The following is a 57,671-nucleotide window of genomic DNA, read 5'->3' on the forward strand; positions in this document are numbered from 1 at the left end:
ACGCCTGTAGAAATACGGGGCCATAGCTCAGCTGGGAGAGCGCCTGCCTTGCACGCAGGAGGTCAGCGGTTCGATCCCGCTTGGCTCCACCACTACTGCTTCTGAAGTTTGAAAGCTTAGAAATGAGCATTCCATCGTTGTGATGATGAATGTTGATTTCTAGTCTTTGACTAGTTCGTTCTTTAAAAATTTGGGTATGTGATAGAAAGATAGACTGAACGTTACTTTCACTGGTAACGGATCAGGCTAAGGTAAAATTTGTGAGTTCTCTTAATTGAGAAATTCGAATTTTCGGCGAATGTCGTCTTCACAGTATAACCAGATTGCTTGGGGTTATATGGTCAAGTGAAGAAGCGCATACGGTGGATGCCTTGGCAGTCAGAGGCGATGAAAGACGTGGTAGCCTGCGAAAAGCTTCGGGGAGTCGGCAAACAGACTTTGATCCGGAGATGTCTGAATGGGGGAACCCAGCCATCATAAGATGGTTATCTTGTACTGAATACATAGGTGCAAGAAGCGAACCAGGGGAACTGAAACATCTAAGTACCCTGAGGAAAAGAAATCAACCGAGATTCCCTTAGTAGTGGCGAGCGAACGGGGACTAGCCCTTAAGTGGCTTTGAGATTAGCGGAACGCTCTGGAAAGTGCGGCCATAGTGGGTGATAGCCCTGTACGCGAAAATCTCTTGGTCATGAAATCGAGTAGGACGGAGCACGAGAAACTTTGTCTGAATATGGGGGGACCATCCTCCAAGGCTAAATACTACTGACTGACCGATAGTGAACTAGTACCGTGAGGGAAAGGCGAAAAGAACCCCGGAGAGGGGAGTGAAATAGATCCTGAAACCGTATGCGTACAAGCAGTGGGAGCAGACTTTGTTCTGTGACTGCGTACCTTTTGTATAATGGGTCAGCGACTTATTTTCAGTGGCGAGCTTAACCGAATAGGGGAGGCGTAGCGAAAGCGAGTCTTAATAGGGCGTCTAGTCGCTGGGAATAGACCCGAAACCGGGCGATCTATCCATGGGCAGGTTGAAGGTTGGGTAACACTAACTGGAGGACCGAACCGACTACCGTTGAAAAGTTAGCGGATGACCTGTGGATCGGAGTGAAAGGCTAATCAAGCTCGGAGATAGCTGGTTCTCCTCGAAAGCTATTTAGGTAGCGCCTCATGTATCACTGTAGGGGGTAGAGCACTGTTTCGGCTAGGGGGTCATCCCGACTTACCAAACCGATGCAAACTCCGAATACCTACAAGTGCCGAGCATGGGAGACACACGGCGGGTGCTAACGTCCGTCGTGAAAAGGGAAACAACCCAGACCGTCAGCTAAGGTCCCAAAGTTATGGTTAAGTGGGAAACGATGTGGGAAGGCTTAGACAGCTAGGAGGTTGGCTTAGAAGCAGCCACCCTTTAAAGAAAGCGTAATAGCTCACTAGTCGAGTCGGCCTGCGCGGAAGATGTAACGGGGCTCAAACCATACACCGAAGCTACGGGTATCACCTTCGGGTGATGCGGTAGAGGAGCGTTCTGTAAGCCTGTGAAGGTGAGTTGAGAAGCTTGCTGGAGGTATCAGAAGTGCGAATGCTGACATGAGTAACGACAATGGGTGTGAAAAACACCCACGCCGAAAGACCAAGGTTTCCTGCGCAACGTTAATCGACGCAGGGTTAGTCGGTCCCTAAGGCGAGGCTGAAAAGCGTAGTCGATGGAAAACAGGTTAATATTCCTGTACTTCTGGTTATTGCGATGGAGGGACGGAGAAGGCTAGGCCAGCTTGGCGTTGGTTGTCCAAGTTTAAGGTGGTAGGCTGGAATCTTAGGTAAATCCGGGATTCTAAGGCCGAGAGCTGATGACGAGTGTTCTTTTAGAACACGAAGTGGTTGATGCCATGCTTCCAAGAAAAGCTTCTAAGCTTCAGGTAACCAGGAACCGTACCCCAAACCGACACAGGTGGTTGGGTAGAGAATACCAAGGCGCTTGAGAGAACTCGGGTGAAGGAACTAGGCAAAATGGCACCGTAACTTCGGGAGAAGGTGCGCCGGTGAGGGTGAAGGACTTGCTCCGTAAGCTCATGCCGGTCGAAGATACCAGGCCGCTGCGACTGTTTATTAAAAACACAGCACTCTGCAAACACGAAAGTGGACGTATAGGGTGTGACGCCTGCCCGGTGCCGGAAGGTTAATTGATGGGGTTAGCTAACGCGAAGCTCTTGATCGAAGCCCCGGTAAACGGCGGCCGTAACTATAACGGTCCTAAGGTAGCGAAATTCCTTGTCGGGTAAGTTCCGACCTGCACGAATGGCGTAACGATGGCGGCGCTGTCTCCACCCGAGACTCAGTGAAATTGAAATCGCTGTGAAGATGCAGTGTATCCGCGGCTAGACGGAAAGACCCCGTGAACCTTTACTATAGCTTTGCACTGGACTTTGAATTTGCTTGTGTAGGATAGGTGGGAGGCTTTGAAGCGTGGACGCCAGTTCGCGTGGAGCCATCCTTGAAATACCACCCTGGCAACTTTGAGGTTCTAACTCAGGTCCGTTATCCGGATCGAGGACAGTGTATGGTGGGTAGTTTGACTGGGGCGGTCTCCTCCTAAAGAGTAACGGAGGAGTACGAAGGTGCGCTCAGACCGGTCGGAAATCGGTCGTAGAGTATAAAGGCAAAAGCGCGCTTGACTGCGAGACAGACACGTCGAGCAGGTACGAAAGTAGGTCTTAGTGATCCGGTGGTTCTGTATGGAAGGGCCATCGCTCAACGGATAAAAGGTACTCCGGGGATAACAGGCTGATACCGCCCAAGAGTTCATATCGACGGCGGTGTTTGGCACCTCGATGTCGGCTCATCACATCCTGGGGCTGAAGCCGGTCCCAAGGGTATGGCTGTTCGCCATTTAAAGTGGTACGCGAGCTGGGTTTAGAACGTCGTGAGACAGTTCGGTCCCTATCTGCCGTGGACGTTTGAGATTTGAGAGGGGCTGCTCCTAGTACGAGAGGACCGGAGTGGACGAACCTCTGGTGTTCCGGTTGTCACGCCAGTGGCATTGCCGGGTAGCTATGTTCGGGAAAGATAACCGCTGAAAGCATCTAAGCGGGAAACTTGCCTCAAGATGAGATCTCACTGGAACCTTGAGTTCCCTGAAGGGCCGTCGAAGACTACGACGTTGATAGGTTGGGTGTGTAAGCGCTGTGAGGCGTTGAGCTAACCAATACTAATTGCCCGTGAGGCTTGACCATATAACACCCAAGCAATTTGCGTCGAAAGGCCAGATTGCGGTGTGTGAAGACGAAACGAACCGAAAGTTCGACTGCACTTAAAAAAGCAGCACAAACACCGAAAGCTGTCACATACCCAATTTGCTGAAGCGAGGCCACAAGGCCACGACTCAGTACCCGAATTTCTTGACGACCATAGAGCGTTGGAACCACCTGATCCCATCCCGAACTCAGCAGTGAAACGATGCATCGCCGATGGTAGTGTGGGGTTTCCCCATGTGAGAGTAGGTCATCGTCAAGATTAAATTCCGAAACCCCAATTGCGAAAGCAGTTGGGGTTTTGTTTTGCCCGCAGGAAAGTTCGTACAGCATTCACAGACGCCGTCCGGCTGCTACAACCTGCCGACAATGCTAAGGTTCTGCCCTAGCTTTTGTACTTTCCCAAGGAAGCCCTTATGCCGGACGCCCAGTCCCTCAACGCTGCATTCATGGTGGTTCAGAGCAACAGCCTGGACGAACTGCGCAGCCTTGTGATCAGCATCATGCGGCGCTATCCACTAGCTCCCCTGGAAAATGAAATTGCCTTGGTGCAGAGCAACGGTATTGCCCAATGGCTCAAATTGGCTCTGGCCGAAGACCCGCAGGACGAGGATCTGGGCGGCTGCGGTATTGCGGCAGCGATTGATGTGCAACTGCCGGGCAGTTTCATGTGGCAGCTTTACCGCATGGTTCTTGGACGAGAAGAGATTCCGGCCAAATCCCTGCTCGATAAGGCACCGTTAACCTGGCGTCTGATGCGCTTGCTACCCCAGGTGATCGATCGCCCGCATTTCGAGCCGTTACAACGCTTCCTCACCAACGACACTGACTTGCGTAAACGCTATCAACTGTCTGAGCGACTGTCGGATCTCTTCGACCAATATCAGGTATATCGCGCCGACTGGCTCGAAGATTGGGCCGAAGGGCGGCATCAACTGCGAAATGTCAGAGGCGAAGTAAAACCGCTGCCGCCGACCAGTTGCTGGCAAGCGGAGTTGTGGCGTGCATTGCTCGATGACGTGGGCGAACTGGGAATGGCGCAGAGTCGTGCGGGTGTTCACCAGCGATTCATCGAGCGCATCAACAACCTCACCGAGGCCCCGGTGGGGTTGCCCTCGCGAGTGATCGTCTTCGGGATTTCTTCGTTACCAGCACAAGTGCTTGAGGCGCTGGCCGGGCTCGCGCGTTTCAGTCAGGTTCTGCTGTGTGTGCACAACCCCTGCCGCCATCACTGGGCCGACATCGTCGCCGACAAGGATCTGCTGCGCCATCAATACAAGCGGCAATCGCGCAAAAGCGGAATGCCCGTCGTGCTTGATCCTGAAACACTGCATCAACATGCCCATCCGCTGTTGGCAGCATGGGGCAAGCAAGGCCGGGACTACATCAGCCTGCTCGACAGTTATGACGATCCGAATAGCTATCGAGCGGCTTTTCGCGACGGTCGCATAGACCTGTTCAGCGACACCCAGCCACAGAACCTGCTCAATCAACTCCAGGACGACATCCTGGAGTTGCGCCCGCTCAATGAAACTCGTGAACACTGGCCCGCTGTCGACCTGGCTGATGACGAGTCGATACGCTTTCACATTGCCCACAGTGCTCAACGTGAAGTCGAGATATTGCATGACCAGCTCCTCGCGCGCTTCAGTGCCAACCCGGATCTGCGCCCTCGCGATGTGATCGTGATGGTGCCGGATGTCGACAGCTACGCGCCGCATATCCGCGCGGTGTTTGGTCAGCTTGATCGCCACGATCCGCGATTCATACCCTTCACATTGGCCGATCAGGGGCAGCGCGGCCGCGATCCACTGCTGATCGCAGTCGAACACCTGCTCAAGCTTCCCGACAGTCGTTTCCCGGTCAGTGAAATCCTCGACCTGCTCGACGTTCCCGCACTTCGCGCGCGCTTTGGTGTGGAGGAGCGTGACCTGCCAACACTGCACCGCTGGATCGAAGGTGCTGGCGTGCGTTGGGGCATGAACGCCGAGCAGCGAGCGGGTCTGGGTTTACCCGACGAGCTTGAACAAAACAGTTGGCATTTCGGTCTGCGCCGGATGCTCCTGGGCTACGCCGTCGGCAGCGCCAACGCGTGTGAAGGGATTGAACCCTACGATGAGATCGGCGGACTCGACGCCGCCCTCATCGGGCCGCTGGTGGCTTTGCTCGATGCTCTGGAGCTCGCCCATCAGCAGCTCACCCAACCGGCTCAGCCCAAGGAGTGGGGATACCGGTTGCAGGCGCTGATGCAACTGTTCTTCAAGGCTAGTAACGAGCATGACGACTACTTGTTGACCCAACTCGAAGAGCTTCGCGAAACCTGGCTGGAAACGTGTGAGGCTGTAGGTCTGGCGGATGAGCTACCACTGACCGTGGTTCGCGAAGCCTGGCTCGCCGGGCTGGATCAGGGGCGTTTGTCTCAGCGCTTCCTGGCCGGTGCCGTGAATTTTTGTACGCTGATGCCCATGCGCGCCATTCCATTCAAACTGGTCTGCCTGCTGGGAATGAATGACGGCGATTATCCCCGCGCACAGCCTCCGCTGGACTTCGACCTCATGGGCAGCGACTACCGTCCGGGAGATCGTTCGCGGCGTGAAGATGACCGCTATCTTTTGCTCGAAGCACTTTTGTCAGCGCGCAATCAGCTGTACATCAGTTGGGTCGGCCGCAGCATTCGCGACAACAGTGAGCGACCGGCTTCCGTGTTGATCGGCCAGTTGCGCGATCACCTCGCCAGCGGTTGGCGATTGCTCGACGAAAGCGGCGATCTGTTAAGTGCCATGACGCAAGAGCATCCTCTGCAACCGTTCAGTGCACGCTATTTTCATGACGGCGATCACCTTTTCAGCTACGCCAGCGAATGGCAGGTTCTGCATCAGCAGCATGAGTCTCAAAGCGAAGCGCAGTTGCTTACCCCTTATGTACAAGAGGAGCCGTTGAGCCTGGCTTTGCTGCAGGATTTTTTGCGCAACCCGGTTCGACACTTTTTCACCCAGCGCCTCAAGGTCTATTTCGAGGCCGCCGAAGCTCCGCTGGCCGATGAAGAACCCTTCGTACTGGACGCATTGCAGCGTTACACACTCAGCGACAGCCTGCTCGAAGCCGCTCTCAGGCAACCGGACAATGTCGATGAGGCGCTGACTGCCCAGGCACGGCGTCTGCAAAACAGCGGCCTGTTGCCAATGGCCGGGTTCGGTGAGTGCCTGCAACGAGAGTTGATCGAGCCTCTGCCGGATTTGCTGCAGCGTTATCAACAACTGCTGACACTCTGGCCTGGCCCTTTGACCAGTGCGTTACCGGTCAACCTTGAACTGCAGGGGTTACGCCTTGAAGGCTGGCTTGCCGGTTTGCATCAGCGCGCCGACGGTGGCTTGTTGTCGGTCACGACCATCCCCAACAGCATTGGCTCGATCAAAAGCCGTAAATGGCATCGCCTGACCAAACCCTGGGTCAATCATCTGGTGGCCTGCGCCAGCGGACTTTCCCTGAGCACCGCACTGGTGGCCAGCGATGACACCTTGCTGCTTGATCCCATGGAGCCAGATCGCGCCATACGGTTCCTCGGTGATTTGCTCCTCGCCTGGCAGGCGGGTATGCGACAGCCGCTGCCCATCGCAGTTAAGACCGCTTTCGCGTGGCTTTCTCAGACCGACCCGCTGAAGGCAGAAGCTGCGGCACGTAAAACCTATGACGGTGACGGGCAGACCAGCGAAGGTGAGCGCCGCGAGAGTCCGGCGTTGTCACGTCAATTTGCCGATTTCCATGCATTGCTTGCTGACGAGACGTTTTCCGGTTGGTGTGATGCTTTGTACCGCCCCCTGTTTGAAGCGCCCTGGCGTTCGCTATCCACTGAAGGGGCTCGCGCATGAGTACCAAGACTCCCCTCGCCCTGGCATTTCCGCTACAGGGCAGCCAGTTGATCGAAGCCAGTGCCGGTACCGGTAAAACCTTTACCATATCGGCTTTGTATCTGCGGCTTATCCTCGGGCATGGTGACGAGGCGAGCGGATTCGGCCGCGAATTGCTGCCTCCACAGATTCTCGTTGTGACCTTCACCGATGCCGCGACCAAGGAACTGCGTGAGCGCATACGCACGCGTCTGGCTGAGGCCGCTCGATTCTTTCGTGACGAAACGCCAGCGCCCGACGCACTGATCGCCGAATTACGTGATCAGTTCGACGCTCAACAGTGGCCCGGTTGTGCCAACCGCCTCGATGTCGCCGCGCAATGGATGGACGAGGCCGCCGTTTCGACTATCCACAGTTGGTGTCAGCGCATGCTGCGTGAGCATGCGTTCGACAGCGGCAGTTTGTTTACCCAATCCCTGGAAACCGATCACAGCGACTTGCTTGGCGAGGTGTTGCGTGATTACTGGCGGCTGTTCTGTTACCCGATGCAAGGCGATGCCTTGAATTGGGTTCGCAGCAACTGGGGCGGACCTGCGGCATTGATGCCACGCATACGCGGCTTGTTCGCCAGTGAACGCGACAGCGACGAAGGCAAGGCGCCTGCGGAGCTGATCGAAGAATGCCTGCAAGAACGCCGGGCGGCGTTGTTCGAACTGAAAATGCCTTGGCGCCAGTGGGCAGACGAATTGCTCGCCATTTGTCATCAGGGCGTTGCGAGCAAAACCGTCGACGGGCGCAAGATGCAGGCGCGTTACTTCGAACCCTGGTTTGAAAAGCTCAAGGCATGGGCCGAAGACGAGTCCCTGGAGCAACTGGATATCGGCACCGGTTTCACCCGACTGACCCCCGACGGCATGGCCGAAGCGTGGAAAGGTCAGGCCCCGAACCACCCGGGCCTGGATGCCATGCCGAAACTCAAGTCGAGCCTCGATGCATTGCCCACTCCTGATGCCGCTGTGCTGCAACATGCCGCCAAATGGGTAGGCGCACGCTTTGAAGAAGAGAAGCGCCGTCGTGCCGAGATGGGCTTCGACGACATGTTGTTGCGTCTGGATGCCGCGCTGCAATCCGATGGTGGCGAACGTCTCGCGACGTTGATCCGCGAACAGTTCCCGGTCGCGCTGATCGACGAGTTCCAGGACACTGACCCAGTGCAGTACCGAATCTTTGAAAGCATCTATCGCATTGAGGAAAACAGCCCTGACACCGGGCTGTTTCTGATCGGTGATCCGAAGCAGGCGATCTACGCTTTTCGCGGTGCAGACATCTACACCTACCTGCGCGCACGTCAGGCCACCACTGGTCGGCTGCATACGCTGGGCACCAACTTTCGCTCCAGCCACGGCATGGTCAACGCGGTCAATCATGTATTCGCACGCGCCGAGTCCCGAGAGCTGGGTCGCGGTGCGTTTTTGTTCCGCGAGAAAAACGGCGACAACCCGGTACCATTTCTTCCTGTTGAATCTCAAGGTCGCAAAGAGCAGCTGCAAGTTGCCGGGCAAGCTATCGCGGCGTTGAATGTCTGGCACTTGTCCAGCGACCAGCCACTGTCCGGCGTGGTCTATCGCCAGCAATTGGCAGCCGCGTGCGCCAGCGAAATCACCGCGCTACTCAATGGCGGGCAAAGCAATAAAGCGGGGTTCGTGCAGGACGGCAAAGACTTCAGAGGTCTGAGGCCGTCCGACATCGCTATTCTCGTGCGCGACGGCAAAGAGGCGCAGGCCGTGCGCGGTGAACTTGCTGTCCGTGGCGTGCGCAGCGTTTACCTGTCGGACAAGGACTCGGTATTTGCGGCGCAAGAGGCCCACGACCTGTTGTCCTGGCTCAAGGCCTGCGCCGAGCCTGATGTCGAGCGCTCCCTGAAAGCCGCATTGGCCTGTATCACCCTGAACCTGCCATTGGCCGAGCTGGAACGTCTGAACCAGGACGAACTGGTGTGGGAAGCCCGGGTCATGCAATTTCGTGGCTATCGCGAGCTATGGCGCAAACAAGGTGTACTGCCGATGTTGCGCCGCCTCCTGCATGACTTCCATCTGCCGCAAACCTTGATGACACGCAGCGATGGCGAGCGCGTACTGACCAACCTTTTGCATCTGTCGGAATTGATGCAACAAGCGGCTGCGGAACTGGACGGTGAACAAGCGCTGATTCGGCATCTCGGCGAACTGCTGGCAGTGTCCGGTCAGGCTGGCGAAGAGCAGATTCTGCGCCTGGAAAGTGACGAGCAACTGGTCAAGGTCGTGACTATCCACAAGTCAAAGGGACTGGAATATCCATTGGTGTTCCTGCCGTTCATTTGCTCGGCAAAACCCGTTGATGGCAGTCGTCTGCCACTGCATTATCACGACGCCGAGGGCAAGGCTCAGATAAGCCTCAAGCCGACCGCCGAGCTGATTGCGCAAGCGGACGACGAACGCCTGGCCGAAGACTTGCGCTTGCTCTACGTTGCCCTGACGCGCGCGCAGCATGCCTGCTGGTTGGGCGTGACGGATCTCAAACGAGGCAATAACAACAGCTCGGTGCTGCATATTTCGGCGCTGGGTTATCTGCTTGGTGGCGGCGTATCGCTGGGCGAGTCCAGCGAATTGAATCGCTGGTTGCAAGACCTGCAACAAGACTGCCCGGCCATCCACATCAGTGAAATGCCACAACCCACCGACGAGCATTACCAGCCGCCACGCAATGACGCCGTGCTGAGTGCGACGCTGTTGCCCAAGCGCAAGGCCAGCGAAAACTGGTGGATCGCCTCCTACAGCGCATTGCGCATCAGCGACGTATTGAGTGTCGGCAGCGATGAAGCGCCGGACAGCCCGCAGGCACAAAAGCTGTTTGACGACGAACGCCTCGACCCGGACGCGCCGAGAGAAATCATAACCGGCGGCGCCGATATCCACCGCTTTCCACGTGGCCCCAATCCGGGAACGTTTCTTCACGGTTTGCTGGAATGGGCCGGTGACGACGGCTTCGCCGTTTCTCGCGAAGCGCTGGAAGATGCGATTGCCCGGCGCTGCAATTTGCGCGGCTGGGAGGGCTGGATCAATACCCTGAGTGACTGGCTGCAACATTTGCTGCAGTCGCCATTGCCGATTGCAGGTGGGCAGCCGCCAGTTGTTCTGGAGCAACTGAAGCAGTATCGGGTCGAGATGGAGTTCTGGTTCGCCAGCCATAAAGTCGATGTCCTCAAACTGGACGAACTGGTGCGTCAGCACACTCACAGGGGCGTGGCCCGTGTGGCGGCAGAACCGGTGCAGCTCAACGGCATGTTCAAAGGCTTCATCGACCTGACCTTTGAGCACGACGGCCGTTATTACGTGGCTGACTACAAGTCCAACTGGCTTGGCGTGGATGAGCTGGCTTACACCGAACAAGCCATGGAACAGTCGATTCTCGACAACCGCTATGACCTGCAATACGTGCTGTACCTGTTGGCGTTGCATCGCCAGCTCAAGGCACGGCTGCCTGATTACGATTACGACCGGCATGTCGGCGGCGCGTTATATCTGTTCCTGCGCGGCACCCGTGCTGACAGTCGCGGCGTGTATTTTGCTCGTCCGCCCCGTCAGCTGATCGAACGTCTCGACCGAATGTTTCAAGGAAAACCCGAACCCAAGTCCGAACCCGCGTGGGAACAGGGAGTCCTGCTATGAGCCGCACCTTTGCCGATCTGCTCCCCACGCCGCTGGCAGCCGACAGTCTGTCGAGGCTATCGCCCCTGACCAGCGCCGATGACCTGTTGATATTGCTGACCCGTTGGGTCGAGCGTGGCTGGCTGCGTGCGCTGGACAAAGCGTTTGTCGCGTTTCTTCACGAACTTGAGCGCGATACGGATCCGCTGGTGCTGCTCGCGGCTGCCCTGACCAGCCATCAACTTGGTCACGGTCATGTTTGCCTCGATCTGTATGAAACCCTGAAAGCTCCCGACTTCGCTCTGTCGTTGCCCCCCGAAGGTGACGTGCAAGGGGGCGTGTTGTTGCTGCCTTCGCAATTGCTTGAAGCGCTCGAGGGGCCGCACTGGTGCAAGGTTCTTGCGGGCAGCTCATTGGTCGCACTGGCGGCGGATACCCGCGATATCGCACAGCAACGCCCGCTGGTGTTGGCCGGTAAACGTCTGTATCTGCGACGCTACTGGGCCTACGAACGGCGCATCGATTCGGCGTTGCGTCAGCGTCTGCAGCAAGTAGAGCCAACGCCGGACGATCTGCCGCAGCGACTGGATGGACTGTTCGGGTCAGCCAAGGCTGGCGAGGTGATCGACTGGCAAAAACTCGCCTGCGCTCTCGCCACTCGCAGCGCCTTCAGCATTGTTACCGGCGGGCCGGGGACCGGTAAAACCACCACGGTGGTGCGTTTGCTGGCGTTGCTTCAAGCCCCCGCAGTCGCGACCGGTCATCCGCTGCGGATTCGTCTGGCGGCGCCGACAGGCAAGGCTGCGGCGCGGTTGACCGAGTCCATCAGCCAACAAGTGCAGTCACTGGAAGTCAGCGAAGAGGTGCGGGCGAAAATTCCTTGCGACGTCACCACCGTGCATCGTCTGTTGGGCAGTCGTCCCGGCACCCGACACTTCCGACACCATTCCGGTAACCGCCTGCCACTGGATGTGCTGGTGGTCGACGAAGCCTCGATGATCGACCTGGAAATGATGGCCAATCTGCTCGATGCGTTGCCACCCCATGCGCGACTGGTGTTGCTCGGTGACAAGGATCAACTGGCTTCTGTTGAGGCCGGCGCAGTGCTAGGCGATTTGTGCCGGGATGCCGAGGGTGGCTGGTACAACCCGCAGACCCGACAGTGGCTGGAGTCGGTCAGCGGTGAGTCCCTGAAGGACAGTGGCTTGCATGAGGACGTCGAGGGTGCTCACCCACTGGCCCAGCAAGTGGTGATGCTCCGCTACTCGCGGCGTTTCGGCGAGGGTAGCGGGATCGGCCAGCTCGCGCGGCGAGTCAATCAGCAGTTGCCGGGTGAAGCACGTCAGTTACTCTCAGCCGGGCACTACGACGATGTGTATTCGCTGCCGCTCAAGGGTGAGCACGATCAGAAACTGGAGCGGCTGTTGCTGGAAGGGCATGGCGACGGGCCACAAGGCTACCGCCATTACTTGCGCGTGTTGCGCGAGCAGCGTCCATCGTCGGGTAGGCCGCTCGAACATCCGGACTGGATCATTTGGGCCCGCGAAGTCTTGCAGGCGTTCGACACGTTCCAGTTGTTGTGTGCCGTGCGCAAAGGGCCGTGGGGTGTAGAGGGGCTGAATCAACGCATCACCGCCGCGCTGCTCAAAGCACGACTGATCGAAAACGATCAGCAATGGTACGAAGGCCGGCCAGTCCTGATGACGCGCAATGACTACGGTTTGGGCCTGATGAACGGTGATATCGGTATCGCCCTCAAACTGCCCGAGCGCGAAGGGCCAGACGCGGGCAAACCGGTGCTGCGCGTGGCCTTCCCGCGCAACGACGGTCAGGGCGGCGTGCGCTTTGTATTGCCGAGCCGCCTCAACGACGTCGAAACCGTCTACGCCATGACGGTGCACAAATCCCAAGGCTCGGAGTTTGCCCATACGGCGCTGATTCTGCCCGATGCCTTGAACCCGGTGCTGACGAAAGAATTGATCTACACCGGCATTACCCGGGCTAAACATTGGTTCACCTTGATCGAGTCCCGATCCGGCGTGTTTGAAGAAGCAGTGCAGCGCAAGGTCAAACGCCTGAGCGGGCTGATGCTGGAACTGGAGGAGGGGGCATTGCCTCAGGGGTGAAAATCCCGACGATTGGCGGCAATTACTGACCAACCGGTCAGAGGTCGCTGTCTCGCTGGCGTTTCACTGCTGTGCTATCGTTGCGGCATCATTTCGCTACGATCCAAGAGAATCCCTGCATGAAGGTGTCTGTCTGGGCGACAGAGCGCGTAGTTGTCTGCAAGCACGCGTTGCTTGTTGCTCTGCTCTGGATATTGACGGGCGCGGCTGTCGCGCAGCCGCAAGCGCCGACGGGCATGGCCGAACAACGGGCCAAATCTGTCACTCAGGTTGTTCTTGGCATTCTCAGCTACGCGCGCTGGCCGGTGGAGCCTGCGCAGTTGCGCCTGTGCATCGTCGGCCCGACCGAGTACACCGATGATCTGGTCAAAGGCACCACGCAAGCCACTGGCCGACCGGTTACCGTACGTCGCTTGTTGGCCGACAACCCGGCCATCGTCAGCGAGTGCGATGCGGTGTACATCGGCAAACTCACTGCGGATGAACGCACTCGCTTGTTCGCTTCGCTGATTGGTCATCCAGTATTGAGCATCAGCGAAGGTGGCGATCAATGCACGGTCGGCAGCCTGTTCTGTCTGCGTGTTGGCGATGAGCAAGTGTCCTTCGAGGTCAATCTCGACTCCGTTGCCCGCAGCGGCGTGCGCATTCACCCCAGCGTGCTGCAATTGTCGCGTCGCAAACCGGCGGCGCCATGAACCTGTTCAGATCGAATAGCCGCCCAACGCTGGGTTCGGTCATCGGCCGAGGGCATTTGATTGTCGCGCTGGTGGGCGTGGCGATGGCCAGCGTTTCGCTGACGTTTCTCGGCGTACTGGCATTACGGGTGTACGCCGATCACAACCTGCACTTGATCGCCCGATCGATCAGCTACACCGTGGAAGCCGCAGTGGTGTTCAACGACAAGACCGCCGCCAACGAATCGCTGGCGCTGATTGCTTCCTCCGAAGAGGTCGCTGACGCCCAGGTACTGGACAGTCAGGGAAAACTGCTCGCGCATTGGCAACGCCCGGAAAACGGTTTGTTCTCTGAGCTGGAAATGCAGATCACCCGCGCAATCCTGGAAAAACCCATCAGCCTGCCGATCGAGCATCAGGACCGTGAAATCGGTCGTGTACTGCTCACCGGCCATGGTGGCAGCCTGATGCGCTTTCTGCTCAGCGGTCTGGCGGGGATCATCCTCTGCACCGCGATCAGCGCCTGGGTGGCGCTCTACCTGGCGCGTCGCCAGTTACGCGCGATCACCGGTCCTCTGCGCAGTCTGGCCAATGTGGCCCACGCCGCCCGCAGCGAACGAGCGCTGGATCGCCGCGTGCCGCCAGCGCAGATCGCCGAACTCGACAACCTCGGCAATGACTTCAACGCCTTGCTCGATGAACTGGAGTCGTGGCAAACCCATCTGCAAAACGAAAACGAAACCCTCGCTCACCAGGCCAGCCACGACAGCCTGACCGGTCTGCCGAACCGCGCCTTTTTTGAAGGGCGCTTGATCCGCGCGTTGCGCAATGCCGGCAAACACAATGAACGCGTTGCCGTTTTGTTTCTCGACAGCGACCGCTTCAAGGGGATCAACGACAACTTCGGTCACGCTGCGGGTGATGCTGTGCTGGTCGCCGTGGCCAATCGCATTCGCGCGCAATTGCGCGAAGAGGATCTGGTGGCGCGGCTGGGCGGTGACGAGTTCGCCGTGCTGCTCACGCCGCTGCACAAGGTCGAAGACGCCGAGCGCATTGCCGACAAGATCCTCGCCAGTATGGACATGCCCATCGCGCTGCCGGGCGACACCAGTGTCGTGACCTCGCTCAGTATCGGCATCGCGGTTTATCCCGATCATGGTGCCACGCCGGGCGCCTTGCTCGATGCTGCCGATGCGGCGATGTATCAAGCCAAGCGCCTGTCGCGCGGCGCCCAATTCACGGCCGGGGCGGAACTCCCGGTCGATTCCGTTCAAACCAGGAGCTGACTCTCGTGTTCCCACTGTCCATTCGATCTTTTTACGCTGTGCTGTTGATCGCCGTACTGGCCCTGACCGGTTGCCAGACCGCCCCGCAAAAAGGCCTGACCCCGGCGCAAGTCGCCGTTCTCAAACAACAGGGCTTTGAACTGACCGACGAGGGCTGGGAGTTTGGCCTGTCCGGCAAAGTGCTGTTTGGCAGCGACGTCGAAAGCCTGAACCCGCAAAGCACCGAGATCGTCGAGCGCATCGGTAAGGCCCTGCTGGGTGTCGGCATCGAGCGCGTGCGGGTCGATGGCCACACCGACGCATCGGGCAAAGAGACGTACAACCAGCAACTGTCCCTGCGCCGTGCGAAAAGTGTCGCCAACGTGCTGGGCACGGTCGGCATGAAGCAAGAAAACATCCAGCTGCAGGGCCTGGGCAGCAAAGAGCCAGTAGCCTCCAACGATACGGCGGCCGGTCGCACGGAAAACCGCCGGGTGTCGATTGTGGTCAGCGCCGACTAGTCGGCGAACTGCATGTCGCCGGTCTGCCCCATCAGCAGCGCCTGATTACGCTCGGTCACCTCACGGATGTAATCCCATAACAAGGTAATCCGCTTCAACTTGCGCAGATCCTCCCGGCAGTACATCCAGAACTGCCGGGTGATGTCGATGTCCTCCGGCAATACCGGCAGCAGGCGCGGATCCTGCGCGGCGAGGAAGCACGGCAGAATCGCCAGTGAGCGCCCTTGCTGCGCCGCGACGAACTGCGCGATCACGCTGGTGCTGCGCAAGTTGGCGCTGGCGCCCGGCAACACGTTCGCCAGGTACAGCAGCTCCGAGCTGAACGCCAGGTCATCCACATAACTGATGAATTGATGCTTGCCCAAGTCTGCCGGGCGGCGGATCGGTGGGTGTTTGTCGAGATATTCCTGAGTCGCATAGAGCTGCAAACGGTAGTCGCAGAGTTTGCAGCACACGTACGGCCCGTGCTCCGGGCGCTCCAGTGCAATGACGATGTCGGCCTCGCGCTTGGACAGGCTGATGAAGTGCGGCAGCGGCAGGATGTCCACCGAGATCGCCGGGTAAGCGTCGACGAAATGGCTCAGCTGCGGGGTGATGAAAAAACTGCCGAAACCTTCGGTGCAGCCCATGCGCACATGTCCAGAGAGTGCCACACCGGAGCCGGAGACTTGCTCGCAGGCCATGTGCAAGGTGCTTTCGATCGACTCGGCATAACCGAGCAAACGCTGGCCTTCGGTGGTCAGGACGAAGCCGCTGGTCCGTGACTTCTCGAACAGCAAAGTGCCCAATGCCGCTTCCAGCGAACTGATCCGCCGCGACACCGTGGTGTAGTCGACAGCCAGCCGCTTGGCGGCGGTACTGGCCTTGCGGGTGCGGGCGACTTCGAGGAAAAACTTGAGGTCGTCCCAGTTCAGCGAGCCTAGAGAGGTGATGTTTTTTTGCATGATGGACGGGCTTATATGTGCGTTCTTATTAGAAGTTTGCACATCTATACTCCAAAAACAGTCCGACAACCAATTCGCGACACACGCCTCATCTCAAGGCGAACCTTTCGCCTTGGCTCCTACGATAAAAACAAGTTTCGGAGACCAGCATGAACGCATCGCTTACGCCCAACGAAACCACGGTCCACAAGGTCAAGCTGCTGATCAATGGCGAATGGGTCGAGTCGCAGACCACCGAATGGCACGACATCGTCAACCCGGCGACCCAGCAAGTGCTGGCCAAAGTGCCGTTTGCCACCGCCGCTGAAGTCGACGCCGCCGTCAGCGCCGCCCAGCGCGCCTTCCAGACCTGGAAACTGACCCCGATCGGCGCACGCATGCGCATCATGCTCAAGCTGCAAGCGCTGATCCGCGAGCATTCCAAACGCATTGCGGTAGTGCTGAGCGCCGAGCAAGGCAAAACCATTGCCGATGCCGAAGGCGATATTTTCCGCGGCCTGGAAGTGGTCGAGCACGCCTGTTCCATCGGCACGCTGCAAATGGGCGAGTTCGCCGAAAACGTCGCGGGTGGCGTTGATACTTACACCCTGCGTCAGCCGATCGGCGTGTGCGCCGGCATCACGCCGTTCAACTTCCCGGCGATGATTCCGCTGTGGATGTTCCCGATGGCCATCGCCTGCGGCAACACCTTCGTCTTGAAACCTTCGGAACAGGATCCGCTGTCGACCATGTTGCTGGTCGAGCTGGCAATCGAGGCTGGCGTTCCGGCCGGTGTGTTGAACGTGGTTCACGGCGGTAAAGACGTGGTCGATGGCCTGTGCACGCACAAGGACATCAAAGCGGTGTCCTTCGTCGGTTCGACCGCTGTCGGCACCCACGTTTACGACTTGGCCGGCAAACACGGCAAGCGCGTGCAATCAATGATGGGCGCGAAGAACCACGCTGTGGTGCTGGCCGATGCCAATCGCGAACAAGCGCTGAATGCCTTGGTCGGCGCCGGTTTCGGTGCGGCCGGGCAACGTTGCATGGCCACCTCCGTGGTAGTGCTGGTCGGCGCGGCGAAACAATGGCTGCCGGATCTTAAAGCGCTGGCGCAGAAACTCACCGTCAACGCCGGCAGCGAGCCGGGCACTGACGTCGGCCCGGTGATCTCGAAAAAAGCCAAAGCACGAATTCTCGATCTGATCGAAAGCGGCATCAAGGAAGGCGCCAAGCTGGAGCTGGACGGTCGCGACATCAAGGTGCCGGGCTACGAGCAAGGCAACTTTGTCGGCCCGACTCTGTTCTCTGGCGTGACCACCGACATGCAGATCTACACCCAGGAAATCTTCGGCCCGGTGCTGGTGGTACTGGAAGTCGACACCCTCGATCAGGCGATTGCGCTGGTCAACGCCAACCCGTTCGGCAATGGCACCGGCCTGTTCACCCAGAGCGGTGCGGCGGCGCGTAAATTCCAGACTGAAATCGACGTGGGTCAGGTCGGCATCAATATCCCGATTCCAGTGCCGGTGCCATTCTTCAGCTTCACCGGTTCGCGCGGTTCGAAACTCGGCGACCTCGGCCCGTACGGCAAGCAAGTGGTGCAGTTCTACACGCAGACTAAAACGGTCACGGCGCGCTGGTTCGATGACGACAGCGTCAACGACGGCGTGAACACCACCATCAACCTGCGCTGAGGAACTGCCATGAAAATCGCATTTATCGGTCTGGGCAACATGGGCGCGCCGATGGCGCGCAACCTGATCAAGGCTGGCCACTCGCTGAATCTGGTCGATCTGAACAAAGCCGTGCTGGCGGAACTGGAACAACTGGGCGGCAGCATTCGCGCTTCGGCCCGTGAAGCAGCCGAAGACGCCGAACTGGTCATCACCATGCTGCCGGCGGCGGTGCATGTGCGCAGTGTCTGGCTCGGTGAGGACGGTGTGCTGGCTGGCATTCGCCAAGGTGTGCCCGCGGTGGATTGCAGCACCATCGATCCGCAGACGGCCCGCGATGTAGCGGCCGCTGCGGCGAAACAAGGCGTGGCCATGGCTGATGCGCCGGTGTCCGGTGGCACTGGCGGTGCAACTGCCGGGACGTTGACCTTCATGGTCGGCGCCACCCCGGAACTGTTCGCTACGCTGCAACCGGTGCTGGCACAGATGGGCCGCAACATCGTGCATTGCGGTGAAGTCGGCACCGGGCAGATCGCCAAGATCTGCAACAACCTGCTGCTGGCAATCTCGATGGTCGGCGTCAGTGAGGCGATGGCGCTGGGCGATGCACTGGGGATCGACACCTCGGTACTGGCCGCGATCATCAACAGTTCGACCGGGCGTTGCTGGAGTTCGGAGATGTACAACCCGTGGCCGGGAATTGTTGAAACCGCGCCGGCGTCCCGTGGTTATACCGGTGGGTTTGGTGCAGAACTGATGCTCAAGGATCTGGGGCTGGCGACGGAAGCGGCGCGTCAGGCGCATCAACCGGTGGTGCTCGGCGCGGTGGCGCAGCAGCTGTATCAGGCGATGAGTCAGCGTGGTGACGGCGGGAAGGATTTCTCGGCGATCATCAACAGCTATCGCAAGCCTGCAATTGAAGGGCAGCGCTGAACAAACTGTGGGAGCGAGCCTGCTCGCGATGACGGCGGTCGCTTCAACGAGGAAGTGACTGACCGTGCGCTTTCGCGAGCAGACTCGCTCCCACAGGGGATTTTTGGGTATCCGATATTGTTTGCCGGGAAATCACGTCGGGTGATTTCCCGGCTTTTTTGCATCAGGCAAACACGAAATATTTGCGCACGGTCTCGACCACTTCCCACGTGCCTTTCATGCCCGGTTCAACCACGAAGATATCGCCAGCACGCAGGTGAATCGGCGCCATGCCGTCCGGGGTGATCACGCAGTAGCCTTCCTGGAAATGGCAGTACTCCCACTTCACGTATTCAACGCGCCACTTACCCGGCGTGCAGATCCACGTGCCCATGATCTTGCTGCCGTCTTCGCTGGTGTAGGCGTTGAGGTTGACGGTGTGCGGGTCGCCTTCGAGTTTTTCCCATTTGCAGGCGTCGAGTACCGGCAACGGGTGGGTGTCGCGCAGAACGGTAATAGGGGCGGTCGCGGTCATGAGGACTCCGGGCTGTTGGCTATGAACTGAACTCGCACCCTATAGCGCTGCGCGCATGGACAGATGTCTGTGCTCGACATCCGGTTATCCATAAACGCTGCCGCTGTTCTACTGACAGGTGAGTAAACCCTCCGGCAAATTCATTTAACGGCAGTACTGATCTGGAACAACAGTTATGAAGTTATAACTATTTTACTTGTCCGGATTTTGTTTTTTGTACGTCTGTGCTGCTACGGCTTAGTTGCTCACGATATGCCGTCTTCTAGAGCGCGCGGACGCTCCACCATACCCCGTCTTTGTTAAGTAAATATGTCGTTCGACGGTGACGTTCCGCACCAATCAGGTGCGGCGATTGCGGGGTTTTTCAGACTTTTTCCAAGTTGTAAAAAAACCTTGAATAGTTCGTTGACTCTCCCCTTAAGGGCAGAGTTTAGATTTCCGCCGCGTGAGAAGTTGCTGTGGGAAAAGTTACTTTTCATAAGTCGAATTCATGAAGTAGCCACGACATATAGGGAGATAGAAATGAACAATCCATTGGACTTGGAACATGTCATTGCCAGCACTCGCGAGATCCTGGCACAGCTGTTGGTGATGGGCGCGGATGAGATCGATGAGGACAGCAGCATCGTCGAGGATCTGGGTGCCGATTCGCTGGACATCGTCGACTTGAGCTTCCAGTTGGGCCGACAGTATGGCTGCACACTGCCGAAAACCAGCGTGCTGGATCATGCGGTGGCTGTTTGCGGCGACGCCGGTGAGTTCCTCGTCAACGGTCGCATCACGGAAAGCGGCAAAGCCCTGCTTGAGCAAAGCCTGAGTGCCTACACCCCGGATCAGTTGAAGGCCGGTATGCAACCGGCTCAGGTTTTTGCCGCCACCACCGTACGCAACTGGGCCAATCAGTGCCGCAACCTGTTCAACTACCTGCCGGCCACCTGCCCGGATTGCAACGCCCATCAGGCGGTTCTGAACGAGCGCCAACAAGTGGTCTGCGGCGCCTGCAGTGCGCGCCTTGTGCCGGCCGATGGTGATGAAGTGTCCCGTCAATTGGTTGAGCAGTTTGTGACCACTCACGCCAAAGAAGCGGTGTAGGAGTTCTCATGCGGGCACGAGAAGTCTATGTGAGCGGGTTCGGCCTGGTGGCGCCCATGGCGCTGGACGCTGCCACGTTGTTCGAGCGGATTTGCCGGAAGCAATCCTGTGTCCGCGAACATCCCCGGTTCAAGGCGCTGGGATTTCGCAACAGCGCTGCCGGGTTTATCGATGACGCGCAGTGGCAGCAGATCGGTGCCGGTTTCGGCGGTAACGCGGCGCTGCACCCGCGACAAAGTGTGCTGGCGGAGTACGTCGCCCGGCAGGCGCTGGAGCATGCCGGCCTGACACCGGCAGATTTTGCCCACAGTCGCAGCGGTCTGTTTCTGGGCGCCAACAAGTACTGTGCCGACAGCCACGACCTGCATCGTGTCAGCCGTTGCATGAATGAGGCGGGGCGCGTCGACCTCGACCGTCTGTTGGATCATCCGCCATCGCCCGGCGCGATCTTCAACAAACGGGTCGATCAACAAACACAACACCTGGCCGATCGGCTTGGTATCCGCGATCACATCTCGACCCATTCCGATGCCTGTGCCGCGGGCACCATGGCCATCGGCAGTGCTTACCGGGCCATCGAGCGCGGTGAGATCGATCTGGCCATTTGTGGTGCCGTCGAGTTGATGGCCAACGAATTGCCCTACTACATGTTCAACAGTCTCGGCGCGCTCTGTCAGGCCGACTTGCCGGCGAGCGAACAAAGCCGCCCGTTCATGCCTGACCGCAGTGGTTTTGTGCTCAGCGAGGGGGCGGCCATGGTCGTTCTCGAATCCGCTGAACACGCCCAACGACGCAAGGCTGCGCCACTGGGCCGGGTGCTCGGTTACGCGAATGTCTGCGAGGCGCAGAAAATGACCTCCAGCAGCCGGGATGGCAGCAAATACGAGGAATGCATGGAAGCTGCAATCGAAGATGCGGGGCTGCTGCGCAGTGCCGTGCAACACGTCAACACTCACGGCACCTCCACCCAGGCCAACGACAGTTGTGAAGCGCTGGCCTTGCAGCGGTTGTTTGGCGGCTGCCAGGACTTCATGACCTTCACCGCCAACAAATCAGCCGTCGGCCATTCATTGGCCGGCAGCGGCGCAATCGAAGCCGTGCTGTCGCTGATGAGCCTGCGTGACGGTGTGCTGTTACCTACCTTGAATTACGACCCTGAACGTGCCGAATACCCATCGCTGAAGTTTCTGAGCGAGCCGCTTCGCCAGTCGATCAATGTGGTGATGTCCAACTCGTTCGGTTTCGGCGGTATCAACAGTTCGCTGGTTCTGGGAAGGGCATGACATGAACAGAGCCATCTATCTGCACGCCGCTGCTGTCCTGAATACGGCTGGCAGCGAATGTGCCGACTTGCTCGGCACACCGCGTTCTGCACAGCCACTGGCCTTTGATACGCGACGTCTGGCCTTTGCATTGCCGACGCCGCGTCTGGCGAGCGATTTGTTCGATCGCAAGATCCAGCGCAGCGTCGAGCCGCAGGGTTTGCGTCTACTGCATTGCGCAGCACGGCTGGCACCATCGCTGGCGGCGCTGCAAGTGCCCGCCTCGCGCGTTGCGCTGACCGCGGCCATTCCCGAAGTCGACGCACCGAGCCCTTGTTGGGACGCGGTGCAGGCGATCATCGAACAGCCACACAAACAACTCGGCCAATTGTTGGCCAACACGCCGCCCTTGCATGCGCTGACCCTGCTCAACAGCAGCGTAATGGCGTATGTGGCCGAAGCGCTCGATTGCCACGGGCCCATGGGGGGCTTCTGTTCCCAGGACAACGCCGGGCTGGATGCGCTGATCGAAGCCAGCCAGCAGATTGGCGAGCGGCATGCCGACGCCGCGCTGGTGGTCAGCAGCAGTCCGAACCTGACACCGGCCCTGTACCTGCGCGAGCCGGATCAGGCGAACGAGCCGGTTTTCGGTGAGGGCGCCGCGGCGCTGTTGCTGGCGTCAACACCACCCGCGGATACGACACACGTCTTGCGCGTAGCCGGGTTCGCTCGGGGTTACAGCGCGGATCCGCAACGTTCTTTAGCCGTAGGCCAGCGCGTGATCGACCAGGCCTTGAGTCTGGAGAAACTGCGCGTGGGCGACGTCGAACAGGTGGTCGGCAATTGCGCTGACGGGCAGTTGATGAAGTTGCTCGAAGCCTTCCCGCGCGAGATTCGCAGTACCCGCGCCATGACCGGTGAACTGGGCGCCAGCGGCTTGCTGACTGAAGTAGCCCTGACCTTGCACCTCAGTCATGAGACGACAGCGACGCCAGGCTACACGCTGCTTGTCAGCCACACTCGCGCCGGTCACTGGGGCGCGTTGCTGTTGAGCAGTGAAACCATGGAGAAGCACGCATGAGTGCGACACGGATTGTGATCACCGGCATGGGTGCCGTCACCGGTTTCGGTTTCGAATGGCAGACCCTCTGGGAAAAAATGCTCGGCGCCGAACATTGCGTGCGGCCATGGCAGCCGGACGACTTGCAAGAGGCCTCGTTCGCGGTGCGTTATGCAGCGCCCGTCGACATGAGCCTGTTGCCGGAAAAACTCCACAGCCACGCGGCCTGGACCCTGCCACTGGAGAAACGCAGCCGCTTTGGCTGGGTGGCCGCCACGCAAGCCGTCAACGACAGTGGCCTGCAACCGGAGCAATTGCGCGGCGCAGCGGTTCTGTGTGCCTCTGGCGCGCCGCAACACATGCTCGCCGACATGCTCCTGACCGCCGCCCCGGATGGCGCTGCCCCGGGCTGGCAGCACTTGATGCCGCGTGCCGGGCAAGTAAATGCCGATGGCTCGCTGCGTCAGAGCAACGACCGGCTGGCGCGAGTAATCGCCGACGATCTGGGCTGCGAAGGCCCCGTGATCAATATCAGCAGTGCCTGTGCGGGTGCCTCCCAAGCGATCGGTAATGCCTTTCAGATGATCCGTCGTGGCGAAGTCAGCGTAGCGCTGGCCGGCGGGGCCGACTCGGTGCTCAATCTCGACACCATGGCTGCGCTGTACCTGCTCGGCGCCGCTTCGGGAGAGCAACGCTGGGGCGCCGACCTGTGTCGGCCGTTCGATCGTGACCGCAGCGGGCTGATCGCCGGCGAAGGCGGCGGTTTTGTCGTCCTCGAAAGCCTGGAACACGCCTTGGCGCGGGGCGCCACACCCTATGCCGAAGTGCTGGGTTTCGGCAGCAGCCTGGACGCTTATAAAGTCACCGCACCACAACCCGAAGGACGCGGCGCGGCGCTGGCGATGCAGGCCGCACTCGACGACGCCGGGCTACGCCCGCAGCAGATCGATCTGATCAACGCCCACGGCACCTCGACGCCGCTCAACGACGTGGCCGAAACCCTCGCGATCAAAAGTGTGTTTGCCGAGCACAAGCATTATCAAGCCTTGGCTGTCAGTGCCAACAAATCGCAGTTCGGTCACCTGATCGCGGCGGCCGGCGCACCCGAATGCATCGTCACCGCATTGGCCTGCCTGAACGATCTGGTCACGCCCACGGTGAACCTGCACGACGCCGACGAACAGTGTGATCTGGATTATTGCGCCGGTCAGGCCGTCAGTCGTCGCGTGGATTACGCACTGAGCAATTCTTTCGGTTTTGGCGGCCTCAACACCTCGCTGGCCCTTGGCAAATATCGGGAGCACGGACAATGAGCAATGCCTCTGCACGTATCGCCATCACCGGCAGCGGCTGTGTGTTGCCCACCGGCTGGGGTGTCGAGCGTTTCTGGTCGGCAGCCCGCGAAGGTCGCAGCGCGATCTCGGCCTTGCAGTCGCCGCTTTTCCACAGTGAGCGTGTCGTCGCGTTCGGTCACGTCGCTGAGGACGATCATCAACGCAGTCGCCAGGACGTTGCACAAAACCTCCAGCGTTATTGTCCGCCGGCAGTGATCTGGGGCGTCAGCGCCGTGCGTCAGGCACTGGCCGAGGCAGGGCTTGAGCCGGGCCGCGACGACGTACGTTTTGGTCTCTATTGCTGCCAGGGCGGTTACACCCATCCGTCGCTCGCTTCTTACGGCGAACTGTTGCATGAGTGTCAGACCGAGACCGGTGCCGACATGCAGCGTCTGGCCAAACGCGTATTGCAGGAGCGCGCGCTCGACCCGTTTCTGGTCCTCAAAAGCCTCAGCAACGGTTTGCTCGGGGTGGTCAGTCTGGCGTTGAAACTGGAGTGCGAAAGCAACGCTTACATGCAAGGCGTCGCCGGCAATCTGGCGGCGCTACGCGAGGCCTGCGCCGCGCTGCAAAGCGGTCGAGTGGATGCGGCCATTGTGGTCGGCGCCGGCAGTGAACTTGATCCGCTGGCGCTGGCTGCACTGGCCGAGGCTGGCGTGATCAGCACCGACGCTTCGCCAAGTCTGCGCGCTTTTGATCGCCGCGGCCGTGGTGGTATTGCCGGCGAAGGCGCGGCAGCGTTGGTACTGCGCCGCGCCGATGATCTGCCGGCAGGCCCGCAAACCTGCCTGACGGCGCTCTTCGCCCACCCTCGTCTGGATTCGCTGAACCTGCCGGACAAACAAGTGGATCTGCTGATCAGCAGCGCCACTGGCGATCCGCACAAGGATGCCGATCTGGCTCGCACCCTGGCACGAACCGGCGCCGCACACATCACCAGCAGCACAGCACTGACCGGCATGCTCAGCGGTGCGCCCAGCCTGGTTGATCTGATCCTCGCCAGGCAGGCGTTGCAGGCGCAAAGCATTCCGCCGGTCAGTGGTCTGGAACAACCTGTGGATGCGCACCTGCCGTTCGTGATCGGCGGGCCGCGCGATGCCGTGCTGCACGATTGCCTGGTCATGAACCGCGACGACAACGGCTTCAGTGCCGGCTACCAACTCGAATTTCACGCGGCTGACTGACCGTCCGCACGCAACGAAACGCAGCTGATTTTTTACTCAAGGGATAGAACTGTCATGGATTACCGCGATTACGTACGGCCGAAATTCGTTGAATTGATGCAGGCTCTGGGCCTCGAATGTCAGTTCCACAGAGCGCTGGGCAGCAAACTGTTTTACCGCGATCGCCAGGGCGATGAAGTAACCGTCACCGACTTCCTCGGTGGTTATGGCGCCGCGCTGTATGGCCACAACGATCCGCAGTTTGTCGATCAACTCGTCGACCTGTTGCGTGCCGATGTCCCGTTCAACGCGCAGATGTCGGTGCGCGGTGCGGCCGGTCAATTGGGGCGCGAACTCAGTGAAGCGTTCAACCGTGAACTGAACAACAGCGAGCGCTACATTTCGACCTTCTCCAACAGTGGCGCCGAGTCGGTGGAGATCGCCGTCAAGCACGCCGAATACCGTCGTCAGAAAAACCTGCAGACGCAATTCGACGAGCGCGACTTCGCCCTCGCCAATCTGGTTGCCAGCGACAAGGCTTATGTCGAGCTGGACATCGACGATCTCGATTTGCCAGCCGGTCTGCTGCCGCAGAATCTGTCCTGCGTCACCGTGCGCCAAGTGGCCGAAGCGGTGCGTCAGCACAACCTGGCGCAGCTGCATGTCGAGCCGGTGTTCCTGGCTGTGCGCGGCAGCTTCCACGGCAAACTGGTGAACACCGTTCAGTTGACCTATGGCAAGCAGTACCGCAAACCGTTCGCCCGTTTCGGCCTCAACGTCGAGTTCATCGACCCGCAGCAACCTCAGCAATTGCAAGAGCTGCCGGCCCGTCACGTGCGTCACTGGCTGAGCCTGGAATGGAGCGGCGAAACCCTGCAAGTGCGCCGCGAAGCATTCAGCGCGATCACGGCGGTATTGCTCGAGCCGATTCAGGGCGAGGGTGGCATCAACGAGTTCGCCAATGAGTTTTATCTGGGCCTGCGGCGTCTGTGCAACGAACAGCAATGCCCGCTGATCATCGATGAAGTGCAATCGGGTTTCGGCCGCACCGGCACCTTGCTCGGCGCCAGCCATTTCAACTTGCAGGGTGATTACTACTGCCTGTCGAAAGCGCTCGGCGGTGGCTTGATGAAGATTGCCGCGACGGTGATTCGCGCCAGCCACTACGAAAACGATTTCAGCTACATCCACAGTTCGACCTTTGCCGAAGATGATGCGTCCTGCCATATCGCTCTGTCGGCCTTGCGCCGTCTGTTCGAGAACGACAGCGCGATGCTCAAGGACGTGAACAAGAAGGGCGAGTACCTCAAGGCTTCGCTGCTGGAACTCAAAGCGGCCTACCCGGACGTGATCGCCGACGTGCGTGGTCGCGGCTTGCTGCTGGGTTTTGAATTGCACGACCTGACCGGCACCAGTTCGCTGGTTCAGGCTTCGGCGCAGTACAACGATGCGCTGGGCTACATCATTGCCGGCTACCTGCTGCAATTCGAATCCCTGCGCGTGGCGCCTTCGGGCAGCAACGCCAATGTGATTCGTCTGGAACCGCCGGTGTGCATCACCTTCGAAGAAATCGACGGCTTGATCGGCTCCCTGCAGAAAGTCTGCGACATGCTGCGCCGCCGCGATGCTTTCCCGCTGGCCGCCGGTGTGTGTGCCGACAGCATCGCGGACGTGCCAGCGCGCGAGGTCAGCTTCAAGGAGACTGAAACCCGCCCAAAGTCTGACGAGAACGTGCGCGTGGTGGCGCGCGTGGCGTTCATCAACCATTTGATTGATTCGGACATGCTCAGCGACGTCGATCCTTCACTGTCGACCCTCAGCGCTCAACAGAAACGTGAGTTCATCAAGCGCATGGCCCCCGAGCGCCGAGCCGCGCCCATCGGCCCGGTGCAGATCCGCTCGAAACTCGGCACTGCCGTGGAATTCACCCTGTACCCGCTGTGCATGGATTCCGATGCCATGGCGGCGTACATCGCCAGCGGCGATCTGCAAACCATCCGCGAAGAAGTCGGCAACCGCATCAAGGATGCCCGCGCCGATGGTTACAGCGTCGCCGGGCTGGGCATGTATACCTCGATCGTCACCAACAATTGCCAGGCGCTGCAGATCCCCGACATGGCGCTGACTTCCGGTAACGCCCTGACCATCGGCATGGGCCTGGAAGCCATCGAACAAGGCTGCAAGCAGCAAGGCCTTGAGCTGGGCGAGCAGACTGCCGCAGTGGTCGGTGCCGCCGGCAACATCGCCTCGACCTACGCCTCGCTGCTGTCGACCAGCGTCGAGCACCTGATCCTTATCGGTAGCGGCCGCGACGGTTCCTTGCGTCGTCTGGAAAAAACCGCGCAACTGATTTACGCCGAAGCCGCCCGTGCGATTCTCAAGGGTGTCGCCGAGCACGACCGTCTTGCCCGTCGCTTGCAGCAAATCGACGGTATTGATGCGCTGTTGCAGGCCCACGGCAGCAGTGCCGATCTGGGGCTGCGCGTAGCGAAACTGGTCGAAGAACGCTTGGGTGCGAACGCCTTCATCACCGTCAGCAACGATCTTGATGTGCTGAAACAGGCACGCATCGTGCTCTGCGCGGCGAACGCACCGCAGCCGTTTCTCTTTGCCGAGCACTTCGCCGAAAACAGTGTGATCTGCGACATCGCCGTTCCGCTGAACGTTGACCAGAATCTCGCCAGTCAACGTAGCGACGTGCTCTACATGCACGGCGGCATCGTGCAGACGCCGCTGGGTGATGGCCTGGTGAAAAACGTTCGCGCCTATCTCAAGCAAGGTCAGTTGTACGCGTGCATGGCCGAGTCGGTGCTGATGGGCCTGTCCGGGATGAAACAGCACTACTCCTATGGCGACATCAGCCGCGAGCAAGTGCAGCAGATTCGTGCACTGGCGGCGACTCACGGTTTCACCCTCGCGCAGTTCAAAACCGACAACTCGCTTTAAGGAACGGTCATGCCGAATAAAGTAGCAGTGGTGACCGGTGGCAGTCGTGGCATCGGTCGGGCGATTGTCCTGGCCCTGGCCGGGGCGGGTTATCAGATCGCGTTCAGTTACGTGCGCGATGAAGTCGCGGCAATGACCTTGCGCGATGAAGTTCAGGCGTCGGGCATCGATTGCCTGGCGTTGCAGTGCGATGTCAGCAGCGGCGACAGCATCAAGGCGTTTTTCCAGCGGGTCGATCAGCATTTTCAGCGTATCGATCTGTTGGTTAACAACGCCGGCATCACTCGCGATGGTTTGCTGGCGACGATGTCGGCGCGGGATCTGGTCGAGGTGATCCAGACCAACCTGATCGGCACGATGCTCTGCTGTCAGCAGGTGGTGCCGGGCATGTTGCGCCAGCGCAGCGGTTGCATCGTCAACATCAGTTCGGTGGCGGCGCAGAAGCCCGGCAAAGGCCAAAGCAACTATGCCGCTGCCAAGGGCGGGGTCGAATCGTTGACCCGTGCCTTGGCGGTGGAGCTGGCGCCGCGCAACATTCGCGTCAACGCGGTCGCCCCGGGCATCGTCAAGACCGAGATGAGCACGGCGCTGATCGGCAGTCAGGAAGAAGAAATCCAGTCGCGCCTGCTGATCAAACGCTACGCCGAACCTGAAGAAATTGCCGAAGCGGTGCTGTACCTTGCCGATCGCGGTTTGTACCTGACCGGGGAGGTCCTGTCGGTTAACGGCGGGTTGAAAATGCCATGAGCCGGACCATTCTGATCACCGGAGCAGCCAAAGGCATCGGCCGCGCGGTCGCCGAGAACTTTGCCGCCGAGGCTGGCAATCGCCTGATTCTGCTGGATCTCGATCTGGCCGAACTGCAGCGCTGGGTCGATGAGCAACAGGAGCAGATCCAGGCGCGGGTCGAAACCCATGCGGCGAACATTGCCGACCTGCCAGCCATGCAAGCGTTGTTCAAGACACTCGGCTCGCAAGTCGAGTACGTCGACGTGCTGGTCAACAGTGCAGGCATTTGCAACGAGAACGAGCCGGAGGATCTGCACAACTGGCACAAGGTGATTTCGGTCAACCTCAACGGCACGTTCTACGTGACCTCGCTGTGTCTGGCGCTGATGCCCGACCGTGGGCGGATCATCAACATGTCGTCGATCCTCGGCCGTGCCGGCAAGGTGCGCAACACTGCGTACTGCGCGTCCAAGCACGGCATTGTCGGCATGACCAAGGCGCTGGCACTGGATCTCGCTTCGCGGCAAATCACCGTCAATGCGATTCTGCCGGCGTGGATCGATACGCCGATGTTGCAGGGTGAACTGGCGACGCAAGCGGCGATTGCCGGGCTGACCCAGGAGCAGATCGTACGCAACGCGAAGAAGAAACTGCCGATGCGCCGTTTCATCCAGAGCGAAGAAGTGGCGGCGATGGTGCGTTACCTGGCCAGCCCCGAGGCTGGTGGGGTGACTGCCCAGAGTCTGGTGATCGATGGCGGTGTCGGGTTGGGAATGTAACGATGCCTCGATTTCACAACAGTCACATCGTGGGTGCGGTGTGGGCGTGCATGGCTGCGCCTATCGCGATGGCCGAATTGACCGTCGATGATCTCAAGCCCGATTACGCCGACGGTGAAGTCGGCGTGGCCACGGCTGTGCGCCTGCACGGTGACGATCAGGTCACGCAGAAAGCCGTGTATTTCAAGGCCAACCTGGAAGACAACTGGGAGGGCGGTTACTACAAGGCCAAGGGCCGCGTGCGTTACGACGCGCGCTATGACGGCAACAATCCGTACAGCGAACGGGCGCGGGACAAGTACCGTTTCGACGCCGATTGGCGGCACCTCTACGTCGGCCATTCGCTGGGTGACGGCGAAGTGACGGTGGGCTGGCAGCAAGTGGTCTGGGGCCGCGCGGATGAATTGCGTGTGCTCGATCAGATCAACCCGCTGGACTATCGCGACGGTCTGACGCCGCTGCTCGAAGACAGCCGCATCGCCGTGCCCATGGTGCGCTTTGCACAACCGGTGGGCGAGTGGGAACTGGAGGCGCTGTGGATCACTGACTTCGTGAAAAACCAGGCGCCGGTTGAGGGCAGTGAATTTGCCGCGCCACTGTTTGCCGCGCCGGACCCGCAGTATTTTCTGCTCGACTCCAAGCCCGGCTATGACGGCGACAAGGGCTATTCCTATGGCCTGAGCGCCAACGGCCGGATCGGCGCGGTGGACACCAGTTTTGTTGCCTTGAGCGCCCGTCAGCAAGACCCGGTGTACGCCGTCGAAGGCCTCGCCGATGACGGTCGTACGCGACTGGAACGGCAGTTTCCCCGTTACACCATGGGCGGTGCGGGGCTGGCGATCGACGCCGGGCACAGCATCGTGGTACGCAGCGAGGTCGCGTATTTCGACAACTGGCGCGTGACCAATCCGACCCGCGCCTACGGTGCCGACAGCACGCCCATGGTCAAGTCGCTGCTGGGTGTCGACTACCTGTTGCGCGACTGGCTGATCTCCGCGCAGTGGCAGGAGCAGGTGTTGCTCGACTGGCAGGACGGCATGTTGCAGGACAAACACGAACCGCTGTTCACCCTGTCGGCCGAAGGCACCCATTGGCAGGACCGCCTCAAGAGTCGTCTGGTGGTCGCTGGCTCACCGCCGTTTCAGGACGACGCCTTGCTGCAAGGCATCTTCACCTACAAGCCGGTCGACTACATCAAGCTCGGCTTGGAAGTCGACGTGTTCTTCGGCAGGCCCGAGAAGACTTTCGGCGAGTACAGCAAGCGCGATCAAGTGCGGCTGTCGGCCGGCTATCTGTTCTGACCCATCACGCCTGCCGCTCTCGCGCGCAGGTGCATTCATCCAACGAAAAGGAAGTTGTCATGTTGCCGTTTTTGAAAAGTCTGACCACCGCCGCTTTGATCCTTGGCAGCGCTTGCGCCAGTGCCGCCGAGGCCGGCAATGCCGATGAGATCATCCGTCAGGTGCGCGATCGCAATGACGGGAACAGCTTCATGTCCCAGGTTTCGCTGATCCTGCATGACAAGAAAGGCAATACCCGCGTTCGCGAGTTCACCTACCTGCAAAAGGATTACGCGGACAGCGACAAGTTCAGCATGTACTTTTCCGCGCCGACTGACGTGCGTGACGTTGCCTTCCACATCGAAAACCCGCACGAAACCCTCGGCCTGGAAGACAGCCAGTGGATGTACCTGCCAGTCAGCCGCCAGACCCGCCGCATCTCCACTACCGACAAGCGCGGCTCGTTCATGGGCAGTGAGTATTCGTACGCCGATCTGGACAAGATCCGCGTTAAAGACTATTCGCAGAAACTCGTCGGCGAAGAACAGATCAAGGGCCGCGACTGCTACGTGATCGAGCGCGAACCGGCATCTCCCGAGGTGCTGGCCAAGACCGGTTACAACAAGCTGAAGGTGTGGATCGACAAGCAGAATTTCCTGGTCATGCGTCAGGATTTCTTCGACGTCAAAGGTGTGCTGATCAAGCAGATGCGCACGCAGAAAGTCGCGACCATCGACTCGATCGACAGCATCGTGCTCAGTGAGACTGAGCATTTCATCGACGGCACCCGTTCGGAAATGCGCTTCAACCAGTTGCAGTACAACGTCTCGCTGGAAGATCGCCTGTTCACCCAGACCGCCATCAAGCGCGGGCTGAAAACCGGTGACCTGCCGGAATTTGCCGTGTCTGCCCGCTAAGCGCCGCCCCCGACGACCTGGAACTCTTGATCATGGAAAGATATCTGAATTTCGTCGAGCGCTATGCGCGGGCGATTGTTTTCCTGCTGGTGGCGATTACGGCGTATTTCACCTATACGCTGGGCGCGCTGGTGTCCGACACCAACCCTTATCTGCTCAAGGAAAGCCACCCGGCGCGCAAGACCATCATCGATTTGCAGGGTGAGTTCACCGGCACGTTCGACTCGGTGATGGTGGCGCTGAACAATCCACAGACGGTGTTCAACAAAACCACGCTCAACGCGCTGTTTTCGATGTCGCAGTCGGTGCGCAAGATGATTCTGGCCAACGATGCCGACAAGGAGCAGTTGGCGCAGATCGTGGCCCGGCATCCAGACGACAGCCGTGCGCAGTTGTTGACCCGGGACATTCTCGAGGGTGGCTTTTCGCAGAACGATTACGCCAACGCCAAGGCCTTGCGTGATCATGCCCAGAGCCAGAGCTGGGACGCCCATGATCAGTTGTTCCTGACCTTTCTCGCCGAGCGGATCAACCCGATCCGCGAAATGGCCTCGATGGGCGACCTGGAAAACATCGTCCTGACCGACGACGGTGAGCTGTTGATTCACAAAACCCTGAATGCCTATGACATGGACCCGGCGCTGGTCGAGTCGCAGATCATGGGCAACGAACTGATGGTCGACGGGGTGGTGTCCAAGGACAAGAAAGTCGCGATGCTGGTGGCCGAGCTCGGCACCAAGCAGGACGACGCTCAGGCGCAACTGCGGGCTTATCAGATCGTGCGCGGCATCGTTGCGCAATATCAGGCCGAGCACCCGGAGTACAAGGACGAAATCTTCATTGCCGGTATGCCGATCTTCATCGCCGCGCAGCAGGAAATCATCGACCATGACCTGGCCGTGCTTTTTCCGATCGTGTTTTTGCTGATCACACTGCTGCTGATCTTCTTCTTTCGCAAACCGCTGGGCGTGCTGTTGCCGCTGTTCAACATTCTGTTCTGCACCATCTGGACCTTGGGCCTGATGGCGCTATTGCGCGTGCCGTTCGACCTGCTGACCAGTGTGCTGCCGGTGTTCCTGTTCACCATCTGCTGCTCGGATGCGATCCACGTGATGGCTGAGTATTACGAGCAGAAAAACGCCGGCAAGAGCAATCGCGAGGCCAACCGCGAAACCCAGCGCTTGATGGTGGTGCCGGTGGTGCTGACGACCGTGACGACCATCGCCACGTTCATGATTTCCACCACCAACAACATTGTCAGCATCCGCAATTTCGGCGTGTTCATGTCCATCGGCCTCACCGCGGCGCTGATCATTTCGCTGTTGCTGATTCCGGCGTGGATCTCGATCTGGGGCAAGGATCAGCCGCAGCAAGCCAAGGCTGTCGTGCACCAGGAATCGATCATCTCGCGGTATCTGGTGGCGTTCTGTGCCTGGATGATCCGCTTTCGCAAACCGGTCCTGATGGTCATGCTGCCGCTGCTGGCACTGGCCACGGTGTTCACGTTCCGCGTCGATATCGAAGACTCCGGCATCGCCTACTTCAAGCCGGAAAGCCACATTCGCGTGTCCGATCAGTTCATCAACCACGCCAAAGTGGCGGGGACGGCGCCGGGCTGGATCGCCATCGACAGCAAAGAACCACGCGGCGTGCTGACCACCGAAGTGGTGCAGTTCATCGACAAGCTCGACCACTTCATCAAACAGCAACCGAACGTCAGTTACGGCTATTCCCTGGCCACGTACGTCAAGCGCATGAACCTGGTGCTCAACGACATGAACCCGGATTATCTGCGGGTGCCGAATGCCGTGGAGAAGGTCACGTCAGTCAATGACGACGGGCAGGTCGAGCGTTTTGAAGTACCGGGCAATTCGCTGATCGAGCAGCACGTGATGCTGTTCGAAAACGGTGGCGGTTCGGACCTGAACAACGTGCTCAACGCCGATTTCTCCAAGGCCTTGACCCTGTACACCATGACCTCGTCGGTCGCCAGCGACTATCAGGGCATGCTCGACCGCCTCGATGCCTGGTTGCTGATCAATAAACCGGCCAACCTGGAGGTGACCCACGCCGGCACGCCGTTGATCTGGACGGGCGTACTGCAGGAAATCACTCAGGGCCAGGTGCTGAGTTTTTCCCTGGCCTTGCTGGTCGTCACGTTGATGATGATGTACTGGCTGAAATCGGTACGCTTGGGAGTGCTGGGCATGTTGACCTTGCTGACCACGTCGGTGACGGTCTACGGCTTTATGTTCCTGTTCGGCATCGAGCTGAACATCGGCACGACGCTGGTGACGTTCCTGGTGGTCGGTGTGGTCGATTACGCAGTGCACCTGCTGTCGCGCATCAAGTTGCTGGTGCAGCAGGGCATTGAGATCGACGCGGCTATTTTGCAGGCGATGCACAGCGTCGGCCGTTCGACGGTGATCAACGTGGTGATCTTCTCGGTAGGCTTCATGGCGCTGCTGTTTTCCGACTTCAAGCCGATTGTCGATCTCGGCGCATTGGTGGCGATGGCACTGTTTTCCAGCGGGGTCATGACCATTGTCCTGGTGACGCTGGTATCGCCGTGGTTCTTTGCGGCGATTGCGCCGGTGCATGCGCCGGTTCAAGCGCTGCGCACAGAAGGGGAGGCGGTGCCGGGCTGATTCGCCAACGACCGGGTGCGCCTGCCCTGAGACGGCAGGCGAGCCCGGTCATGCGGCGCAGAAGGGTTTTCAGTTCAGTGTATTGACCGGGTTTTTTTCGCCATAACGGGCAATGCGCTCGAACTGGCATTCCTGGCGCGCATCGTTGAGGTTGCTTTCGAACGCTTCGAGGCCGTCGTGCAATTGCTGCAAATCGCCGATCTGGGTCACCAGTTCGGCTTTTTTTTCGGCAATGGCTCGTTGCGCCATGTCCCACGGGAATTCGTCGCCGCGGTAGTTGTTGAGGATCACCTGCAGCTCTTTGAGCTTGAAGCCCAGTTGCTGGGCGCACTTGATGAACGTCAACACCTCGACACTTTGCTGGCTGTAGATGCGGTATTTACCTTCACGCTTGGGTTCGGGCAACAGGCCGATTTCTTCGTAGTGGCGAATGCTTTTGACAGTGGTGCCCGACAGCTGGGCGGCTTTGCCGATATACATAAAGGTCCGTCTCGATGGTCAAACATAGCTAGCGCAATCAGGCGTCATGCCTGATCGGCGGCGATTATATGTCCAATAGCATCACAAGATTGCAGCTGTGCGTAAAAGACGCGCACAGGCGACGGGCGGGCACCGACAGGAACCCGCAGACGGACTGACGACGGCCACGCGCCGTCAGTGTTTCAGCCGTGTTACGTCAGCAGGCGGCGCTCACGCGGGCTTGCTCCAGCCAGTTTTCGCGCTGTTTCGGTTTGGAGCCTAGAATTGGCCCGAAGGTCAGCGTCTTCAATGGCTTGATCCCGCAGAATTCCAGGGTGGTCTTGCGCATCTGATGCAGCCCCGGCATGCCGTAGACCCATTTGTAATACCAGTACGGCGTGTCCATGGTCACCAGCAGATGCGCAGTGCGGCCCTTGAGCAGCTTGTCCGGGAACGCTTTGCCTTCGCGATACTTGAAGGCAAAACCGGGCAGGAAAATCCGGTCGACAAATCCCTTCAGCAACGCCGGAATCCCGCCCCACCAGATCGGATAGACAAACGTCAGGTGTTCAGCCCAGGTGATGTCGGCCTGGGCTTGCAGCAGATCCGGCTCCAGTGGCTGAATCTTGTTGTAACCCTCGTGCAGAACCGGGTCGAACGCCAGCGCGTCCAGGCGCAACAGGCGGACGTCATGCCCGGCGTCTTTGGCCGCCTGCACGTAGGTCTCACTCAATGCCCCGCAAAAACTGTCGGTGGAGGGGTGACCCAGAATCACGAGCATTCGTTTGCTCATTGTGTGTACTCCTGAAATGAAGCCTGCAGGATAGAGTCTGCCCCTAGCGGTAGAGTCAAGGCATCAGCGCATCGAGCAGGGCACGGGCGTAACCGGGCAGGTGGTCGAAATCCCGCGCGCACAGTTTCAAGGTGCGATTCGCCCAGAGGTCGTCGAGCGGACGGCAGATCAGCGCATGCAGGGGGGCCCAACGCTCGACGGCAACCTTGGGCACGATGGCCAGGCCCGCGCCTCGAGCGACCATGCGCATGACACCGTCAAAGCCATCGGTGCGGATGCGGATGGTCATGCGCTGGCCGATGTGCAGGGCCTGTTCCTCCAGATGAATGGCCAGTGCGCTGATGGCGCTGAGCGTCACGTAGTCATGCGCCAGGGTTTCGCCGAACGTCAGCGAGGCCCGACTCGCCAGGGCATGACCCGGCGGCAAAACCAGCACCAGTGGATCATCGCGAAACGCGCGGGTTTGCAAGCCGCTGGTGTCTACCGCATCAGACACGATGCCCAAGTCTGCCGCGCCCTGACGCAGGGCGTGAGTGATGCGGGCGCTGGGCAGTTCTTGCAGATCGATATCCAGATTGGGATGGTCGCGCAAGAAGTCCGCGAGCACTTCCGGCAGGTATTCGGTGATCGCCGTGGTGTTGCACAGCAAGCGCACCTGACCTTTGACGCCTTGGGCATAATCGGCCAGATCCTGCTGCATGCGTTCGGCCTGTTGCAGAAGGATGCGCGCATGGTGGGCGAGGGCTTTGCCGGCGGGCGTCGGGGTGACGCCACGGCGGCCGCGCTCAAGGAAATCGCTGCCGAGCGAGGCTTCCATGGCGCGGATTCTGGCGCTGGCGGCGGCCAGGGATAAATGGCTGCGGGCGGCGCCGGCGGTGATATTGCCGGTGTCGAGGATGTGCAGATAGAGGCGCAGGTCGGTGAGGTCGAAGTGCATGGTTGGCAGCCTCTGGTTTTTGTGGTGTCTGGGCGGCCCCCTTCGCGAGCAGGCTCGCTCCCACATTGGATGGGTGTCGTACACAAATCCCCTGTGGGAGCGAGCCTGCTCGCGAAGGGGCCAGAAGACTCAATGGAAAAATCAGCCTCTTGCTAAAAGAGAGGCACCCTCAGTATATGGCAGATTTTCAGCCAACCCGGACTGGCGCAGAGTAGCGCCATGAACACACTCACAGATTTCTACCAACACCTCGGTCTAGCCCTGTCCTTGCTGGTCATCACGACCTTCATCCTCGCCGGCCTGATCAAAGGCGTGATCGGCCTCGGCCTGCCCACCGTTGCCATGGGCTTGCTCGGTCTGGCTATGGCGCCGTCGCAGGCAGCCGCACTGCTGATCATTCCGGCAACCCTGACCAATGTCTGGCAACTGGCATTCGGCGGGCATTTGAAAGGACTGATCAAACGCCTCTGGCCGATGCTGCTGATGATCTTTCTCGGCACCGGCGTCGGCACAATGTGGATCGGCATGGCAGGCGGGCAGTGGGTGGTACGCGGACTCGGCGCGGCACTGTTGCTCTACGCGTTGAGCGGCTTGTTTCTGCCAACGCTGAGTGTCAATCCACGTCATGAAGGCTGGCTGGGTCCGGCGTGCGGTTTGATCACGGGTGTAATCACTTCGGCCACCGGCGTCTTCGTGATCCCGGCGGTGCCGTACCTGCAAGCGCTGGGGTTAAATCGCGATCAACTGGTGCAGGCGCTGGGCCTGTCCTTCACCGTTTCAACGTTGGCACTGGCCGCTGGATTGCTCTGGCGCGGCGCCCTCGGTGGTGGCGAACTCACTGCCTCACTGCTGGCGTTGATCCCGGCGGTGCTGGGCATGTTGCTCGGTCAATGGCTGCGCCAGAGGATCAGCGCCCTGCTGTTCAAGCGCGTGTTCTTCATCGGTCTGGGCGCGCTCGGCGCCCATTTATTGATCAGCGGTTAGCCGAGGCCTCGCTGAGCATTTCAATCTGGCGGATATCAAAATCACGCTCCAGATAATCCATGCGTCGCTCAAAGAATGCCTTCATGTGCGGCAGATTCGAGTGCACGTCGAGATGCGCCTGGGACGCCCAGATCTCGTAGAAGATGAACAGCGTCGGATCTTCCTTGTCGCGCAGCATGTGGTACTCGATACAACCCGGCTCAGCGCGACTCGGCTCGACATAGGCACGAAACAGCGCTTCGAAAGCCTCGGCTTTTTCCGGGCGGGTCTTGGCGTGCAGGATAAAACCCAAGCGTTCACTCATCACAACGACTCCTCAAATTCAGAATGCCGCGGATGTTATTGCAACAATCGACGATAGATTCGTGCCTTTTGATCAAATGTATTTTGCGCAATCAGGCCTTATTCCGCGCGAGGCGGATCGTTAACCTGCCGCCATTCCAGTTTCCCTTCTCCATCCAGCCCACTGGCTGCGCCGAGGCTTTCTCATGAAAAAAGTGCTGTTGCTCAATGGCGGTAAAAAATTCGCTCACTCCGACGGTCGCTACAACGCCACCCTGCATGAGGCCGCGCTGAGCGTGCTCGATCGTGGCGGTGTCGATGTGAAAACCACGTTCATCGACGAGGGCTACGACGTTGCCGAAGAGGTGGCGAAATTTCTCTGGGCCGACGTGATCATTTATCAGATGCCTGGCTGGTGGATGGGCGCGCCATGGACGGTGAAAAAGTACCTCGACGAAGTCTTCACCGAAGGCCACGGCAGCCTCTACGCCAGCGATGGCCGCACCCGTTCCGATGCGTCGCAGAAGTACGGCAGCGGTGGCCTGATTCAGGGCAAGCAATACATGCTGTCGCTGACCTGGAATGCACCGCAGCAGGCGTTCGATGACCCGACTGACTTCTTTGAAGCCAAAGGCGTGGATGCGGTGTACTTCCCGTTTCACAAGGCCAATGAATTTTTGGGCATGACCGGGTTGCCGACCTTTTTGTGTGTCGACGTGATGAAACGTCCGAACATCGAGGCTGATGTGGCGCGTTATGAGCAGCATTTGACCGAGGTGTTTGGTCTCAAGGGCTGAATGGTTTCGGGCTACTATCGGTGGTAACAGCAAAAGATCGCAGCCTGCGGCAGCTCCTAAAGAGAGTTGCAGTCATCTGCGATCTTGGCGATTTCAAAGAGGACACCCGTGAAAGCCAGATCCGATGAGTTGCAGATTTTCGTCTGCGTGATCGAATGCGGTTCGATTTCCGCCGCCGCCGAACAGGTCGGGCAAACGCCGTCGGCGGTCAGCCGCACGTTGTCGAAGCTGGAAGCCAAGCTCGACACCACGCTGATCAACCGCACCACGCGGCGCATGGATCTGACCGAGGAGGGCAAGTATTTCTTCGAGCAAGCCAAGCTGATTCTCGATCAGATGGAGCAACTCGAAGAGCGCCTGTCCTCGCGCCAGCAAACCCCATCCGGGCGCTTGCGGATCAATGCCGCATCACCGTTCATGCTCCACGCGGTGGTCCCGTACATCGACGAATTCCGTCGGCTCTATCCGGATATCCAGCTCGAACTCAACAGCAATGACCTGATCATTGACCTGCTGGAACAAAGCACCGACATCGCCATCCGTATCGGCACTCTCGCCGATTCGACGCTGCACGCGCGCTCGCTCGGCTGCAGTCCGCTGCTGATCGTCGCCAGCCCCGCCTACCTGGAAAAACATGGCGCGCCGCAGCAAGTTGCCGATCTGAGCGAACACACCTTGCTTGGCTTCACCCAGAACGAAGGCCTCAATCAATGGCCGCTGCGCTATGTGCACGGCGACCGCTGGCCGATCACCCCGGCGATCAGTGCTTCCAGCGGCGAGACCGTGCGCCATTTGGCGCTGGAAGGGCAGGGCATCGCTTGCCTGTCGCACTTCATGACCATCGATGACATCCGTGCCGGGCGCCTGAAAGTCCTGCTCGGCGAATTCAACAGCGGTTATCGCCAGCCAATCAACGCCGTTTACTACCGTAACTCGCAACTGGCGCTGCGCATTCAATGCTTCCTCGACTTCATCCAGAGCAAACTCGCGGCTTACGCCAGCGCCGACTTCAAGGGCTGATTCGTGACCTCTGCGCAAGAGTGAATTGGGCGGGGACGGGTTTTTCCCCCCGGCTCACGGGCAGATACTCGTCCCATCACTTACTCACGCAGGGAGTTTCTCCATGAACGTATTCGTCACCGGCGCTGCCGGTTTTATCGGCGGCTCGATCGCTACCGGTCTGGTCAAGGCCGGGCATCAAGTCACCGGTCTGGTGCGCAGCGCCGAACAGGCTGAAGAGCTGAAAGCCATCGGGATCACCCCGGTCATCGGCACTCTCGACGACAAAACACTGCTCGCCGAACAGGCCCGCGCTGCCGACGCGGTGATCAACGCCGCCAGCAGCGACCATCGCGGTGCAGTTGAAGCGTTGCTCGATGCCTTGCGCGGTTCCAACAAAGTGTTCCTGCACACCAGCGGTTCGAGCATCGTCGGTGATGCCTCGGGCGGTAAATCCAGCGATGTCATCTACTACGAGGACAATCTGCCGGAGCCGACCGTCGACAAGGCCGCCCGCGTGGCCATCGACAACCTGATCCTCGCGGCGGCGAAGGACGGCGTGAATTCCGCCGTTATCTGCAACACGCTGATCTACGGCCACAGCCTGGGCGTCAATCGCGACAGCGTGCAATTGCCACGACTGCTCAAGCAAGCACGCAAAAGCGGCGTGGTGCGCCACGTCGGTACCGGCCAGAACATCTGGTCCAACGTGCACATCGAAGACGTCGTCGCCCTCTACCTGCTGGCGCTGACCAAGAACGTCCCGGGCACGTTCTACTTTGTCGAAAGCGGCGAAGCGTCGTTCATCGACATGACCACCGCCATGGCCGAAGCGCTGAATCTGGGTCAACCGCAAGACTGGCCGCTGAAAGACGCCGAAGCCGAATGGGGCTACGAAATGGCCAACTACGGCCTCGGCTCCAACAGCCGAGTGCGCGGCGAACACGCCCGCGAACTGCTGGGCTGGGTGCCGAAGCGTACGTCGGTGGTTGAATGGATTCGTAACGAAATGGAGTGAGTCGTCCACCAGCTCCCACAGGTTTTGCGCATTTCTGTCTGGAGGAATGCGATCAAAACTGTGGGAGCGAGCCCGCTCGCGAAAGCGGTTTTTCAGTCGATAGAGATGTTGAATGTGAAGCCGCCTTCGCGAGCAGGCTCGCTCCCACATTGGTTTCTCGTTCACCGAAAAGCCATGTAAATCCCTCCCCCTGATTTTCATTAATCACGACAAGACATACCTATTAGCGACACGCCTTGCCTCTCCACGAAAATTACTTTCATGCGGTTTGAAATCTCGTTCTCGAAATGATTTATGAGTTTCACAACCCATACGAACGTGACCCTTTCGAGGAGTACCGCATGACGCCTTCCTTCGGCTATTGGCTGCTGGTCTATGCCGCCGTCGCCATCATCGCGCTGATCGTGTTGATCGCCCGTTACCGGCTCAATCCGTTCATCGTCATCACCCTGATTTCCATCGGCCTGGCGCTGGTGGCCGGGATGCCGCCGTCGGGTGTGGTGGGGGCGTATGAGGCCGGGGTGGGCAAGACGCTGGGGCATATCGCGCTGGTGGTCGCGCTGGGGACGATGCTCGGCAAGATGATGGCCGAGTCCGGTGGCGCCGAGCAGATGGCGCGCACGCTGATCGACAAGTTTGGCGAGAAGAACGCGCACTGGGCGATGGTCTGCATCGCCTTCCTGGTGGGCCTGCCGTTGTTCTTCGAAGTCGGTTTCGTGTTGCTGGTGCCGATTGCATTCACTGTGGCGCGGCGCGTCGGCGTGTCGATTCTGATGGTCGGTTTGCCGATGGTTGCCGGCCTGTCGGTGGTGCATGCGCTGGTGCCGCCACACCCGGCGGCGATGCTCGCGGTGCAGGCGTATCAGGCGTCGGTCGGGCAGACCTTGCTGTATGCGATTGCCATCGGTATTCCGACCGCGATCATTGCCGGCCCGCTGTACGCCAAATTCATCGTGCCGCGCATTCAATTGCCGGCGGATAACCCGCTGGAAAAGCAATTTCTCGACCGCGAACCGCGCGACAAACTGCCGGGTTTCGGCATCACCATGGCGACCATTCTGTTGCCGGTGGTGTTGATGCTGATCGGTGGCTGGGCCAACCTGATTTCCACGCCGGGCAGCGGCTTCAACCAGTTCCTGTTGTTCATCGGCAACTCGGTGATTGCGCTGCTGCTGGCGACCTTGCTGAGCTTCTGGACGCTCGGCATCGCCCAGGGCTTCAACCGCGAATCTATTCTCAAATTCACCAACGAATGTCTGGCGCCGACTGCCAGTATCACGTTGCTGGTCGGTGCCGGTGGTGGCTTGAACCGCATTCTGGTGGATGCCGGTGTGACCGATCAGATCGTCGGCCTCGCTCATGAGTTTCACTTGTCGCCGCTGATCATGGGGTGGTTGTTTGCTGCGTTGATGCGCATCGCCACGGGTTCGGCAACCGTGGCGATGACCACCGCGTCCGGCGTGGTCGCGCCAGTGGCCATTGGTCTGGGTTATCCACACCCTGAGCTATTGGTGCTGGCGACCGGCGCGGGCTCGGTTATCTTTTCTCACGTCAACGACGGCGGCTTCTGGTTGATCAAGGAATACTTCAACATGACGGTCGCACAGACGTTCAAGACCTGGACCGTGCTCGAGACGCTGATCTCGATAGTCGCGTTCGGCCTGACCGTCGGCCTTTCTTACCTGCTGTAACCGGAGCCCGCCGCCCATGGACATCCTCTACCAGATCCGCGCCCGTCAGGATTCCTTCAGCGCCGGTGAAGGCCGCATCGCCCGTTTGATGCTCGATGACGTTGGTTTCGCCGCCAGCGCCAGCCTCGAAGACCTCGCGCAACGCGCCGAAGTCAGCACCGCCACGCTGTCGCGTTTCGCCCGCACCGTAGGCTGCCGCGACTTGCGTGATCTGCGCCTGCAACTGGCTCAGGCCAGCGGCGTTGGTAGCCGTTTTCTCGACCCGGCGGGCACGCCTGAACAGTCGGCGTTCTATGGGCAGATTGTCGGCGACATCGAAACCACCCTGCGCCAGCATCTGGCCGGATTCGATGAATCACGCTTTGCCGATGCGGTGAAGATGCTCGGCCAGGCACGAATGATTCAAGCCTTCGGCCTGGGCGGTTGCTCGACCCTGTGCAGCGACGAATTGCAGGTACGCCTGGTGCGCCTCGGCTACCCGATTGCGGTGTGTCATGACGCGGTGATGATGCGCGTCACCGCCGCCAGCCTGAATTCCGAGCAAGTGCTCATCGTCTGTTCGCTGACCGGCATCACCCCGGAGTTGCTTGAGACTGTCGAACTGGCACGTAACTATGGCGCGCGCATTCTGGCGATCACCCGCGCCGATTCGCCGCTGGCGCAACTGGCCGACATTGTCCTGCCGCTGCAAGGTGCGGAAACCTCGTTCATCTACAAACCGACGGCGGCGCGCTACGGCATGTTGCTCGCCATCGACGTGCTCGCCACTGAGCTGGCGCTGGCCAATCCTGAAGACAATCAAGAACGTCTGCGGCGGATCAAACTCGCCCTCGACGAATACCGTGGCGGCGACGATCACCTGCCGCTGGGAGACTGACATGCTGTACGACACCCTGATTCGCAATGCCCTGATCATCGATGGCAGCAACGTGCCCGGCTACAAGGCCGACGTGGCGATTCGCGATGGCCGCATCGAGCGTATCGGCGACTTGCACGATGCCACCGCCAGCGAGGAAATCGACGCCGCCGGTCGCGTGCTGGCGCCCGGTTTTATCGACGTGCATACCCACGACGACACCGTGGTGATTCGTCAGCCAGAGATGCTGCCCAAGCTCAGCCAGGGCGTGACCACCGTGATTGTGGGCAACTGCGGGATCAGCGCCTCGCCCGTGACATTGAAGGGCAATCCGCCCGACCCGATGAACCTGCTCGGCACAGCGGCGGCATTCGTTTATCCACGTTTCAGCGATTACCGCGCGGCGGTGGAAGCGGCCAATACCACGCTGAACGTGGCGGCACTGATCGGCCACACGGCGCTGCGCAGCAATCATCTGGATGATTTGTTCCGCACCGCGACGCCAGAAGAAATCGCGGCGATGCGCGAACAGTTACGCGAAAGCCTTGAGGCTGGTGCGTTGGGTTTATCCACAGGTCTGGCGTACGCCAGCGCCTACAACGCATCCACCGATGAGGTGATGCAACTGACCGAAGAACTCACGGCCTTTGGCGCGGTGTATACCACCCATTTGCGCAGCGAATTTGCCCCGGTTCTGGAAGCGATGGATGAGGCTTTTCAAATCGGTCGACATGCGAAATCGCCAGTGATCATTTCCCACCTCAAATGTGCCGGTGTCGGTAACTGGGGGCGCAGTCCCGAGCTGCTTGCATCATTGGAAGAGGCCGCGAAAACCCACCCGGTCGGCTGCGATTGCTACCCGTATGCGGCGAGTTCTTCGACGCTGGATCTGAAGCAAGTCACCGATGCGCATCGCATCACCATCACCTGGTCGACGCCGCACCCGGAAGTCAGCGGTCGCGACCTGATCGACATCGCTGCCGAATGGAATCTGCCGCTGCTCGATGCCGCCAAACGCCTGCAACCGGCCGGCGCGGTGTACTACGGCATGGACGAGGCGGATGTACGAAGAATCCTCGCCCATCCGTTATCGATGGTCGGCTCTGACGGACTGCCCGAAGATCCGTTCCCGCATCCGCGCCTGTGGGGTGCTTTCCCACGGGTTCTCGGACATTTCAGTCGCGATGTCGGGCTGTTTCCGCTGCACACCGCCGTGCACAAGATGACCGGACTGTCGGCGGCGCGATTCGGGCTGAAAGAGCGCGGTGAGATTCGTGAAGGTTATTGGGCGGATCTGGTGTTGTTCGATCCGGCGACCGTGCGTGATGTAGCCGACTTCCACGACCCGCAACGTGCGGCGCAGGGCATCGATGGCGTGTGGATCAACGGTGTTTTGAGTTATCGCGATGGGCAGGCGAATGGTCGCAGGGAAGGGCGCTTTCTCGCGCGACAGGGTGATCTGCGCGACAATTTTCACTGAGGTTTCGCGGACTGCGTCACAGTGATGGCACATTGCGACTAAAGAAAGTCATCAACAGGCCGAATTGCTGACATCCACCCCGTCTACACTGTGGGGCCAATCAGTCAGGGAGCACCCCATGAGCTTCGGCAAAACCACCCCGATCCTGCGGATCTTCGATGAAGCCAAAGCTGTCGAGTTCTACGTCGATTTTCTGGGTTTCAAGATCGACTGGCAGCATCGCTTCGAGGCGAATTTTCCGTTGTATCTGCAGGTGTCGCGTGGTGAATGTGTGCTGCATTTGTCCGAGCATCATGGCGATGCGTGCCCGGGTTCGGCGCTGCGTATCGAGACGGACGAGCTGGAGGCGTTTCAGCAGCAGTTGGTGGCCAAGGATTACAAGTTCTCCCACCCGGGTATTCAGGCGATGCCGTGGGGGAGTCAGGACATGACGATCGTTGATCCGTTTGGTAATCGGTTGGTGTTTACCAACGCGATCAGCCTCTGAAGCGAAAAGCCCCTCACCCTAGCCCTCTCCCAGAGGGAGAGGGGACTGACCGAGTTGTCTGACGCTATGCACCGACCTGAAAGATCTGCAGCGATTATGGATTCACAGCAGCACTTTCAGGTCGGTGTATTTAGCGAACATCCCACTGTTGGCCCCTCACCCTAGCCCTCTCCCAGAGGGAGAGGGGACTGACCGAGTTGTCTGGCGCTATCCACCGACCTGCAAGACCGGGTCGATTATGGATTCACCGCAGCACTTTCAGGTCGGCGTATCAAATCAATATCCCCCGTTCGGCCCCCTCTCCCTCCGGGAGAGGGCTGGGGTGAGGGAAAATGACACACCACAAAAAGAAGCCCGCCATCCAACCCATCCAGTTGGGCAGCGGGCTTTTTCGTTACTCGGTCGGCACTAACCTGTCCAACACGCGATTGACGGCCATTTCCGCCACCATCACCACTTGCGCAATGCCCTGCAGGGTTTTGCGGTGAGTGCCTTCAACCTGCGCGGCATGGTTGTTGAGCATGACCGTCGCCGAACCGAGGGTTTCGCTGGCGTCGGCCAGCAGGGATTCGGTGTCGGCATTGGGGTTGGCCATGTACAGCGTGTTGGGAGTGTAGGGCGTAGCCATGAGGTCGGCGTTCGTCGGACCGAGATAATGGTCGAGCGCGCGCTCGCCGGCTTCGTGGAATTTCTTTGAGTCGGGGGATTCGTAGGGGGAGGCCGGGTCAGTGGCCGGCGGGTTTGGCGTTATCTTGAACATAGCTGTGTTCCCTTTGTTGAGCGGCCACCCTTTGGCTACTAAACGAAAGGGTGGCAGCTGTACGCAGGTTAGTAGACCGGGGAACTCAGCTAAGCCGGCGCGCCGAAGCGCCCTGCGTACAGCCACCATCAAGCTCAGATACGCGAGTACCTGTGATGAATGTACGACCAGCAGAATTACCACCGGGCTACTAAACCCGATCACTGGGAATCAGTGACGCAATCAAGTTACGCAGCATGCTCAGGGCGCACAAGCCGGCGGATTCTGGCTTAGGCGTAGGTTACGGCGCAAGGATTTGTGGGCTGTTTCGCGTAACGCTGAGTGTCTTTAAACACCGTTGGTGCGGGATGTTTATTGCGCTCAAGTATCGAAGATTTACCTGTAGGAATTGGGTGCGGCAACTGGCGCATTCGCGAGCAGGCTCGCTCCCACAGTTGATCTCGGTTGCTCACAAAGTTGATGTTCACCGACGACCCAATGTGGGAGCGAGCCTGCTCGCGAAGAGGCCGGAACAATCACCCGCGATGCATCTGCCGAAACTCCCCCGGCGGCATCCCCCGCCGACTCTTGAACGTGCGATGAAACGACCTCGGTTCGGTAAACCCCAGATACTGCGCAATGTCCTGAATCGGCAGCGCGCTGTTGAGCAAATAATGCTCAGCCAGTTCCTGGCGCAGGTCATCGAGAATCTGCTGATACGACGTCCCCGCCTGATGCAACTGCCGCTGCAACGTACGCACTGAAACGGCTAGCTGCTCGGCGACTTGCTCCTTGCGCGGCAGACCTTCCTTGAGCAACTGCCGCAGAATGTTTTTCACCTGCTGTTCCAGCGACGCATCCTCCAGCGTCGCCATCAATCCCATCGCGTGTTCTTCCAGCGTGCGCAGTAACTGCGCATCCGCCTGACGCAACGGCAACTGCAAATACGCCAGCGGCACGACCAGCGCCGAATACGGCTGATCAAACAGCACCGGGCAATCGAAAAACGCTTCGTACTGCGCCGGTGTGGCCTCGGCCGGGCAGGAATGTTCCAGCCAGACCCCGGCCGGCGACATCTGTGTATCGGCAATCCAGCGTGCATAGTGCAGCCACGACCCCATCACGTTTTCCACCAGATGCCGACGAATTCGCGGGCGCTGATAGCGACAGGTCCAGATCAGATGCACATGGCCGTCCTGCACCTCGGCGCGGCTGACGCCCATGTCCCCCACCAGTTTCTCGAACGGCATGATCCGGCTCATCGCATCGCCCAGCGTCGCGCAGTTCATGGTGATGTAACCGAGCACGCTCCACGAATTGGGCAGGACGAAATTCGCCGCGTTGAGCCCGAACAACGGATCGCCCGAGTGCTCGCAGAAATAATCCAGCAAGCGTTCATGCGCCTCACCGGGCAAACGCAGGGTGTTGTCGCTCAACTGCTGCGCCTGTAAACCCGCCGCCGCCAACGCCGGCTCGATAGCCATGCCCAAGTGTTCGGCATGGCGCAGGTACTTGAGCAGCGGCGGAACCGAGGTGAAGCCAAGCGATTGCATGATCCCATTCCTTTGATCAATGGCGGCGGAGGCGGACGAATAGCCTGAAAGGTAATTTGAAACCCCGACTAAAGTAAATGGCTGACGCTTGCGCGACGTTTGACTCAATTGGCTACACGAACTGGCCGGATGCGACCGTGACACTTTGCGGCCGCTGGCTAGTATGGAGGCCTGAAATATCACTGATCTGACGGTTAGAAGGACACACGCATGCGACGCTGGAACGGCTGGGGAGATGCAACCACGGTGGTCGAACTGCCGGCCCAGGGCGCGGAGTTTCTTCATGAGCGACTGGGTGAGGGGCGCGCGCTGCCCGATGCCACACTGGAGACCGCATTGACCCGCGTGTCGGCTTCGCGATTGCCGGCGCACAGCTTGTACAGCGTCGATGCGCATGACCGTTTGTTGCATGCGCGGGGCCAGAGCCTGCCGGACTGGCTGGCGTTGCGCGAAGGTGCGCTGGGCAATTATCCGGATGCTGTGGCGTTCCCCGAGACCGCTGAACATATTCGCCAATTGCTGGCGCTCGCTCACGAACAGGACCTGTGCCTTATCCCCTATGGCGGCGGCACATCGGTGGCCGGCCACATCAATCCACCGGATTCGGCGCGGCCGGTGGTGACGGTTTCGCTGGCGCGGATGAATCGCCTGATCGACCTCGACGAACAGAGCCTGCTGGCGACGTTTGGTCCCGGTGCGAGTGGGCCGCAGGTGGAAAGTCAGTTGCGTGCGCGGGGCTACACGCTGGGGCATTTCCCGCAGTCGTGGGAGCTGTCGACGTTGGGCGGTTGGGTGGCCAGCCGTTCCAGCGGTCAGCAGTCGTTGCGCTATGGCCGGATCGAGCAATTGTTTGCGGGCGGAACCTTGGAAACCTTTGCCGGACCTTTGGAAATTCCAACGTTCCCGGCCTCAGCGGCAGGCCCAGATCTGCGCGAAGTGGTGCTCGGTTGCGAGGGACGTTTCGGGATCATTTCCGAGGTCAAGGTGCGGGTCAGCGCCTTGCCCGCCGATGAGCGTTTCTACGGTGTGTTTCTACCTGATTGGCCGCAGGCACTCAGCGCCATCCGCCAATTGGCTCAGGCGCGCGTACCGCTGTCGATGCTGCGCCTGTCCAACGCCGTGGAAACCGAAACGCAACTGGCGCTGGCCGGTCATCCGCAACAAATCGCCTGGCTGGAAAAGTACCTGAACCTGCGCGGCGCAGGCTCGGGCAAATGCCTGCTGACCTTCGGCGTAACCGGCAATCGTCGACAAAACGCACTGTCGCTGAAACAGGCACGACAACACCTCAAAGCCTTCGGCGGCGTCTTCACCGGCACCTTGCTCGGCAAGAAGTGGGCGCAGAACCGTTTCCGTTTTCCTTACCTGCGCGAGAACCTGTGGAATGCCGGTTACGTGGTCGACACCCTCGAAACCGCTACCGACTGGAGCAATGTCGACAACCTGCTCAACCTCATCGAAAACAGCCTGCGCGAGGCCTTGGCCGCCGAGGGCGAACGCGTGCATGTGTTCACCCACCTGTCCCACGTCTACGGCGAAGGTTCGAGCATCTACACCACTTACGTGTTTCGCCCGGCGGCTGACTATCCGGCGACGCTGGCGCGCTGGAAAGCGCTCAAACAGGCGGCCAGCCAGACCATCGTCGACAACCACGGCACCATCAGTCACCAGCACGGCGTCGGCAAGGATCACGCGCCGTACCTGCTGCGCGAGAAGGGCGCATTGGCGATGGATGCCTTGCAGGCGCTGAGCAAACACTTCGATCCGGCCGGGCGCCTCAACCCCGGCACGCTGTTGCCGGAATGACGGCCATGAGTCAGGACTGGAACGCCGCGTGGCGCCAGCAGATTCTGCCGACGCTGGCCGAGGAAACCTGGGATCTGATCGTCATCGGCGGCGGCATCAGCGGCGCTGGCATTCTGCGTGAAGCCGCGCGCCGAGGTTGGCGCTGCCTGTTGCTGGAGCAGCGCGACTTTGCCTGGGGCACCTCCAGCCGATCATCGAAAATGGTCCATGGCGGTTTGCGTTATATCGCCAAGGGCCAGTGGCGCCTGACCCGCGACTCGGTGCGCGAGCGCCAGCGCTTGCTTGACGAAGTCCCGGGACTGGTCGAGCCGATGAGTTTCATGATGCCGCACTATCGCGGCGGCTTTCCCGGACCTCGGGTGTTGGGTGGTTTGCTGAGCGTTTATGACGCCTTGGCCGGGCGTCGCAGCCATCGTTTTCATGATGCGCAACAGCTTCGATATCTGGCACCTGGGGTGAAGGAAATCGACTTGCTCGGCGGCACCAGTTTTGTCGATGCGCTGACCGATGATGCGCGGCTGGTGATGCGTGTGTTGAGCGAAGCGCGGGCCGATGGCGCTGTCGTGGTCAATGGCGTTCGCGTCGAACATTTGCTGCGAGAAAACGGCCGTGTTTGCGGCGTTCAGATCGAAGATTGCGAGGCGGGCACAACCCTGAAATTGTGCTGCGACGTGCTCGCCGTGGCGACTGGCGCGTGGGCTGAACGCCTGCGGCCGATGGAGGCACCACGGCAATTGCGGCCGTTGCGCGGCAGTCATTTGTTGCTGCCGGGGTGGCGTTTGCCGGTGGCGCAGGCGTTCACGTTTCTGCATGAGCGCGACCGGCGTCCGGTGTTCGTTTTCCCATGGGAGGGCGCGACAGTGGTCGGCACCACGGACCTCGATCACCGTGAGGATCTGGATCAGAGCGCGAGCATCAGCGGCGAAGAGCTCGACTACCTGCTGGCCGCCTGCACGCAACAATTTCCCGGCGCGCAAGTGAGTGCTTCGGATGTGCTGTCGACATGGTCCGGCGTGCGTCCGGTGGTCGGCAGTGCAGCGGGTAATCATCAAGACAAACCCTCGAACGAAACCCGTGAACATGTGCTGTGGCAGGAGCCCGGTTGCGTGACCCTGGCCGGCGGCAAGCTGACCACGTTTCGTCCACAAGCCATCGAAGTGCTAAAGGCCTGCGCGGCCATGCTCGAACGTCCGTTGGTCGATGACGCCGCGCCGGTGTTTGCCGCTGTCCCTGCGCTGGCGATTCCAGAGTTGAGCAGCCATCAATGGCGACGTCTCGCCGGGCGACATGGGCGCGACTTGCCAAGGCTGGCGCAACTGCTCAGGGAGATCGGTCATGACACGGTCGGCGCTACAGATACGCTGTGGGCCGAACTGGCCTTCGCCTGTGAGACGGAAATGATCCTACACCTCGACGATCTGCTCCTGCGCCGCACGCGTCTCGGTCTGCTGTTGCCGCGCGGTGGCGAAGACTATTTCGCCGCCATCCGCCAACTCTGTCAGCCACGACTGACCTGGAGCGACGAACACTGGCAGCAGGAAGAACAGCGTTATCAGGCGTTGTGGCAATGCCATCACGGTTTGCCGGATGCCACGCCTTGATGCCCCTTGAAGAGAGCTCCATGGATAACCACCCGAACAAGCGTTACCTGCTGGCGATCGACAACGGCACCCAGAGCGTGCGCGCGCTGCTCTTCGATCTGCAGGGCAATCTGCTCGGCAAAGGCAAGGTCGAACTGCAAGCGTACTACTCGACGCAACCGGGCTGGGCCGAGCAGGATCCGGAGTATTACTGGGCGAAACTCGGCGAGGCATGTCAGCAGGTCTGGGCGCAGACTGGCATCGACCGTTCGCAGATTGCCGGCGTTTCCCTGACCACTCAGCGCGGCACGGTGATCAACGTCGATGCCGAGGGCAAACCGCTGCGCCCGGCAATTCTGTGGCTCGATCAACGGCAGAGCGAGGTCGAGGGCGGGATCAAAGGACCGTGGGGCTGGTTGCTCAAACTGGTCGGCGCGCAGGGTACGGTGGATTATTTTCGCGCTCAGGCTGAGGCTAACTGGATAGCAAAACACCAACCTGAAGTGTGGGGGGCGACTGACAAATTTTTGCTGCTGTCGGGGTTTCTTACTCATCGACTCTGCGGGCGTTTTGTCGACTCCGTAGGCTGCTGCGTCGGCTATCTGCCGTTCGATTTCAAACGGCTGAAATGGGCCGCGCCGAGTGACTGGAAATGGCAGGCGCTGGCGGTGCGTCCCGAGCAATTGCCGAGCCTGCACAAACCCGGTGAAACCCTCGGCTACATCACCGCTGAAGCCGCTCGCCACACCGGCATTCCCGAAGGCTTGCCGCTGATTGCTGCAGGCGCTGACAAGGCGTGTGAAGTGGTCGGTGCCGGCGTGGTCGATGCGAGCACGGTGTGCCTGTCTTACGGCACCACGGCAACGATCACCAGCACCCGCTCGCGCTATCTGGAAATCGTTCCGTTGATCCCGCCGTACCCCTCGGCAGTGCCGGATCAATACAACTGCGAGGTGATGATTTATCGCGGTTACTGGATGGTCAGCTGGTTCAAGAACGAGTTCGGTCTGCGTGAGATGCAGCAGGCCAAAGAGCAGGGCGTCGAGCCGGAGCAACTATTCGATGCATTGGTCAACGCGGTGCCGCCCGGCTCGATGGGTTTGATGCTGCAACCGTACTGGTCGCCGGGGATTCGTGAGCCGGGTGTTGAGGCGAAAGGCGCGATGATTGGCTTCGGCGATGTGCACACTCGCGCGCATATTTACCGGGCGATTCTTGAGGGATTGGCGTATGCGTTGCGTCAGGGCATGGAGAATATCGAGCGGCGTTCGAAGGTCTCGGTCAAGCGTTTGCGCGTGGCCGGTGGTGGTTCGCAGAGTGATGCGGCGATGCAGCTGACGGCGAATATTTTCGGCCTGCCGGCGGAGCGTCCGCATGTGTATGAGGCGTCCGGTCTGGGCGCGGCGATTTGCTGTGCGGTGGGGTTGGGACTGCACGCGGATTTCCCCACGGCCATCGCGGCGATGACTCGGGTGGGCGCGGTGTTCACCCCGCAGCCCGAGGCGCAGAAAATCTATGAGCAACTGTACAAAGAGGTCTACCTGCGCATGTACCGCCAGCTTAAACCGCTGTACCAGAGCATCCGCAAAATCACCGGTTACCCCGCTTAGCTGACCACCACAAATCCCTTGTAGGAGTGAGCCTGCTCGCGATAGCGGAGGGTCAGTCAGCATCTATTTGACTGACACACCGCTATCGCGAGCAGGCTCACTCCTACAGGGGACGGTGGTGTTTTTGATATCGGGTAATTGGCGCCATCGGAGACTTTTTCTGGTGAGATCGGACAGTGTCAGCGGCGGGGTCGGTTGTTAGGCTCATCCCCCACGGCACCGCCAATAAGAACCAGAAGCAATGAAACTGACTTCCCTCCTCTTGCTGCTTTGTGCAACGGCCCCGAGCGCCTGGGGCTGGTCGAACCATACGGTGGGCAGCTATCTGGCATTGCAGGAACTGCCGGCGTTGCGCGATACGCCAGCGGTTGCAGTCGAGCCACTGGAGCAGTTTCTCACTGAGCAATACCCGGCCGTGCTGGCGCTGTTGGAGCAACAGGAAAGCTTTGCCCGCGAGCACTTCGCGCAATACCCACCACGCCCCGATAACCTGAAATTGCCAGCGGTGCCCAGTGACAATCTGCGCCACGACTTTCTCACGGCACTGCGCATCAATCCCGAGATTTACCTGGCGATGGTCATCCAGCCATTGCCCGGCAAAGACCTGCCCGAACGTGAGCATTTGCAGGCCAATCAGGTCATGGTCGAGCAAACCCTTTCGCCGTGGAATCGCCAACGCTTCATCGTGGTCGCCGATCATGAAAAAGTCGCTCCGCTGGCCATACTCGCCAGCGCCGCCGACGAGCCGGATTACGGTCACGACATCAACTTGTTCAGCGACAACCCAGGCAACGTCGGCGCGGTCTATGGCTTCGGCCCGCAACCGTTCGGTGATGCGCGTTTCCAGTACAGCTCGCAGGCGCCGTTTCATATGGGCTTCTTCCATGAAAGCGCGGTGGTGTACGCCGCTGCCGGTTTCCTTGAGCGCAGTTGGCTGGACTGGCGCGCCTATCAATACATGGGCCTGGCGCGACTGGCGTTTGCCAGCGGTCATCCGTATTGGGGTTATCGCTTTCTTGGCTGGGGCCTGCACCACATTCAGGACCTGACCCAGCCGTATCACGCCAAGCCCTTGCCGGGCGTCGACCTCGCCAGTCTTCTGCTGCTTGAAGGCAAGGCGCTGGCCGGTTTCGCCGCCGACAAACAAGCCTCGATCGAACGCGTCGCCACTCGACATATGGAAGTGGAAAAGTACCAATCGACCTGGCTGCGCCGCGTGCTACGCACCGGTCAGGCGCATCCGATGCTCGCGGCTTACGCCGACGTGGCTCAGGACAAAAGCTACCCGCCGTACTCGGTCGACTACCTGCGCGAAGTGGTCAGTGCCGAGTCGGTCAACGACTCCGCCGCCTTCGACGAAGCCATCGGCCAGTGGCTGGAAACAGCGCCCGTCAGCAGTGATTTCAGCAGCGGCAATCAACTGCAACGAGAAGATTTCGACCACCCGGCACTCAACCAGCAGTTGTTCAAGTTGCTCGGGCATTTCGGCGCGCACAGCCGGATTTACGTCAGCGCCGGATTGGCGCCGTAGCGTGGCAACGTACACCAAAACAATAAAAACACAGGGAAGGAGGAACACATGATCAACACTCGATTGCGCCTGACGGGCGCCGCGCTCCCCGGTGTCGGCCTGGCCGGGTTGCTGCAACTGTGCGCAGTCGATGCGGCGCACGCGGTGGAATTCAGCTTCATGGACAAGCAGGTCACCGGCTCCCTCGACACGACCTTGTCTTACGGCCGTTTGTGGCGGGTGCAGGGCCGCGACAAGACTAACGATGACGTCAACACCAACGACGGCAATCGCAACTTCGACACCGGGCTGGTTTCCGAGGTGTACAAGATCACCTCCGAGCTTGAAGCCAACTATCAGAACTATGGCGTGTTCGTGCGCGGCACCGCGTTTTACGACACGCAACTGATGGACAAACGCAACGACTACTACGACAACAACAGCCCCTCGCAACCGAGCCAGAGCTACCCGCAGGACAACCATTTCACCAGCCAGACCCGCGACATCGCCGGCAGCCGCATCGAGATGCTCGACGCCTACGTGCATGGCAGTTGGGACGTTGCGCAGATGCCGGTGACCGCGCGCGTCGGTCGACAAGTGTTCAACTGGGGCGAGGGGATTTTCTATCGTGGCGGTATCAACACCACCAACCCGGTGGACGCCGCCAAGTACCGTTTGCCCGGCGCCGAAGTGAAGGAAGTGCTGGTGCCGGTGGAGGCGCTGAGCTTCAACATCGGCCTGACCGATTCGCTGACCATGGAGAGTTTCTACCAGACCAACTGGAAGGAAACCCGTATCGACCCGGTCGGCACGTTTTATTCGCAAACCGACCTGTTCGCCGACGGCGGCAACACCGGGTACAACAACTTCAGCGGCACGGCGCTCGACACACCGGTGCCGGGGTTTGGCAACGTCATCGGTTTGTACAGCGCACTCGGCAACAACCCGCTACTGAGTTCCGCCCTGCAAAGCACCGGGTTGTACGCCAACGGCGTGACCCCGGCCTACGGCAATACGCTCAAAGTCGCGTCCATCGGCAAGGACTACAACGCGCGCAACGATGGCCAGTTCGGCTTTGCCTTTCGCTACATCGCCGAACAACTCAACAGCACCGAGTTCGGTTTGTACCTGGTCAACTACCACGCCAAGGAGCCGACCATCGCGGCGGATCTGGGCGGCTACAAAGGCATCGACATGGATGCGCTGACCAACCTGTTGTCCGGTGTCGCTGGCAGTCAGGCCGGGGCGCTGGCCAATGGTCTGGCCACCGCTGATGTGATGGGCAATATCCAGGCGCATCGGCGCTATGCCGAAGACATCCGCATGTACGGTTTCAGCTTCAACACCACACTGGGCGAGGCATCGGTGTTCGGCGAAATCGCTTATCGGCCGAACCTGCCGATCGGTGTCGCAGCCACCAACGATTTGATCGGTGACCTGGCCAACGGAGCTGCCGTGGCGGTGACGGGCAGGTCGATCAACGTCGGCGGGCAGATGGTCAATCTCAACAGCGAGATCAACAACGCCGAACGCGTCGAAGCGTTCAACACCTCGCTCGGCACCATCTACAACTTCGGCCCGACCGCTTCGTTCGACTCGCTGTTCGGCATCTTCGAACTGGCCTCGGAACACCTGCGCGGCAGCAGTCTGCAATACACCGGGTATGACGGCAGCCGTCGCTACTATGCCGGCACCGGTAACTATTCCTATGTCTCCGGCGGTGATCGCGACGATCAGGTCAACCGCAATTCCTACAGCTACACGGCGATGCTCAACGGCACCTGGAACGACGTGTACGCCGGGGTCAACGTCTCGCCGTACATCGTTTACAAGGACGATTTCGAGGGCAACAGCTACCAGGCCGGCAACACCATCGAAGGTCGCAAGGCCTACACGCTGGGGATCAAGGCCAATTACCAGAACAAGCTCGAAGCCGAACTGCAATACACCGAGTTCTACGGCGGCGGGCAAAACAACGGCATTCGCGACCGCGACAACGTCGGGTTCAACCTCAAGTATTTCCTTTAAAGGCTACACACAGCCCCTGTGGGAGCGAGCCTGCTCGCGAAGAGGCCGGGACATTCAACATTGATGTCGACTGACCCACCGCTTTCGCGAGCAGGCTCGCTCCCACAGGTTTTGTATTTTTGGAGAAAGTCATGATTCACACTTCAAGACTGACAAAAACATCGCTAGCGCTGTTTCTGACCCTGGCTGCCAGCACCGCTCTGGCCGCCATCACCCCACAACAAGCCGAACAACTGAAAACCACCCTGACCCCCATGGGCGCCGAGCGCGCGGGCAACGCCGCCGGCACGATTCCTGCGTGGACTGGCGGCATCACTCAAGCCCCGGCCGGCTACAAACCCGGCCAACACCATCCCGATCCGTACGCGGCCGACAAACCGCTGTTCACCATCACCAAAGCCAATCTCGACCAATACAAAGCCCACCTCAGCCCCGGCCAGATCGCCCTGTTCAACAGCTACCCCGACACCTTCCAGATGCCGATCTACCCATCCCGGCGATCTGGCTCGGCACCGCAGTGGCTGTACGACAACACCCTGAAAAACGCCACCTCGGCCAAGCTGCTCGAAGGCGGCAGCGGCTTCTCCGATGCCTACGGCGGCGTGCCATTCCCGGTGCCCAAGGATGGCGTCGAAGTGCTGTGGAACCACATCACCCGCTACCGCGGCATCTACGTCGTGCGCCGCGCTTCCGAAGCGCCGGTACAACGCAACGGCAGCTTCGCGCTGGTGACATCGCAGCAGGAAGCGCTGTTCAACTACTACCGGCCGAACGGCCAGTTCGCCGACCTGAAAAACATCCTGTTCTACTACCTCGCCTTCGTGAAAAGCCCGGCACGATTGGCCGGCGGTGCCGCACTGGTGCACGAAACCCTCGACCAACTCAAGGACGCACGTCAGGCCTGGATCTACGACGCCGGCCAACGCCGCGTGCGCCGCGCACCGAATCTCGCCTACGACACGCCGATCGCTTCATCCGATGGCCTGCGCACCGCCGACGACACCGACCTGTTCAACGGCTCGCCGGACCGCTATGAGTGGAAGCTCAAGGGCAAACAGGAAATCTACATCCCCTACAACAACTACAAAGTCGCCAGCCCCGACGTGAAGTACGCGCAATTGCTCTCGCCGGGCCACCTCAACCCGCAATACACCCGCTACGAACTGCACCGCGTGTGGGTGGTGGAAGGCAACTTGAAACCGGGCTCGCGGCATATCTATTCCAAGCGAGTGCTGTTTCTCGATGAAGACAGCTGGGGCGCCGCGCTGGTTGATCAATACGACGGGCGAGGGGAGTTGTGGCGGGTGTCGATGGCCTATCTGAAAAACTTCTATGACCTGCCGACCACGTGGAGTGCGCTGGACGTGTTCCACGATTTGCAGGCGCGTCGTTATTACGTGCAGAACCTTGATAATGAAGAGGCGGAGACTGTCGA

General features: G+C 59.8%; 41 protein-coding genes, 1 tRNA gene and 2 rRNA genes (1 of these 44 only partly in view). 36 read left to right on the forward strand and 8 right to left on the reverse strand.

The features are described 5' to 3' along the window. Positions 1–16 precede the first annotated feature (16 nt). The 9 genes from QOM10_RS03490 (at position 17) to QOM10_RS03530 (ending at position 15,371) form a co-directional block, all read left to right on the forward strand. Positions 17–92, forward strand: a tRNA-Ala gene (locus QOM10_RS03490). A 247-nt stretch (positions 93–339) separates the two neighbouring features. Next, a 23S ribosomal RNA gene (locus QOM10_RS03495) occupies positions 340–3,233 on the forward strand. Between the two features lie 164 nt (positions 3,234–3,397). Next, positions 3,398–3,513, forward strand: a 5S ribosomal RNA gene (rrf, locus tag QOM10_RS03500). Between the two features lie 154 nt (positions 3,514–3,667). Continuing rightward, positions 3,668–7,120 (forward strand): exodeoxyribonuclease V subunit gamma, encoded by a 3,453-nt coding sequence (gene recC / locus QOM10_RS03505; RefSeq protein WP_316917576.1) that lies wholly within the window; start codon positions 3,668–3,670, stop codon positions 7,118–7,120. Further along, positions 7,117–10,806: an exodeoxyribonuclease V subunit beta gene (gene recB, locus QOM10_RS03510; protein WP_316917577.1), complete on the forward strand. Its 3,690-nt coding sequence runs from the start codon at positions 7,117–7,119 to the stop codon at positions 10,804–10,806. Before recC ends, recB begins: the two co-directional genes overlap by 4 nt. Further along, positions 10,803–12,911 (forward strand): exodeoxyribonuclease V subunit alpha, encoded by a 2,109-nt coding sequence (gene recD / locus QOM10_RS03515; protein WP_316917578.1) that lies wholly within the window; start codon positions 10,803–10,805, stop codon positions 12,909–12,911. The genes recB and recD overlap by 4 nt, the downstream gene beginning before the upstream one ends. Positions 12,912–13,030: 119 nt before the next feature. After that, positions 13,031–13,606 (forward strand): YfiR family protein, encoded by a 576-nt coding sequence (locus QOM10_RS03520; RefSeq protein WP_038357433.1) that lies wholly within the window; start codon positions 13,031–13,033, stop codon positions 13,604–13,606. Next, positions 13,603–14,871, forward strand: coding sequence for a diguanylate cyclase domain-containing protein (locus tag QOM10_RS03525; RefSeq protein ID WP_316917579.1), 1,269 nt, complete (start codon positions 13,603–13,605; stop codon positions 14,869–14,871). Before QOM10_RS03520 ends, QOM10_RS03525 begins: the two co-directional genes overlap by 4 nt. A gap of 5 nt (positions 14,872–14,876) precedes the next feature. Next, positions 14,877–15,371, forward strand: a complete 495-nt coding sequence (locus tag QOM10_RS03530; RefSeq protein WP_127925736.1) for an OmpA family protein — start codon at positions 14,877–14,879, stop codon at positions 15,369–15,371. On the opposite strand, the gene QOM10_RS03535 is transcribed toward QOM10_RS03530, so the two are convergent. Further along, complete coding sequence (locus QOM10_RS03535; protein WP_150749655.1) at positions 15,368–16,315, reverse strand: LysR family transcriptional regulator; 948 nt, start codon at positions 16,313–16,315, stop codon at positions 15,368–15,370. The genes QOM10_RS03530 and QOM10_RS03535 overlap by 4 nt on opposite strands. A 149-nt stretch (positions 16,316–16,464) precedes the next feature. Between QOM10_RS03535 and QOM10_RS03540 the strand changes: the two genes are divergently transcribed. Both QOM10_RS03540 and mmsB read left to right on the forward strand, forming a co-directional pair. Next, the gene (locus tag QOM10_RS03540; protein WP_316917580.1) at positions 16,465–17,991 is read left to right on the forward strand and encodes a CoA-acylating methylmalonate-semialdehyde dehydrogenase; all 1,527 of its coding nucleotides are present in this window, start codon (positions 16,465–16,467) and stop codon (positions 17,989–17,991) included. A gap of 9 nt (positions 17,992–18,000) precedes the next feature. Beyond that, a complete protein-coding gene (gene mmsB / locus QOM10_RS03545) occupies positions 18,001–18,903 on the forward strand; it encodes a 3-hydroxyisobutyrate dehydrogenase (protein WP_150749638.1) in 903 nt (300 codons plus the stop codon). A 163-nt stretch (positions 18,904–19,066) separates the two neighbouring features. On the opposite strand, the gene QOM10_RS03550 is transcribed toward mmsB, so the two are convergent. Further along, positions 19,067–19,417 carry a cupin domain-containing protein gene (locus QOM10_RS03550; RefSeq protein WP_122589396.1) on the reverse strand — a complete coding sequence of 117 codons (351 nt, stop codon included), beginning with the start codon at positions 19,415–19,417 and terminating at the stop codon, positions 19,067–19,069. A gap of 522 nt (positions 19,418–19,939) precedes the next feature. Here QOM10_RS03550 and QOM10_RS03555 point away from each other — a divergent pair. The 11 genes from QOM10_RS03555 to QOM10_RS03605 all read left to right on the forward strand — a co-directional run bounded on the left by QOM10_RS03555 (position 19,940) and on the right by QOM10_RS03605 (position 34,627). Further along, positions 19,940–20,509 carry an acyl carrier protein gene (locus QOM10_RS03555; protein ID WP_150749637.1) on the forward strand — a complete coding sequence of 190 codons (570 nt, stop codon included), beginning with the start codon at positions 19,940–19,942 and terminating at the stop codon, positions 20,507–20,509. 8 nt (positions 20,510–20,517) lie between these two features. After that, positions 20,518–21,792 carry a beta-ketoacyl-[acyl-carrier-protein] synthase family protein gene (locus tag QOM10_RS03560; RefSeq protein ID WP_316917581.1) on the forward strand — a complete coding sequence of 425 codons (1,275 nt, stop codon included), beginning with the start codon at positions 20,518–20,520 and terminating at the stop codon, positions 21,790–21,792. A gap of 1 nt (position 21,793) precedes the next feature. Beyond that, entirely contained in the window at positions 21,794–22,852 is a 1,059-nt protein-coding gene (locus QOM10_RS03565; RefSeq protein ID WP_316917582.1) for a beta-ketoacyl synthase, read from the forward strand. Then, positions 22,849–24,144 (forward strand): beta-ketoacyl-[acyl-carrier-protein] synthase family protein, encoded by a 1,296-nt coding sequence (locus tag QOM10_RS03570; protein ID WP_150749634.1) that lies wholly within the window; start codon positions 22,849–22,851, stop codon positions 24,142–24,144. Before QOM10_RS03565 ends, QOM10_RS03570 begins: the two co-directional genes overlap by 4 nt. After that, positions 24,141–25,349, forward strand: coding sequence for a beta-ketoacyl synthase N-terminal-like domain-containing protein (locus QOM10_RS03575; protein WP_316917583.1), 1,209 nt, complete (start codon positions 24,141–24,143; stop codon positions 25,347–25,349). The genes QOM10_RS03570 and QOM10_RS03575 overlap by 4 nt, the downstream gene beginning before the upstream one ends. Positions 25,350–25,403: 54 nt before the next feature. Then, positions 25,404–28,274, forward strand: a complete 2,871-nt coding sequence (locus QOM10_RS03580) for an aminotransferase class III-fold pyridoxal phosphate-dependent enzyme (RefSeq protein ID WP_316917584.1) — start codon at positions 25,404–25,406, stop codon at positions 28,272–28,274. A 9-nt stretch (positions 28,275–28,283) separates the two neighbouring features. Continuing rightward, positions 28,284–29,021, forward strand: a complete 738-nt coding sequence (locus tag QOM10_RS03585) for a 3-oxoacyl-ACP reductase family protein (protein WP_316917585.1) — start codon at positions 28,284–28,286, stop codon at positions 29,019–29,021. Then, complete coding sequence (locus QOM10_RS03590) at positions 29,018–29,782, forward strand: SDR family NAD(P)-dependent oxidoreductase (RefSeq protein ID WP_316917586.1); 765 nt, start codon at positions 29,018–29,020, stop codon at positions 29,780–29,782. The genes QOM10_RS03585 and QOM10_RS03590 overlap by 4 nt, the downstream gene beginning before the upstream one ends. A 68-nt stretch (positions 29,783–29,850) precedes the next feature. Next, a complete protein-coding gene (locus QOM10_RS03595) occupies positions 29,851–31,083 on the forward strand; it encodes a DUF1302 family protein (RefSeq protein WP_410479218.1) in 1,233 nt (410 codons plus the stop codon). Positions 31,084–31,142: 59 nt separating this feature from the next. Then, entirely contained in the window at positions 31,143–31,979 is an 837-nt protein-coding gene (locus QOM10_RS03600) for an outer membrane lipoprotein-sorting protein (protein WP_160038213.1), read from the forward strand. Between the two features lie 32 nt (positions 31,980–32,011). After that, positions 32,012–34,627: an efflux RND transporter permease subunit gene (locus tag QOM10_RS03605; protein ID WP_316917588.1), complete on the forward strand. Its 2,616-nt coding sequence runs from the start codon at positions 32,012–32,014 to the stop codon at positions 34,625–34,627. Between the two features lie 69 nt (positions 34,628–34,696). Here QOM10_RS03605 and QOM10_RS03610 read toward each other — a convergent pair whose 3' ends face one another. The 3 genes from QOM10_RS03610 to QOM10_RS03620 form a co-directional block, all read right to left on the reverse strand. Next, entirely contained in the window at positions 34,697–35,107 is a 411-nt protein-coding gene (locus tag QOM10_RS03610; RefSeq protein ID WP_127925750.1) for a MerR family transcriptional regulator, read from the reverse strand. 196 nt (positions 35,108–35,303) lie between these two features. Further along, on the reverse strand, positions 35,304–35,879 hold the full coding sequence (locus QOM10_RS03615) for an NAD(P)H-dependent oxidoreductase (RefSeq protein ID WP_127925751.1): 576 nt from the start codon (positions 35,877–35,879) through the stop codon (positions 35,304–35,306). A gap of 55 nt (positions 35,880–35,934) precedes the next feature. Next, positions 35,935–36,816, reverse strand: coding sequence for a LysR substrate-binding domain-containing protein (locus QOM10_RS03620; RefSeq protein WP_316917589.1), 882 nt, complete (start codon positions 36,814–36,816; stop codon positions 35,935–35,937). A gap of 219 nt (positions 36,817–37,035) precedes the next feature. Here QOM10_RS03620 and QOM10_RS03625 point away from each other — a divergent pair, with 219 nt between their 5' ends. Beyond that, on the forward strand, positions 37,036–37,800 hold the full coding sequence (locus QOM10_RS03625; protein WP_127925754.1) for a sulfite exporter TauE/SafE family protein: 765 nt from the start codon (positions 37,036–37,038) through the stop codon (positions 37,798–37,800). On the opposite strand, the gene QOM10_RS03630 is transcribed toward QOM10_RS03625, so the two are convergent. After that, entirely contained in the window at positions 37,790–38,104 is a 315-nt protein-coding gene (locus QOM10_RS03630) for a putative quinol monooxygenase (RefSeq protein ID WP_127925755.1), read from the reverse strand. The genes QOM10_RS03625 and QOM10_RS03630 overlap by 11 nt on opposite strands. Positions 38,105–38,288: 184 nt before the next feature. On the opposite strand from QOM10_RS03630, the gene QOM10_RS03635 reads away from it, so the two are divergent. The 7 genes from QOM10_RS03635 to QOM10_RS03665 all read left to right on the forward strand — a co-directional run bounded on the left by QOM10_RS03635 (position 38,289) and on the right by QOM10_RS03665 (position 45,410). Beyond that, entirely contained in the window at positions 38,289–38,879 is a 591-nt protein-coding gene (locus QOM10_RS03635) for an NAD(P)H-dependent oxidoreductase (protein ID WP_038357444.1), read from the forward strand. Between the two features lie 108 nt (positions 38,880–38,987). Then, positions 38,988–39,899, forward strand: coding sequence for a LysR family transcriptional regulator (locus QOM10_RS03640; RefSeq protein ID WP_095119571.1), 912 nt, complete (start codon positions 38,988–38,990; stop codon positions 39,897–39,899). A 103-nt stretch (positions 39,900–40,002) separates the two neighbouring features. Next, on the forward strand, positions 40,003–40,896 hold the full coding sequence (locus tag QOM10_RS03645; RefSeq protein WP_316917590.1) for an NAD-dependent epimerase/dehydratase family protein: 894 nt from the start codon (positions 40,003–40,005) through the stop codon (positions 40,894–40,896). A 341-nt stretch (positions 40,897–41,237) separates the two neighbouring features. Beyond that, on the forward strand, positions 41,238–42,587 hold the full coding sequence (locus QOM10_RS03650; RefSeq protein WP_150705846.1) for a GntP family permease: 1,350 nt from the start codon (positions 41,238–41,240) through the stop codon (positions 42,585–42,587). Between the two features lie 16 nt (positions 42,588–42,603). Continuing rightward, on the forward strand, positions 42,604–43,464 hold the full coding sequence (locus QOM10_RS03655) for a MurR/RpiR family transcriptional regulator (RefSeq protein WP_316917591.1): 861 nt from the start codon (positions 42,604–42,606) through the stop codon (positions 43,462–43,464). 1 nt (position 43,465) lies between these two features. Continuing rightward, the gene (locus QOM10_RS03660; protein ID WP_316917592.1) at positions 43,466–44,923 is read left to right on the forward strand and encodes a D-aminoacylase; all 1,458 of its coding nucleotides are present in this window, start codon (positions 43,466–43,468) and stop codon (positions 44,921–44,923) included. A gap of 118 nt (positions 44,924–45,041) precedes the next feature. Next, the gene (locus QOM10_RS03665; protein ID WP_034154383.1) at positions 45,042–45,410 is read left to right on the forward strand and encodes a glyoxalase superfamily protein; all 369 of its coding nucleotides are present in this window, start codon (positions 45,042–45,044) and stop codon (positions 45,408–45,410) included. A gap of 394 nt (positions 45,411–45,804) precedes the next feature. Here the strand turns inward: QOM10_RS03665 and QOM10_RS03670 are convergent, their stop codons facing one another. Together QOM10_RS03670 and QOM10_RS03675 are read right to left on the reverse strand one after the other, a co-directional pair. Beyond that, on the reverse strand, positions 45,805–46,170 hold the full coding sequence (locus QOM10_RS03670; RefSeq protein WP_316917593.1) for a DUF6124 family protein: 366 nt from the start codon (positions 46,168–46,170) through the stop codon (positions 45,805–45,807). Positions 46,171–46,685: 515 nt separating this feature from the next. Then, a complete protein-coding gene (locus QOM10_RS03675; protein WP_316917594.1) occupies positions 46,686–47,702 on the reverse strand; it encodes an AraC family transcriptional regulator in 1,017 nt (338 codons plus the stop codon). Positions 47,703–47,912: 210 nt separating this feature from the next. Between QOM10_RS03675 and QOM10_RS03680 the strand changes: the two genes are divergently transcribed. The 6 genes from QOM10_RS03680 to QOM10_RS03705 form a co-directional block, all read left to right on the forward strand. Continuing rightward, positions 47,913–49,508, forward strand: a complete 1,596-nt coding sequence (locus QOM10_RS03680) for an FAD-binding oxidoreductase (protein WP_316917595.1) — start codon at positions 47,913–47,915, stop codon at positions 49,506–49,508. A gap of 5 nt (positions 49,509–49,513) precedes the next feature. Next, a complete protein-coding gene (locus QOM10_RS03685) occupies positions 49,514–51,109 on the forward strand; it encodes a glycerol-3-phosphate dehydrogenase/oxidase (RefSeq protein WP_137218901.1) in 1,596 nt (531 codons plus the stop codon). A gap of 20 nt (positions 51,110–51,129) precedes the next feature. Continuing rightward, positions 51,130–52,698 carry an FGGY-family carbohydrate kinase gene (locus tag QOM10_RS03690; RefSeq protein ID WP_316917596.1) on the forward strand — a complete coding sequence of 523 codons (1,569 nt, stop codon included), beginning with the start codon at positions 51,130–51,132 and terminating at the stop codon, positions 52,696–52,698. Between the two features lie 241 nt (positions 52,699–52,939). Then, positions 52,940–54,229 (forward strand): phospholipase, encoded by a 1,290-nt coding sequence (locus QOM10_RS03695; RefSeq protein ID WP_316917597.1) that lies wholly within the window; start codon positions 52,940–52,942, stop codon positions 54,227–54,229. 48 nt (positions 54,230–54,277) lie between these two features. Beyond that, positions 54,278–56,236, forward strand: a complete 1,959-nt coding sequence (locus QOM10_RS03700) for a DUF1302 domain-containing protein (RefSeq protein ID WP_316917598.1) — start codon at positions 54,278–54,280, stop codon at positions 56,234–56,236. Between the two features lie 131 nt (positions 56,237–56,367). Then, positions 56,368–57,671, forward strand: the 5' portion of a protein-coding gene (locus tag QOM10_RS03705) for a DUF1329 domain-containing protein (RefSeq protein ID WP_316917599.1). It continues 70 nt past the right edge of the window; the window shows 1,304 of its 1,374 coding nt (coding positions 1–1,304); it begins with the start codon at positions 56,368–56,370; the stop codon falls past the right edge of the window.

The sequence above is a fragment of the Pseudomonas sp. P108 genome, assembly GCF_032613195.1.
GTDB lineage: Bacteria > Pseudomonadota > Gammaproteobacteria > Pseudomonadales > Pseudomonadaceae > Aquipseudomonas.

Excerpts from the sequence above, each read along its gene's own strand:
- recC (WP_316917576.1), top strand. The coding sequence starts at position 3,668 with ATGCCGGACGCCCAGTCCCTCAACGCTGCATTCATGGTGGTTCAGAGC.
- recB (WP_316917577.1), top strand. The coding sequence starts at position 7,117 with ATGAGTACCAAGACTCCCCTCGCCCTGGCATTTCCGCTACAGGGCAGC.
- recD (WP_316917578.1), top strand. The coding sequence starts at position 10,803 with ATGAGCCGCACCTTTGCCGATCTGCTCCCCACGCCGCTGGCAGCCGAC.
- QOM10_RS03520 (WP_038357433.1), top strand. The coding sequence starts at position 13,031 with ATGAAGGTGTCTGTCTGGGCGACAGAGCGCGTAGTTGTCTGCAAGCAC.
- QOM10_RS03525 (WP_316917579.1), top strand. The coding sequence starts at position 13,603 with ATGAACCTGTTCAGATCGAATAGCCGCCCAACGCTGGGTTCGGTCATC.
- QOM10_RS03535 (WP_150749655.1), bottom strand. The coding sequence starts at position 16,315 with ATGCAAAAAAACATCACCTCTCTAGGCTCGCTGAACTGGGACGACCTC.
- QOM10_RS03540 (WP_316917580.1), top strand. The coding sequence starts at position 16,465 with ATGAACGCATCGCTTACGCCCAACGAAACCACGGTCCACAAGGTCAAG.
- mmsB (WP_150749638.1), top strand. The coding sequence starts at position 18,001 with ATGAAAATCGCATTTATCGGTCTGGGCAACATGGGCGCGCCGATGGCG.
- QOM10_RS03550 (WP_122589396.1), bottom strand. The coding sequence starts at position 19,417 with ATGACCGCGACCGCCCCTATTACCGTTCTGCGCGACACCCACCCGTTG.
- QOM10_RS03555 (WP_150749637.1), top strand. The coding sequence starts at position 19,940 with ATGAACAATCCATTGGACTTGGAACATGTCATTGCCAGCACTCGCGAG.
- QOM10_RS03560 (WP_316917581.1), top strand. The coding sequence starts at position 20,518 with ATGCGGGCACGAGAAGTCTATGTGAGCGGGTTCGGCCTGGTGGCGCCC.
- QOM10_RS03565 (WP_316917582.1), top strand. The coding sequence starts at position 21,794 with ATGAACAGAGCCATCTATCTGCACGCCGCTGCTGTCCTGAATACGGCT.
- QOM10_RS03570 (WP_150749634.1), top strand. The coding sequence starts at position 22,849 with ATGAGTGCGACACGGATTGTGATCACCGGCATGGGTGCCGTCACCGGT.
- QOM10_RS03575 (WP_316917583.1), top strand. The coding sequence starts at position 24,141 with ATGAGCAATGCCTCTGCACGTATCGCCATCACCGGCAGCGGCTGTGTG.
- QOM10_RS03580 (WP_316917584.1), top strand. The coding sequence starts at position 25,404 with ATGGATTACCGCGATTACGTACGGCCGAAATTCGTTGAATTGATGCAG.
- QOM10_RS03585 (WP_316917585.1), top strand. The coding sequence starts at position 28,284 with ATGCCGAATAAAGTAGCAGTGGTGACCGGTGGCAGTCGTGGCATCGGT.
- QOM10_RS03590 (WP_316917586.1), top strand. The coding sequence starts at position 29,018 with ATGAGCCGGACCATTCTGATCACCGGAGCAGCCAAAGGCATCGGCCGC.
- QOM10_RS03595 (WP_410479218.1), top strand. The coding sequence starts at position 29,851 with ATGGCCGAATTGACCGTCGATGATCTCAAGCCCGATTACGCCGACGGT.
- QOM10_RS03600 (WP_160038213.1), top strand. The coding sequence starts at position 31,143 with ATGTTGCCGTTTTTGAAAAGTCTGACCACCGCCGCTTTGATCCTTGGC.
- QOM10_RS03605 (WP_316917588.1), top strand. The coding sequence starts at position 32,012 with ATGGAAAGATATCTGAATTTCGTCGAGCGCTATGCGCGGGCGATTGTT.
- QOM10_RS03610 (WP_127925750.1), bottom strand. The coding sequence starts at position 35,107 with ATGTATATCGGCAAAGCCGCCCAGCTGTCGGGCACCACTGTCAAAAGC.
- QOM10_RS03615 (WP_127925751.1), bottom strand. The coding sequence starts at position 35,879 with ATGAGCAAACGAATGCTCGTGATTCTGGGTCACCCCTCCACCGACAGT.
- QOM10_RS03620 (WP_316917589.1), bottom strand. The coding sequence starts at position 36,816 with ATGCACTTCGACCTCACCGACCTGCGCCTCTATCTGCACATCCTCGAC.
- QOM10_RS03625 (WP_127925754.1), top strand. The coding sequence starts at position 37,036 with ATGAACACACTCACAGATTTCTACCAACACCTCGGTCTAGCCCTGTCC.
- QOM10_RS03630 (WP_127925755.1), bottom strand. The coding sequence starts at position 38,104 with ATGAGTGAACGCTTGGGTTTTATCCTGCACGCCAAGACCCGCCCGGAA.
- QOM10_RS03635 (WP_038357444.1), top strand. The coding sequence starts at position 38,289 with ATGAAAAAAGTGCTGTTGCTCAATGGCGGTAAAAAATTCGCTCACTCC.
- QOM10_RS03645 (WP_316917590.1), top strand. The coding sequence starts at position 40,003 with ATGAACGTATTCGTCACCGGCGCTGCCGGTTTTATCGGCGGCTCGATC.
- QOM10_RS03650 (WP_150705846.1), top strand. The coding sequence starts at position 41,238 with ATGACGCCTTCCTTCGGCTATTGGCTGCTGGTCTATGCCGCCGTCGCC.
- QOM10_RS03655 (WP_316917591.1), top strand. The coding sequence starts at position 42,604 with ATGGACATCCTCTACCAGATCCGCGCCCGTCAGGATTCCTTCAGCGCC.
- QOM10_RS03660 (WP_316917592.1), top strand. The coding sequence starts at position 43,466 with ATGCTGTACGACACCCTGATTCGCAATGCCCTGATCATCGATGGCAGC.
- QOM10_RS03665 (WP_034154383.1), top strand. The coding sequence starts at position 45,042 with ATGAGCTTCGGCAAAACCACCCCGATCCTGCGGATCTTCGATGAAGCC.
- QOM10_RS03670 (WP_316917593.1), bottom strand. The coding sequence starts at position 46,170 with ATGTTCAAGATAACGCCAAACCCGCCGGCCACTGACCCGGCCTCCCCC.
- QOM10_RS03675 (WP_316917594.1), bottom strand. The coding sequence starts at position 47,702 with ATGCAATCGCTTGGCTTCACCTCGGTTCCGCCGCTGCTCAAGTACCTG.
- QOM10_RS03680 (WP_316917595.1), top strand. The coding sequence starts at position 47,913 with ATGCGACGCTGGAACGGCTGGGGAGATGCAACCACGGTGGTCGAACTG.
- QOM10_RS03685 (WP_137218901.1), top strand. The coding sequence starts at position 49,514 with ATGAGTCAGGACTGGAACGCCGCGTGGCGCCAGCAGATTCTGCCGACG.
- QOM10_RS03690 (WP_316917596.1), top strand. The coding sequence starts at position 51,130 with ATGGATAACCACCCGAACAAGCGTTACCTGCTGGCGATCGACAACGGC.
- QOM10_RS03695 (WP_316917597.1), top strand. The coding sequence starts at position 52,940 with ATGAAACTGACTTCCCTCCTCTTGCTGCTTTGTGCAACGGCCCCGAGC.
- QOM10_RS03700 (WP_316917598.1), top strand. The coding sequence starts at position 54,278 with ATGATCAACACTCGATTGCGCCTGACGGGCGCCGCGCTCCCCGGTGTC.